This window comes from Okeania sp. KiyG1 (assembly GCF_014132355.1).
In the GTDB taxonomy this organism is placed as follows: Bacteria; Cyanobacteriota; Cyanobacteriia; order Cyanobacteriales; family Microcoleaceae; genus Okeania.
Map to the genome: position 1 here is coordinate 115344 of NZ_BLZO01000121.1, position 43227 is coordinate 158570.

The window sequence follows — 43227 nt, forward strand, 5'->3', positions numbered from 1 at the left end:
AGGCAAGATTATAGAACTCTTGCTTTAAAATTTCTTTAATTCAAGAACTTTGGGGGTTCTTAGTTTGTTACTTACCTAATAGTGGGTGAGCAACTAACCAAGAGTCCCTGAGTTTTTTTAACTGAGGTGGTATAGCAGAAGGAAGCACCGAAAGAGCGAAAAATCTGGCTTTGTCTGAGTTAAAACTCAGATTCTGCACCTCAATTTGTCCGATAAATAAAAACTATAAATATTAGTACGTTGCTCAGTATTTTCAGATAACCACAAACCTGTATCGCCCAAAATTTGAATTCTTGGAGATACTAAAGGAATAATTCTGATGCTGCATAAATGCTCCCTTTGAAGCAAATTATTTCAGGATTTACGCATAACTACTACTTATGGTATGGGTTAACGGCCGTTAACCCCTACAAATGTTGTATAACTTCTTCTTTTGGGTAATTCCTGTATTTATCTGAGTGCTTCTGTTGTTTCCTTGTATTTTTTGACTTCTTACTTTTTGCCCGCTGCTCAACTACTTCCGGTGGCGGACCATAATCTCCATCACTGAAGTATACTCGCTCCACTATATGTTGTGGTTCTACTTCTATCCACAGACGTGCTCCCCCGGCTTGACTTTTATTAGGTTGATGAGGTTGATAAACGATTTGGCAAGGTCCGTTAATTTTCAGAGCGTGGCAATAATCTTTTTTATCTCCTACTTTTACGGCAACTGCTGGATGAGAAGTTCCATTGTCTCGGTTATAGTCAATGGTCTTTCGTAGAACATGAATAAAGGTATTGCCTGTACGTTTATTTTTGTTCCAAGTACCTTCAGGACCACGGCGACCTGGTGTAATCTCTGGCATTCCCCGTTTGTTTAATGGAATCATCCAAAGTCTTTTGATTTTTTTAGCACCTCTAACACGGCTTTGATTCAGAAGTGTTCGTAATCTACCTGTGGAAATATTCAGTAGAAATGCTGCTTCTGTTGTGGTTGTATACTGTACATTCATAACTATAACGTCTTAGTTTTTATATTTTAGAATTAAATTTATTATCTAAATAATTTTTGAAATTAGCTTTTTTTAACAAAAAAGTCAATAGGCAAAAATAACTAAGAAGTTATCTCTAATATAATGGCCTATTTCTAAAAAAGGCGATCGCTGATATAGCAATTCCTAAAAAGTGTGAGGTAAAAAATTCTAGGTTTTTGGGAAGAAAAAGACAACTGTACAGGGGCGTGCCTGATAAACGCTATATGTGAGTTTGGTCATAAAAAAATATTCCTCCTTTGAATTTTTCTCTTGATTTTAAAGATTCGTTCAACAATGAATAATGAATAATGAATAATTACCTCTCCTTGAAAGAAGAGGATTGACAAATTCATGAAAATTTTTCTTTATTATCCCCTTAAAAGGGGAGACTTTAAACTACAATTTTTCGGTAAAGTTACACATAACATAAAGAGTTGGCATTGAGGAAATATTTATGGTATTTAAGGGAACTTTTGTGAAGATTCTGTGAAGTTTAGCAGGATTTATGTGTGTTTTTTTAAGATTCAGTGAAGTTATGAATAAACGCTTGCTATTTTAGAGAATATGTAAATATTATGTATTATAGTTTGCTACTTTAGGCAAAAATAAAAATAGCGGGTAAAAACTATTTAAATGTGAGCTAACGATGAATATCAAAGATTTCAAGTCTGTTTTAATTTTTTCTGTAGCAATAGTATTAGGAGTTTTTGTTGCTCCTACAAAAGCTGCAAATATTTCTAGAGTAGTTAACTTTTAGGACTTGCCCCTTGGACCTGAAGAATTTTACCGAAAAATTGGGTTTAAAGCCTCCCCCTAAAAGGGGGACTTTATGTTATTATGGAAACAGCGGAAAGGTATTCAACCGCTCTAAAAACCTATAGCTACTTAACTGTAGCGTTTGCACCTTGAAAACTAGAGTTATGGGGTTTTGTACAGTAATGCTTGTACATGGAAAAGCTCTAAGCAACAAGTACCAGAGAACCAACATTTTTGTTTGAGGTTTGAACTGTACCGTAGGGCATACGGGAACAGGCTCTTGGAATAGAGCAAACGCTTGGGGAGAGAACCATCTCTGGGCTAAGTATCGCAAGGTAATTAGTTTAAGTGGACTCAGTGAACCAAGAATCCTGGTTTCAGGAGAATCTCCGCGCCTTTAGGCCGGAGAGTATGTCAAAATGGTTCTGATGGCGCTGGAGGATTTACGAGTCAGGATGCCTTTTTTAACAATAGCTTTAATTCCACCTTTGGAAGTTGGTCAGGATGGTCGTATTCAAATACCTCTGACACTACAACATCAGGTTTCATGAATCAATATAGTGCCTTTACTGGTACTGGGTTTGGTGGAACGGGAAATTATGGCGTAGCTTTTACCTTTAATCCGGGTGATGCCATGATTGAGCTACCTGATGGTTATTCGGTTGATTCTGTAAGGATTACAAATACAACCTACGCTGCTCTCTCTATGCTGAATGGAGATCGGTTTGCCAAGAAGTTTGGTGGTCTATCTGGCAACGATCCTGACTTCTTTTTGTTGACAATTAATGGTCTGGATGATTCTAATACTTCGGTAGGAAGTGTAGAGTTCTATTTAGCGGATTATCGTTTTGCAGATAACTCCCAAGACTTCATTGTTGATGATTGGAGTTTAGTCGATTTATCGCTTCTCAACGCTGCAACTAAACTTTCCTTCGCACTCACCTCATCTGAATAATGACCCTCAATTTGGGCTAAATACCCCAGCATATTTTGCTTTGGATAATCTGATTTTACACAAATCTGTAAAATCTGTACCAGAATATGCTTCAAATCTTGGTTTATTAGTATTGGGTGCTGTTGGCGTTGGTTCAATGTTAAAGCGCAAATAGGATTAATTGCTAGAGTTATGGATCTATAAGCTCTAGGCAAACATAATAAGGTATTCAACAATTAATAATTAATAATTAACTATTACCTCTCCTTGAAAAGAAGAAGATTGACGCGGAGCGTGAAAATTTTTTCTTCTCTTGGTCTTATGGATATGGCGAGGTCTCCTCGCCATATCCATAAGACCGCTTTTTCTCCTTTAAAGGAGAGGTTTTAAACCTTAATTAGGGTTTGCTGAATAAAGTATGAGTGTTAGGGGTAGGAGTCAGAACTCAGGAGTCAGAACTCAGGAGTCAGAACTCAGGATAAATGGGAATTATAGAGGAGGTAGTCGGAAAAATTGTCCCAAGATTGGTCTGCCATAATCGTCCCAAAATACTAGCTTTATGCAGCTCTTTCCACTGAAAACAGGCGAACTTTTTTAGACCCAAAAATGCTACAACCAATATCAGTCAATGCTTTGATATTTAATCAGCAAGCCCTAATTATTCGGTAAATGTAATAGTAAGGTGCGTTTTGCTGACGCAAAGCTCCGCTAACGCTGTACGACAAGAAACGCATTCTACAACTTTCCCACTCCCCCACCACCAGGAGTTTCAATGACAAATACATCACCAACATTCATCTCCACAGTGGCTGTACTCCCCAATTCTTCAATTTTCCCATCACTGCGTTCTACATAATTTTTTCCTACTAAACCATTACCCCCACCATTCAAACCAGGGGGGGAAACAACCCGATGACCTGATAATATCCCGGCAGTCATCTGCTCCAAGAAACGTATCTTCCGAATTACTCCATTGCCACCTTTATATAAACCTTCACCTCCACTCCCGGAACGAATGGCAAAATTTTCTAGCAATACTGGAAATCGCCATTCCAAAACTTCGGGGTCGGTTAACCGGGAGTTGGTCATGTGAGTATGTACTGCGTCGGTGCCATGAAAGTTAATACCTGCACCGGAACCTCCACAAATGGTTTCATAATATTGATATTTACTATTGCCAAAGGTGAAATTATTCATTGTTCCTTGGGAGGATGCCATTATTCCTAAGGCATTGTATAAAGTATCGGCTATGGTTTGAGAAGTTTCGACATTTCCAGCGACAATAGCTGCTGGATATTTGGGGTCTAACATACTACCTTTGGGGATAATAATTTCTAATGGTTTGAGACAACCTGCATTGAGGGGAATATCATCATCAACTAGGGTACGAAAGACATATAAAACTGCTGCTTTACATACTGCGGTTGGTGCATTGAAGTTTGTGGGAAGTTGGGGAGATGTTCCTGTAAAGTCTATTTTGGCACTGAGATTTTTTTTGTCGAGACTGACAGAAACTTGAATTTTATTGCCGTCATCGAAGGTGGATGTGTAAATTTTTTTGTTGAGTGATGAAGAGAGTTTTTTGATTGCTCGCCGTACTGATGTTTCGGCGTTATTTTGGACAAATTTCATGTATGCTTGTACGGTTTCTAATCCATATTTTTCTGTCATTTTTTGCAGTTCTTGTGTACCTTTTTCATTTGCTGCTATTTGTGCTTGGAGGTCGGCGATATTTTGGCTGGTGTTTCTGGCAGGATATTTGCCGGAGGTGAGGATGTCTAATATTTCTGTTTCTTGGAATTTTCCGTTTTTGACGAGTTGGAAGTTATCTATTAATATTCCTTCTTCTTCTACTGTTTTACTATGGGGTGGCATGGAACCGGGGGTAATTCCTCCAATATCTGCATGATGACCGCGGGAGGCTACATAAAATATGGGAGTTTCTATTTTTTCTGTCTTTTCAGAGGGAGTTAGGCAAGTAGTTGTTTCATTTTCAGAAATAATATTTTGATTGGGAATAGGGTCTACGGATTTTAATTTTTGAGTGATAGATTTATCACCTAAAGCAATATTTGTATTGGATAAAGTTTCTTCACTGGTATTAGTTTCAGGAAAAGTATTTGTCTGATTCTCCCAAATTAATTTTTCATTGCCAGGAAGCTGTACAGATTTTAATTTTTGAGTGATAGATTTATCCCCTAAAGTGATTTTTGTATTGGATAAAGTTTCTTCGCTAGGAAACTGTACAGATTTCAACTTTTGAGTAATAGATTTATCGCCTAAAGTGATTTTTGTATCGGATAAAGTTTCTTCAGTTGAATTAGTTTCAGGAAAAATATTTGTCTGATTTTGCCAAATTAATTTTTCATTGCCAGGAAACTGTACAGATTTCAACTTTTGAGTAATAGATTTATCGCCTAAAGTGATTTTTGTATCGGATAAAGTTTCTTCAGTTGAATTAGTTTCAGGAAAAATATTTGTCTGATTTTGCCAAATTAATTTTTCATTGCCAGGAAGCTGTACAGATTTTAATTTTTGAGTAATAGATTTATCGTCTAAACCAATATTTGTATTGGATAAAGTTTCTTCACTGGTATTAGTTTCAGGAAAAATATTTGTCTGATTTTCCCAAATTAATTTTTCATTGTCAGGAAGTTGTACAGACTTCAACTTTTGAGTAATAGATTTATCGTCTAAACCAATATTTGTATTGGATAAAGTTTCTTCACTGGTATTAGTTTCAGGAAAAGTATTTGTCTGATTTTCCCAAATTAATTTTTCATTGCTAGGAAACTGTACAGATTTTAATTTTTGAGTGATAGATTTATCGTCTAAACCAATATTTGTATTGGATAAAGTTTCTTCGCCAGGAAACTGTACAGATTTTAATTTTTGAGTAATAGATTTATCGTCTAAACCAATATTTGTATCGGATAAAGTTTCTTCACTGGTATTAGTTTCAGGAAAAATATTTGTCTGATTCTCCCAAATTAATTTTTCATTGCTAGGAAACTGTACAGATTTTAATTTTTGAGTGATAGATTTATCGTCTAAACCAATATTTGTATTGGATAAAGTTTCTTCGCCAGGAAACTGTACAGATTTTAATTTTTGAGTAATAGATTTATCGTCTAAACCAATATTTGTATCGGATAAAGTTTCTTCACTGGTATTAGTTTCAGGAAAAATATTTGTCTGATTTTCCCAAATTAATTTTTCATTGTCAGGAAGTTGTACAGACTTCAACTTTTGAGTGATAGATTTATCCCCTAAAGTTATTTTTGTATCGGATAAAGTTTCTTCACTGGTATTAGTTTCAGGAACAATATTTGTCTGATTCTCCCAAATTAATTTTTCATTGCTAGGAAACTGTACAGATTTTAATTTTTGAGTAATAGATTTATCGTCTAAACCAATATTTGTATCGGATAAAGTTTCTTCGCCAGGAAACTGTACAGATTTTAATTTTTGAGTAATAGATTTATCGTCTAAACCAATATTTGTATCGGATAAAGTTTCTTCACTGGTATTAGTTTCAGGAAAAATATTTGTCTGATTTTCCCAAATTAATTTTTCATTGTCAGGAAGTTGTACAGACTTCAACTTTTGAGTAATAGATTTATCGTCTAAACCAATATTTGTATTGGATAAAGTTTCTTCACTGGTATTAGTTTCAGGAACAATATTTGTCTGATTTTCCCAAATTAATTTTTCATTGCCAGGAAGCTGTACAGACTTCAACTTTTGAGTAATAGATTTATCGTCTAAAGCAATCTTTGTATCGGATAAAGTTTCCTCACTGGAATTAGTTTCAGGAACAATATTTGTCTGATTTTCCCAAATTAATTTTTCATTGCCAGGAAGCTGTACAGACTTCAACTTTTGAGTAATAGATTTATCGTCTAAAGCAATCTTTGTATCGGATAAAGTTTCCTCACTGGAATTAGTTTCAGGAAAAGTATTATTGTTCTTGTTTTGTAAATCATGGTTAGCAATGACAGAAGGAACTTTTGGTTTTTGTAGAGGTGGAAATACGGGGGTAATAACTGTTATGTCTGGTAAATGAGTACCACCGTTATAGGGATTATTTAAAACATAAACGTCTCCTGGTTTGAGGATATCTTTTTTATCAGAAATTACGGCATTAACACTTTCGCTCATGGAGCCTAAATGTATGGGAATGTGAGGTGCATTGGCAACTAATTGACCGTCTCTATCGAAGATGGCGCAGGAAAAATCTAGTCTTTCTTTGATGTTTACTGAGGAACCAGTTTTTTGTAATGTTATTCCCATTTGTTCGGCGATCGCTCTAAATAGGTTATTAAATATTTCTAGCATTACTGGGTCTGCTGATGTTGGGATTTTTGTTTGAGATGTTGTGGTTGGATCTAGAGATTTTTCTGTGTTTTTGCTCTTGGTTAATACGAGGTGATTTTTGAGGGTTAATTCTGCTTGCCATCCTGGTTCAATAATATTTGTTCCGGTTTTTTCTATGATTAAGGCGGGACTATTAATTTTTGTTCCTGGTTGTAGGTTTTCTCGTAGATAAATAGGTGTATCTTGCCATTTTCCGGCGGTGTAGATTTTTGTTTTTGTAATTGGAGTTATGGCAGTTTTTTGAGTGGGAGAATTTTCTGTTTCTTCTGGGGTTTCCATTTGTTGAATAAGTTCTAGGGAAACTGCTTCAATAATTAGAGATTTTTCTGTCATTATAAATCCATATCTTTGTTGATGGGCTGTTTCAAATTCGGATTTCATTATGGAGATATTTTCGGCAAAGTCTACGATTAATGTTGAGTCGCTGCCTTGATATTTGATGTGAACTTTCGATAAGGATATTTGATTTTGATTGGAGTTTATTTCTTGTTTAGCTTCAGTTTCTAGTGTGGCTAAAATTTCTTTAATTTCTGGCAATAATTCTGGAGTTAGTATTTTTTCAACTGCCTTTTCTTTCATAACTCGAATATCTGCCAATCCCATGCCATAAGCTGATAAAACTCCGGCATAAGGATGAATAAATATTTGTTTCATCCCCAAAGCATCAGCAATTAAACAAGCGTGTTGACCGCCAGCTCCACCAAAACAACAAAGAGTATATTCTGAAACATCATAACCTTTCTCCAAAGAGATTTTTTTAATCGCATTTGCCATTTTTTCCACAGCGATCGCTAAATATCCACTAGCTACTTCTTCTGGTTTTTTACTATTACCTATTTCTACTGCTAACTGAGTAAACTTTTCTCGAACAATCTCCAAATTTAAAGGTAAATTTCCATCTTTCCCAAAGACTTTCGGGAAAAATTCCGGCTGTATTTTTCCGACCATGACATTACAATCTGTCACTGTTAAAGGTCCGCCTTTTCCATAAGCAGCAGGTCCAGGATTTGCCCCAGCAGATTCAGGTCCGACACGATAACGAGAACCATCAAAAAATAAAATTGAACCTCCACCAGCAGCCACAGTATGTATCGACATCATCGGAGTTTGTAACCGTACCCCTGCAATTTCTGTTTCAAATTCTCGCTCGTATTCTATTGTTTTATTTTCTGCTCCAGCGTAATGAGCAACATCAGTAGAAGTACCGCCCATATCAAAACTAATTATCTTATGAAAACCAGCCATTTTACTTGTTTGAACTGCTCCAACAATTCCACCAGCAGGTCCAGATAAAATACTATCTTTACCTTGAAATTTTTGAGCATCTGTTAAACCGCCATTTGACTGCATAAACATTAATTTAACTGCCTGTCTTTCTGAAATATTGCGACTATTTAAAACACCTTTTCCAAAAGTTAAAGTTAAATCTTTTTTCTTCTCTCCTCCTCCTCCTGCTTCACCACCTATTTCCTTTCTTTCAAAACTAAGTTCTGAGGAATTTTGGATAGAAGATATATTCTCTGTTTCTAAATTTTCAAAGCAGTTCAAAGAATTACTGACTTGATTGACATATCTTAGTAAAATTGGTGATAAATAAGCATCAACAACAGTAGTATCTCCCCGACTAACTAATTTCATTAAAGGGCTAACTTCGTGAGATACAGATATTTGAGTAAATCCTATTTCTTGAGCAATTTCTTTAATTTTTTGCTCATGCTTCGGGTAACGATAACCGTGCATTAAAACAATGGCGCAACTTCTAATTCCTGCTGCATAAACTTCTTGAAGTTGAATAGTTAACTCCGTTGTTTGAAGTGGAATAATTTCTTCACCTTTCGCCGTATAACGTTCCTCTACTTCAATAACTTTCTCATACAACATTTCCGGCAAAATAATTTCTCTAGCAAAAATATTTGGTCGGTTTTGATAACCAACTCTTAGAGCATCTTTAAAACCCTTCGTAATAACTAAAACTGTACGGTCGCCCTTCCTTTCTAATAAAGCATTTGTAGCGACAGTAGTACCCATTTTAATCACTTCTATTTCTTCAGAAAAAATGGGTTGATGTTGAAGAATTCCTAATATTTCACGAATTCCTTGTACTGGAGCATCTTGGTAGCGATCGGGATTTTCTGATAATAGTTTATGAATAATAATTTGACCGTCCGGAGCTTTAGCCACTATGTCAGTAAATGTACCTCCACGGTCTATCCAAAATTGCCAAGAGTTGTTAGTAATAGATGTGTTAGTCATATCAATTTAGAATGCAATAAATTTGAGTAGTTTATAACAGGATATTCAGAGTTATACCTAATACTTATGTAGGTGAGGTAGACTTGATTTTCTTTTTTGTTCGTTAAAACAACAAATCTTGTATGTCATTCAAGGGATAAAAGTTATAATTGCAAAACTTTAACAGTTTTATCATCTCTTCCACTCACCAAAAATAATTGATCTGAGCTAAACATATAAAGGAGGCAGTCTACATTTTCTGATAGTAGTTTATAAATCATAATTTTACCGAAGAATTAAGAATTAAATAATTAAATAATTAAATAATTTAGGTTTAAAGCCTCCCCTTTCAAGGGGAAACAAGAAAAATTTTCCTTTTATTCAATCCTCTTCCTTTTAGGGAGAGGTAATTATCAATTATCCATTATCAATTATCAATTATTGAACATCCGTAGCTTTAGCAACTAGGTCAGTAAATGTTCCTATACAGTCTATTCAAAATTGCCAAGAGTTGTTAGTAATGGATGTATTAGTGGGACTTACACAAAATAGAGGCATAAACATAAAATAGTCCCAAATATATATAGGTAGAGAGTTTCACGTCAAAAAGGTATAATTCTTTCACTACCAAGGGTTACAGCTATTTTTAGGGCGTAGACTTCATTAATTGATAATTGATAATGGATAATTGATAATTACCTCTGGTTAAAACCGTTACGGAATTGAATATAAGGAAATATTATTTCTTCTCTTGGTCGATTGGATATGGCGAGGGGACCTCGCCATCCCATCCTACGGACTGCTCCGCAAACGACCGCTTTTTTCCCCTTAAAGGGGAGGCTTCAAGGCGCGAATTATTTAATAATTAATAATTAATAATTAATAATTCGGTAATTCCCTTATACAGACAGACTTTTCTTGCTGAATGCTACGCAAACAGGCATTTTTTGACCAGATAATGTGTAAATACCATTAGAAAATAATATTTTTATAGATTTTTAATGATACATTTAATTTGAGTTGAAAAAATGAATAATTACTTCTAATCTTTATACTTACTAATTTATACCAAATCTGATTCATATAAAGATATCTATAATTTTCCCTATTCTATCAGAAATACAGCGCGCGTAAAATTGTTCCATCCCATCGCTATAACATTACTTCTATCAATTTATTATTATTCTTCTTCATGTAACTTCCCTTCAGAAATTACCGTTGTTTCTATCTCCATTTTCAAATTTTTATGATTACCTATGTCTCGTATCCATCTCAAAAGCGTATTTGCTAACCTCGCCGCTACTACAGTTCCTTCAAAATTAAAATCAGGATTTTGTAAACCCTTTCCCAACATTTCCTTACCTATATCTGTAATAAAAACTAATACTGCTCTATTTTTTACCTCAATTCTAATTGCTCCTGATTTTTCTAACTCCTCATATACTCCTTGATATTTACCTATTTTTTACCGTATTTTTTCCTTTTAACTCTAGTAGTTAATTCACTTTTTTTTACTCCTATTGCTGTTTCTCCTTCTCCCCCTAAATCCCATAAAGTAAGTAGCAAACGAGTTTTATTTACATCCTCAACACTTTCTTCTCCAAAACTTTCTTGAGCGGACTCTAAATTAATATTTGTTTCTGCTTCTAAATTCTGATTTTCTGTTGACATCTCCAGATTCCCTTATTTTTATGAAACCATCAATAAACGCCAGTGAAGTTCTCTCCCGTTAAATCGGAGATTATAACGGGAGCTTCTCAAACAAAGAAGCTTCTTGTTTCACAGGCTGACTAACGCCTAAGCCTCCACAAGCAGACAAGATGATACCCACCTCGTTTAACCCTTTATTTAATATATTAATTGCTGCATTCTCGTCCCTATCCAAAACTGTTTGACATTTAGGGCAAGAATGAGTTCTAACTGATAAAGTTTTAGGTACTTTTTGACCGCAACTACTACAATGCATGTGATGTATTGTGAGGATGTACGGGCGAATGGCCATTCGCCCCTACTTACATGAACACCTTAAATAATTAATAATTAATAATTAATAATTAATAATTAAAGAATCATATCAAATCCGGTAGCATCGGTGTTATTTAATCTTTAAAGATTCAGAGTCTATATTGTAGGGGCGAATGGCCATTTTTTCTTGCCGATTGTATGATGATCGACAGAATTATACTACTGTGAAGCCAACGGATTTGAGATCATTCATTATTCATTATTCATTATTCATTATTCATTATTTACCTACATCATAAATTGATTTTGATAGTTTAGTATTTTTTGCTAAACCTCTAATATTTAAGTTTTCCACTGCAATCATGTCATATTCTTTCACTAATTTATGAGCAGTTTTATAGTGAAAATCTTCTCTTTGTCTAGCTATATGTTGATGTAATCTAGCTATTCTATTTTGTGCTACCCTCCAGTTGTTAGACCCTATTTCTTTTCTAGATACTTTTTTTTGCTTTCTTGCTAAATTAGATTGGGATTTTCTATAGAATTTAGGGACAGAAACTGTCTCGCCAGTATTGGTAGTTAAGAACTCTTTTAAGCCGACATCAATACCTATAGCTGTTTTGATATTTTCTGTAGAAATTAAACTAGGAACTGACTTATCTTCTAAACTAAAACTCACATAATAACCGTCAGCTTTTTTGGTTATAGTTGCAGTTTTGATAACAAACCCATCTGGAATTGGTCTATGAACTATGACTGGAATAGCACCAAACCTCGTAGTAATTATTTGTTTTCCATCAAATTTAATTACTGATGAGCGGATGATTAACTCTACTGAAACAAAATGACCTTAATTTTCCTGATTTTTTAAATCTTGGTCGTCCTCCACGTTTACCCTTTTTGTCAGGTATTAGCCTTTCATGTCGGCTCTTAGCCGAAACGTTTCCAAGCTTTATCTAGTCTTTGTAAGTTAATTTGTTGAACTTCGTATGGAGATTTCTTTGTAGTCAGGAAATAACTGTTTTGTCTGTTTAAGTGCTGATTGCTGAAAATAATAATCTGGTCTACTAGAAATTTCACCAATAGGACATGAAATTAATGAACAACGGTCAACTTGACATCTAGTTCTATTTAACCAGTCTAGTCTTTGACAAGCGTGCATAATTCCAATGTCTTCGCAACAGTTCTAGCCAATAATCAATTTTGACTGACTGTTCAAAAGTGGGCTTAATTTTGTAGCAATGAATAATTATCATAATTTTTATACTACTCTTTATTGCTATATTTGAACATCAATCGATACCTGTTTAATTTGCAGCTCGGCAATTCCCCTCCCGTTAAATCGAAGATTATAACGGGAGACCCCGAGACCGTATCAAGTTGGAAAAAGGTATTTCTACTTGAATTCTTCTAACTGATCTAATCGTAACCAAATATTTGGAGTCGGTACTTTGCCGAATTTGACAAAAGCGTAATCTCCTTTTGTATCAACAACTTCTCCCTGACTATCAAATATATAGGGAGGAAACCTTGTGTCACTAGCTTTGGCCTCTAAGCTATTTTCAAGTTTTTCTCGCACAACACGAACTACACTACCTTTTTTAATGTTTGCCATATATGATTTCCATCTCTTTTATTTTCTGTTGAAATTCTAATATGGAATGAGGGCAAATGACCCAACGTTGAACCTAACAGTTATCGAATAATTAATAATTAAGGTTTGCTGAAAAAGTCTTATGGGTAAGGGTAGGAGTCAGGAGTCAGGAGGAACGGGGAATTATAGAGGAGGTAGGAGTAAGAATTGTCCTAAGATTGTTCTGTCATAATCGTCCCAAAATACTAGCTTTATGCAGCTCTTTCCACCGAAAAGCTAACACTTTTTTAGATCTAAAAATTCTACAACCTTTATCTGTCAATGCTTTTAGATTTATTCAGCAAGCCCTAATTCAATAATTCTCGTTTAAAGCCTCCCCTTTTAAAGGGAAAAAAAGTGCTAGGATATTTCCTTATATTCAATTCCGTAACGGTTTTAACCAGAGGTAATTATCAATTATCAATTATCAATTATCCATTAATGAAAATATGAACTTCTAAATTGAGGGGGCTGCCAAAATCTGGTCTTATAGAACCCATTTGGTATATTTTCTTGAAATACAAAGGGTTCAGAAAAGCCGTTTTAAGCGGCCTAATAACTATAAGGGTTCAGGAAACCGAAAAATTATGAAAAATGACTGCCACAATCATAAAACCCAGATGGGTATTGGACTTGTAACTTATTAAATAGATACCAAATGGCTTCTATAAGGAAGATTAAGTCGGAGCAGATAACTCTCAACTTCTACTACCCTTCTTGGCATTGAGGGCAAAAATGAGTAGACCGACCCGCCAGTTTAATTTTCTCTAAAGAAGTACCACAAATTCTACATGGTTGACCAGCACGATTATAAACCCAAGCTACACCACCATAATTACCATTAACTCCCTTAACATTTAGAAAGTTGCTGAATGTTGTACCACCTGCATCTATAGAATTTTGTAATACTTTGAGTATAGCTAGATGCAGTTGTTCTATTTGGGTTTCTGTCAAATCTTTGCACAGAGTTGTTGGTCTAATACCACTGAGAAATAGTGCTTCATCAGCATAAATATTACCTAACCCTGCAATTGTTGTCTGGTCTAAAAGGGCTGTTTTAATTGCTCTATGTCTTTTATCAAGTTTTTTGATCAGATATTCTAGGCCAAATTCAGGGGAAAATGGTTCAGGACCTAGTTTTTTCAGACCAGTAATAATGTGAGATATTTCTGTTGCGGGTGGTACTCCCCACATCTGGCCAAAAGTGCGTTGGTCTACAAATCTTAATTCATGGGTAGGATGACCTTCACCTCCTGAAGAGCGATCGCCAAAAAATATTCTCACTCGGGTGTGTTTATGTAGACTTTCTTCTGGTTTTACCCATAACAGTTGGCCTGTCATTCGTAGATGTACTCCTAACCAACCATCTTGACTTTCTTTAAGTTGCGTAAGTTTTGGAGTTTTTGTATCCCACTTGTAGAGTTGGGCAAGTAAATATTTACCTCGTCTATGCCACCCCGCGATCGCTTTTCCCTGCAAACCGCCCAAAAAATGACCTACAGAAATTGGGTGGGCAACTGTGCGTTCTAACAACACTTCCCCACCCACTATTTTTTTGTTGAGAGTCAGTTGATTGAGACCTCGTTTTACTATTTCTACTTCTGGCAGTTCTGGCACAGTCCTAACTATAATTTTCAGAGTCTTAATTATTATATAGACACTGTAGAAATTTTTTCTAGTTAAGCATCGATCCGAGCCAGTTTTGGCCTATTTTTGTTTATTTAATTAGAATTGTTCAAATGAGGTTTTGTTATAGCTCTGGGTTCAAAGAATAGTTTAAGGCTAATTCTTTTTACCTTTAGGAGCTTCTACCTCTACTACTTCTGAAGTACCAAAGTTATTAGTGTTAACGCCAGCTGCACTACCACTAAAACCCGTGTAATTTACTTTGTCAAAGCGAACAATAACAGGGTACTTGATGCCACTTTTGTCAACGGAAGCAACTGTACCAATCTCGTTATACCAGTAGGATTCTTTGCGTAAAATCCGAACTTTAGAACCACGTTGAACCATGAATTTTTTTTCCCTTAAAGTTTAAGAATGGTAAAACCGTCCTCTCATCCTATATCTTTTAAGTCTGAGATTTTTTTAAGTTTTGTTGCAATTAATTGAGCCAGGATACTTGAACAAAATGAGCTGGACGACCCCATAAATCTTGAGTTACAGAAATATTTACCACTCTTAAATTGAAAGGAATAGCAGTTGTTAAATATTTTTGGGCTAAATTACCTAGCTCTGGTGCTATTTGGAGTGCTGCTGTAGCTGCAATGCCAAAACCTAAGAGTTGCTCAATTGGTTTCCTGGGCATAAGTGTATTTATACCTAGAGCCAATCCTAGAGTAAGAGTCATTGCCACTGATAAGTTTGTCCCACATCTAGGATGTACTGCCAAGTCCCATTCTCCAGAAGTAATTCGTTGTAATGCTACTTCTACTGCTTCCTCTAATTGAGATTCATTTATTGAACCATAAAGGTAAAATCCTTGTGGTGTAGACATTCCTCCAATTGATTCGTCAAAGGATGTTGAATTTCCTGAGTTTGCTAATTCACTGAGTACCCAAACTGTAGCGTGTTCTAGAGCATGAACTTGTCTAGTTGTCAATATTTCTTTTAAGCCAGGAATAAATTCTAGTTGTTGAAGAACATCACTATCTTGCGTAGGTTGGGGGGCAAAATTAAAGGGAAACTGTTGGTTTCCAGAGGAAGTAGAGGTGCTTGCTGTCATGTTTTTTTAATTTGTTTGCTTTTAGCAATTGAATATTTCTAGATTTTATTCTTTTATACCAATTTTAATTTAACCTGTGAGTTCTTGTGGATATTAAGAGAATAGTAAATAGTCAAATTATTATGAATAATTTCTATCATGTCTCTTTGAATACCCATAGTCATTTCGGTTATCAGTTATCAGTTATCAGTACCTCGCAGCTATTGCCAGAGGCTTGAAATACTGAAGTTTATCTTCTCTTGGTCGATTGGATATGGCGAGGTTTCTTCCCCATCCCACCCTACGGGAAGCTCCGAAGATAGAACTCCGTTCCGAGATACGCGTTTCGCATCAGCGTTGCGTTGCGCCAGCTTTGCGTTGCGCCAGCTTTGCGTTGCGCCAGCTTTGCGAAGAAAAGCAAAAGCAAAAGCAAACGACCGCTGTCTTGGTCGATTGGATATGGCGAGGGGACCTCGCCATCCCATCCTAGGTCATGCTCCGCAAACGACCGCTTTTTTATCCCCTTGAAAGGGGAGGCTTTAGACCTTCTTTTTTGGTAAAAAATTTAGGAAATAGGTAATGGGGAATAGAGAGTAAATAACAAGGGGAAATTTGTTTGCTCCGCATTCGGTACGGAAAAAATATTCTCGCTTCAACAGCTATATAATTTTGATTATGGCTAATTAATCACAGGGTCATTTCATATTAAATCCGGTAGCATTGGTATAATTCAGTATTGAGGAATAATTTATTAGTCTTCTAGAGTAAAATAGCCTTTTTTCCCTACTGACCATAGGAATTATATTACTCCGAAGCCCATGGATTTGATATCATTCTAGATTTTAGCCATGAATTTATTGATTTTCAGACAGCTAAAGATACATTTCCTCAAACTTGGAATAACGTGGTTTCGTCAATACATAAAATGTAAGCATTTCCTAGGTCATGCTGCGCAAACAGCTATTAGCAGTCAGCTAGCCTCCTCCGGAGGAACTGCGGACTTCAGCAACAATACTCTCTTCTTAAGGACAGTGTTTAAATTAACAACTGACTTTAAGAGCAAGGAAGCCAGCTTTGATAGTAAGACAATTAAATATTGCTTTTATCCTAAACTAAAAGCAATAGCTGAAGTCCGCAGTTCCGACCATAGGAGGCTAGCTGATGGCTGACGGCTGAATGCTTACCATAAAATGGTATAGTTTAGAATGAAAAACCCCTGGAATGAGAGTTAATATTAGTGCATTATTTAAATGTATAAAATTATTTCCTCATTCAACTTATAATTCTTTTATATTCTCAAATTAATAGTGGTAATTAAGTATTACAAATTCAAGTTTATTGGTTTCTGAAACTATCAATAAAGGGGTTAATTTTTGAGTTTTTTTACATACAGAAAACTTTTAGATACATCGCCTGTCATATCTACTTATTAGTTATATAATTTCCGTTTGAATACTTAGGGTTTGCTGAATAAATTTCAAAAACTTACTCAGTAAGAATTTAAGGCATTTCTAATCAGAAATTGTAGCCAATTTTCAGCTAAAATAGACAAAAAACCAGGTATCTATAACTGCACACACCATGTACAGAAAAGTAGGCCAACGTAACACTGCACCAGAAAATTTTGAACTGCTGTTCAATGGCCAATTATCCCCAGACAATGGTTGGGTAGTGATGGCTAGTTTAATTTTTTGGTCAGAATATGAAGATAAATATGCCAGTTTATTCTCTGAAGAAAGAGGATCACCCTATTTCCTTTAGAATGGCGCCCAAGGGCGTTAATTATTAAAGAGAAATTGGGTATAAGTGATAGGGAAACAGTAGATAAAATTAAGGAAAACCCTTACTTACAATAGTTTATCGGCCTTGAATCCTAGAACAACCAAGCCCCATTTGATGCCTCAATGTTGGTTAATTTTAGAGAGAGAATAGGTGCAGAATTAATCAATCAAATTAATTCAGATATGGTTAAGACTCAGGGTAAAAATCCTCACGGGGTGACAATGGCCTCAAAAGTATTGCTAACAATGGTTTAAAGGATTAAAGTAACTCTTGAAAATTACGCTCAATAGTAAAAATAATAATCATTATTAGTAGGGGTATTGGCGATCGCTACCCATCAGTATCCCCAATCTTAATTGATTGTTATGTCAACTGTTAATGGTAGCCATAAGTCACATTTTATGGTTAAAAAAGTCGGTCCTCTTACAGAAATAGACCGACCCAAATGCAATTTTTATCATTGTATGAGTCATATTTTAAACAATCTTTGACCGTAAGCATTCAGCGATTAGCAGTCAGCTATCAGCAAACCCTAATTATTCATTACTTCTAAGGTAAGCATTCAGCTATTAGCGGTCAGCTGTCAGCTTTTTAAAGAATGAAGTAAAAATTCGTTTAACTTATACTATATTTTCGTAAGTATTTCCTGCGGAATGCGGAGCTAACAGCTATTAGTAGTCAGCTCGAGCGCAATAAGACCCTGCTTTTAAGGACATAGTTTAAATGAATATAGGCTTTAAAAACTTTTGTAGTAAGATTAATTCTAGCTCAATTAATACAGCTTTAAAGCTACACGAAAAGCAATAGCTGAAGTCCGCAGTTCCGACCACAGGAGGCTAGCTGATAGCTGACGGCTGTTTGCGCAGCATTCCGGAGGAAATGCTTACCTTCTAAGATTTAGGAAGGGGACTTTAACAGTAACTTTTATTCTGTCTCATTTCTCAATTATTTTTACCTTCCCCAAAATTAATAGCTGAAGTTCGCAGTTCCGACCATAGGAGGCTAGCTGAAGTTCGCAGTTCCGACCACAGGAGGCTAGCTGACGGCTGTTTGCGCAGCATTCCGGAGGAAATGCTTACCTTTGACCAATACTCAACTTCAAACTTTAAAAATTTTAGTTTGGTTAATTACTGCTCCATTTAACTGTCCAAATAGAAAGGTTAGCTGCTTGTTTTCCTCTTCCCATTAAATATGAAAGTCGTCGTCGCCACATTCAACGGTTTTTAGCATTATATTCTTTTAAGTTTACCAATGTGATTGGTTCCTCATTATAGAGAAAATTCTTGATTAATAATTTTCTCTAGGTAGTCGGCTAATTTTAACCATTGATAGAACGATAGGGGAAAGCTCAGAATATTTTTGTTATAGGTGTAATCTACAAAAAACGTGCCGTAAGCATTCAGCTATTAGCAGTCAGCTATCAGCAAACCCTAATTATTTATTACTTCTAAGATTTAGGAAGGGGACTTTAACAGTAACTTTACTTCTAAGATTTAGGGAGGGAACTTTAACAGTAACTTTTATTCTGTCTCAATTTATCAATTATTTTTACCTTCCCCAAAATTAATAGCTGAAGTTCGCAGTTCCGACCATAGGAGGCTAGCTGAAGTTCGCAGTTCCGACCACAGGAGGCTAGCTGACGGCTGAATGCTTACAACGTGCTTTACCTATTTATTGGCAAATTTTAGACAAGAAAGGTAGTAGTAATTTAGGAGAGCAGAAAGCACTTATTAAGCCTGTTTTACGTTTACTAAACAAATATGAATTAGTAATTATTGGAGATAGAGAATTCCATGCTCCAGAGTTATTTCACTGGTTGAAACATCGAAAATCACCTCAAAAATTTATTTTGTTTTCAGACAAAAAATGAATACTTACTATAGAAAACCAGGCAAAAATTATCAAAAATTGAGTTCTTTGCCTCTATGTCCTGGGACTAAAATCTTTTGAGTAATATTAATCTTACTCAAAAAAAAGGGTTTGGTCAATTTAATTTAGCAGCTTATTGGAAAGGTAAATATAATCAGAAAGTTGAAAAAGCGAGTGCTAATTGATGAGGTCTCCTCGGAATGAAAGACGCACTCAAGACAGAACCATGGTACTTATTGACAAATCTTGACAATTTAGATGAAGTATTAAAAATTTATCGGTCAAGAATGGGTATTGAAGCTATGTTTAAAGACTGTAAAACAGGGGGGTATAATCTAGAAGGAAGTCAAGCTAATACCCAAGGTTTGACCAATCTAGTTTTACTCATTGCTATTGCTTATACTATTTCATGCCAACAAGGTAAAATTATCAAAAAATCCGGTTACCAAAAATACATTTTTCCATTGAAAGAACCTGTTCAAAAAGATAGAAGACATAGTAATTTTTGGCTTGGTATTTATGGTGAATTGTGGGTCATAGCTTGGGAATATTTAATCGATATTGTCCAAGGTATGATGAATCTATCACCACAGAAAAAGCCCGATTATCAAAGAGGATTAAAAGCGATGTCTATGTTATTAGATTAAGTATTTGTACTTTCAAGAGTTCACAGTTTATTTAATAACTAAAAAAATTTTTAGTGGGCTGATATAAATTTTATTAGTGGCCTTAAATTGAAAAATAAATCAACTTAAGATGGGGTTGTAGTTGAGCGTACGCTTAACTATAACCCCTACTAATAATGATTATCATTTTCACTATTGATTGCAATTTTCAAGAGTTACTTTAATCCTTTAAACCATTGTTAGCAATACCTTTTGAGGCCATTGTCGCCCCGTGAGGTAAAAATCAGGAAAATGAAGAGGAAAAAAAACACAAAATTAGAAGAAATCAATGAGCATCAAAATCAAGGTATAGCGCTGTGCGCAGGCAACAGCTCCGGAAAGCAACAGCTCCGGAAGGGGGAATAAAAAACCGATATTATAAGGCTTTTAGCTATTGGACATCTCTTGTAATTTGTAAATATGCCAGCGCACATTGCTATAAATTAATCATAGATGCCACCTGCGCTCCTGCCGATATCAGCTATCCGACGGACTTAAATCTATTAAATCAAGGGAGAATTCAAACCGAAAAAATCATAGATATTCTCTATGAACCAATCAAAAGTAAGTTTAATAAAAAACCTATTACTTGCCGTCAAATAGCAATAAAAGAATACTTAAAGGTAGCAAAAAAAAGACGACCTATTCGTAACGCAATCAGGAAAGCCATCAAAAAACAACTGAAATATGTAAGTAAAAATTTAAAAACCATAAAGCTGCTAATAGAGAATAGTGCCAGTCTAGAAAGTCTGAGTCAAAAACAATATAAAACATTGCTAGTAGTGAGTGAAGTATATCGTCAGCAACAATCAATGTGGGATAACAAAGAAAAACGAATAGATGACAGAATAGTAAATATAAATCAACCTCATGTCCGTCCCATAGTGAGAGTAAAAGCAGGAATTAACACAGAATTTGGAGCCAAATTATCTGCAAATTGCATTGATGGATATGTATTTTTACACCGATAATTGTTGGTCAACTATAATAAGTCAGTAGATTTAAAAGCTCAAGTTGAAGATTTTAAAAATTACACAGGTCATTACCCAGAGTCAGTTCATGCAGACCAGATTTATAGAACTAGAGAAAACCGAAAAATCTGTAAAGAGAAAGGTATTAGAATGAGTGGTCCTCCTTTGGGAAGACCATCAAAAAATATTGATAAAGAGCAGAAAAAACAAACTCAATTAGATGAAAGATTACGGAACCATATTGAGGGCAAATTCGGGCAAGCAAAAAGAGGATTTAGTTTGGGAAAAGTAATGGCTAAACTTTCTGAAACTTCCACAACTGCCATAGAACTCCGTTCCGCTGCGCGATCGCAATTACTTTTTTAGTAATCAACCTTTCTACCCTCACCGGAAGAGGCTTTTTCTCTTTTTTTATACCTTTTTGGAGAAAAAACTGTTTTTGCGGTCTATTTAATCATTTAAACTTATAACTTAGTTAATGATGATAATAAAAAATTATAATCACCTTTTCTTTGAATAACAAATCAACCGTTTTCAGATTTTTTCAGCATGCCCTACTTATAAATCAGTCAGCAAAAAGTAGAGATATATACAGATATTTGGTGTTTAAAGGAGAGGAGCTGTTTTTTGACATCCTCCCCGGCCTAAAGGCACGGGGATTCCTACCGAGCCTAAGCTCCTCGGTGGGTTGACGTATCACAGGCTGCTGCTACCTTGGCGGTAGTCTTACGCTTGCCTCCACGTCCGTTTTTTGTCTCGGACTGCCCGCCCGCGACTAATATATTTATTGCTGCATTCTCGTCTCTATCGTGTTTTGCACCGCAGTTGAGGCACTCCCATTCTCGCACCTGAAGGTCTAGCTTCCCACCTTTAAAGCCACAATTTGAGCAAATTTGAGAGGTAGGCTCCCAACGATTAATTACTCTAAAATCGCGACCATATTTTTCAGCAATTCCATCTAGAAGTGTTCGGAATTGTCTCCAACCTAAATCGGATATAGCCCTGGATAATTTACGATTCTTAACCATCCCAGAAACGTTTAAATCTTCTAAAACAATTGTTTGGTTTTCACGAATTATTTCAGTAGATAATTTATGTAGAAAATCTGTCCTTGTATCTTTCAGTTTGGCATGGAACTTAGCAACTCTAATCCTGGCTTTTTCATACCTTTTAGAGCCTTTAGTTTTATGAGATAATGACTTGCTTAACTTTCTTAACTTCTTAATTCGTTTCTTAAGTGGTTTAGGAGCATCAACCTTTGTACCATTACTAAATGTAGCAAAGGTTTTAATGCCTAAATCTATACCTACTGAACTATCAGTTTTAGGTAAGACTTCTGGTTGTATTTCTACTACAAAACTCAAGAAATATCTATGAGCAGAATCTTTAATTACTGTTACTGATGATGGAGCAGCAGGTAACTCTCTTGACCATACTATTTTCAGCTTTCCTATCTTGGCTAAATAGACTTTATGTTGACTAATCTTAAAGCCACCTTTTCTAAACCTAGCAGTTTGCTTTGACTTTCTACTTTTAAATTTAGGAGGTCTAACAGGTCTACCTTTTCTCTTGCCTTGAGTTGATTTAAAAAAGTTTTGATAAGCCTGATTTAAATCATTCAATGATTGCTGCAATGGTATGTTAGAAACCTCTGACAACCATTCTCTTGCTTCAGTCTTTTTAGCAGATGTAATAAAAAGCTTTTGTAGTTCTAAATTATTAGGTTTCTTTTCTCCTGATTTATACTTCTGTTGGGAGTAAGCTAGACTATCATTCCAAACCACACGGACACAGCCAAATAGCTTGGCTAATCGGTATTTTTGTCCCGGGGTTGGATATATACGGTACTTAAATCTAGCTTTCATAACTTGACTTTTAAACTAACAAAGTAATAACATATTTATAGACAAAAATCAACTAAAAAGTCGCCCTAGAAGGGCGAGGCTTGAAACCCATTTTTCTGGTCACAACACTATGGAAAAGCTTTGATATTAAATAGTTTTTAGAAGAGCTTTGGCTTTTCTACTATTAGTGACTTAATACCAAAAAAGCTTTATTCTTCCTTCATCCCCCTCCGATTCTGAATGGAGAATTTTTCATCTATTCTGTATAGTAGTATTGACTAATTTGTTTCTTCTTGCCTTTGACCATTACGGAATACTCCGGGAAATCTTTTTCCTTCAGCATCTATAATAATCCCGACACCATGAGGTATTCCTCCTCTTAACTCTCCTTCATAACGAATTCCATTAGGATATGTACAACTTCCTTTGCCATCTAGTTCTGAATTATAAAAATCTCCTTGACATCGTATACCATCAGCACGAGTAAATACTCCTGGGCCAAAAGGAGAGCCAGCAAAGAAATCTCCCTCATAGCGATCGCCATTGGCATAAATAAATTGACCTTGACCAGTAGGCTGACTACTAATCACATTATTAGACAGATTCTCCACTAAGTTAAAATCTCCGACAAAGCGATCGCCATTGGCGAAAATAATTGTACCTGACCTAATCTGTCCATTTTGGAATACTCCTGTCACTCTGGAATCATCAGAGAATATAAAAGTCCCCTGTCCATTAGGCAGACCATTCCTAAACTGTCCTTCGTAGCGATTACGATTCAAATAGACATATACACCACTTCCTTCTGGTCTTCCATTGACAAAATCTCCAGCATAATTATCTCCATTGGAATAATTGCATTTCACTCTGCCAGTAGGAGGGTTTCCTTCACACAAAGGTGCTTCTTCTTCTGTTTGTTCTTGTGCCATTAAGGACTGAGGATGCCACATCAAAATTGTGTATCCCAGGCAAGAAGCTGTTAGTATTGCTATTTTTAGTTGTTTTATTGATAGCATCATGGCCAATATCAAGCCTATTTATTAATTTAAAGAGTTTCTATTATTTTTTGATTCCATTATTATATAGAGTTCTACAGAACTGTGGGATATAGATAATTACTGAAAAGCAACGCTATATATTCAGTCACGAAATGCTGTTTTGATGTTGAATAAAAAGTCATGTGCAGGGGCGAGTTACACCCAATAATAAAATACTATCACGATTTTTTTGAGGATACAAGGGCAAAAGCCTTGCTACTTTTTTTGGAGCTTCACAGGATGATAATTTTTCTTTGGTTGTGAATAATAGCGTTGGCGGAGCAAGTGCGGTAGCTACATCACTTCTGCATGAGTATATATGGATGTGTTGATGGGGTAAAACATTTTTCGGCGTCACAACTTCTTTGTCTTAGAGCTTCACAGAATGATAATTTTTCTGGTGTTTTGATGGTGTGAGTATCTCTTCTATATATATTCAGTCACGAAATGCTGTTTTAATGTTGAATAAAAAGTCATGCGTAGGGGCGAGTTACACCCAATAATAAAATACTATCATAATTTTTTTGAGGATACAAGGGCAAAAGCCTTGCTACTTTTTTGGAGCTTCACAGGATGATAATTTTTCTTTGGTTGTGAATATAGTGATCACTTCTGCATGAGTATATATGGATGTGTTGATGGGGTAAAACATTTTTCGGTGTCACAACTTCTTTGTCTTAGAGCTTCACAGAATGATGACTTTTCTGGTGTTTTGATAGTGTGAGTATCTCTTCTATATATATTCAGTGGCGAAATGCTGTTTTTGCGTTGAATAAAAAGTCATATGTAGGGGCGAGTTACACCCAATAATAAAATACTATCATAATTTTTTTGAGGATGCAAGGGCAAAAGCCTTGCCTTTTTTGGAGCTTCATAGAATGCAGATTGCTCATCAGTGTATCTGTGGCCAAATCATTGTCTAGCAACAACTGCATTGGTAATGATGAAGCCTGTTTATAGGGACACAGCCAAATAAGTAGAGCAAGTCTAAAAAATTAGGATAATTTATTTTTTTTACTCTTCAGTTGTTGGCTGACTTCCTACCTCTTTTTGAACTTCCACACCACTTTGCTCAAACACAACAACTGGGTCAGCTCCTGTCTTAAAGTCCACTCGCTTTACCAATACCTTACCATTAGCTAGTCGTTGTCCAATTTTTACATATCTACTTGTAGGTTCTGTAGGAACCTTAACAATGATTTGCTTTTGATTTCCTACCTGCACAACTCCACTAACTTCTATACCATCGGCAATAGTAGTATCTGGTGGAGGTGGTGGTGGAGGTGGTGGTGGTGGAGGTGGCGGTGGTGGTGGTGGAAAACCTGGCCCTCGCCACTGAGGAGGTGGGGTTGACCCTATTGGCAATTCTGGTATAAATGGTACTTGTTGAGTAGATGAACTGGGCAACTCTGGGGGTTTTGGTGGAGGTGGTGGCTCTTGAGATTGTGATTGTTGTGTAGTACCTGGAGGATGAGTGGCAACTGTTGCATTACTATTTTTCCCTGACTGAGTATTGTTTCCTGATGCTACTTGTCTGTTTGTATTTTGCGGTGGCCTATTGTTGGCCGTTTGTCTTGATGGAGTTATTGTTTCTCTTGATGGAGAGGGAGATTGAGCTGAACTTGAATTTTGTCTGTTTGTGGCAGATGGCTGTTGTGAATTTTGTTGTTGAGCAACTTGGTTTGAGTCTGTCCCTTGGTTTTCTCTAGTTACAGTTAACTCTGGTTCTCTCCAAGAAGAAGGGGATTTGGTTTCTGGTAGAGTTGGAATATTTGGTACTTGTTGACTATCTAATTCAGGAAGTTGGGTAGATACAGAATCTCCTGTTCGATCCGGTCTCCGACTTGGTACTGGAATACTTGGTAAATTTGAGAAAGGGTCTCTGGTTTCTGGAATGGTTGAAACAGAAGTAGGTGTTTGAGTTTGAACTTCTTGTTGGAGGGATTGTGTTCTTTCATTCGGGTCTGTAGACCTAATTAAGTCTTTTGCCGTATCTGACTTTTGGGGAACATCTGGAGATGGGAAAGGTTCGTCAACAGCAAGTGGTGAAGGAGATTCTGGAGGGTCTATGGGAGTAGGAGAAGATTCTGGGGTATTGGCAGTAGAACTGTTTCCTCTGTTAAAAAATGGTAGAGATTCACATCCACTTATCCAGACTGATAATAACCCTGGTCCTAATATTAGTAAAAATTTACGCATTGCTAGTTCCGAAAAGCATAATATTGTCAAGGGTAGCAAAAATTTAGCAAAATCATACTACCTTTGCGATCGAGTTAACAACCATGTTCTACAAATGAGTTTGTATTTTGTTCAAATGGTGAACCATTAGATAATGGTAATGGTCTTCTTCGTCTTTGTTGAGCAACAATTGGACTATCATCGCTTGGTACTATCCTTCTAACATTTTGTCGCCAAGTAGTGGGGGCTGTAGTTTCAGGAAGAGTCGGTAGACCTGGTAGTTGTTGGCCTTGTATTTCTGGTAATTGGGCTACGGAAGATTCTTCTGGTGCTATTTCTGGTACTGGTATTTCAGGAACAACAGAAAATGGGTCTCTACCTCTGGGAACAGATATTGTTTCAGAAGGTTGAACTGTGGTATCTTGCTCATTTCCTAAGTTTTGCTGTAAAACTTTTTCTCTTTCCTCTGGGTCGGTAGATTGGATTAAGTTAGCAACTGTATTGGACTTTTCTGGAACTTCTGCTGATGGAATGGTGGATTGTGATTGTGAATTAGAAGATGGAGCATCTGGAACTTGAGCTAGGATTTGGTTAGAAAAACTGGTAGAATCTGATAATGCCATTAGTTGCGTATCTTCATCATTAAATGCTACAGATTCACCTCTAAATATCCAGAAGGCTAATATTCCTATGCTGACGAAATATAAGAATTTTTTGTTCATTTGAAATTTTGTTGACCTTTTAATAAATTTTACCAGATAGCTTCTGTTGAAAGCCCTCGTGTTTTAACTGGGGGATGAAAACAAGGGAGTCGTTTAGACTAGGCAACTTTAGTGTAAGCATTCAGCTGTCAGCTATTAGCCATCAGCTATTGCTTTTAGTTTTAGATAAAAGCTTTACTAATTTAGGCAGAATTTATACTTAAGGAGCCATGTAAGAATAAGTTGTACAAATTTTATCTGAGATAAATTCTGAAATATCGCTTCCATTAAAAAAACTGTTCAAGTTATTTTTACACGACTACTAACTATAAAAGCTGGCGCTCAACAGTCTATATTCATTAAAACCTCATCATGATAGCTGATAGCTGACTGCTAATAGCTGTTAGCTCCGCATTCCGCAGGAAATGCTTACACTTTAGTTTTCCTATGATATTGTAATGCACAATAAGTTTTCCAACGCCTTTTTGAAATGTACTGTTGTCAACAAGTTTTAGTAGGTAAAAATCCTGAATTAATTGCAACTTTAACATTTTTATGTGAACAATCTCACAAGCTAACTAACATGGGAATATATTATGGTCGGCAATTATATTTTAAGTCGAGAAAAGGTATTGGTAAGTTTTACTTAGAAAAGGTCTACAAAAACAACAACCACTATAAAGTTTTACATCTCTTTTGCAGCACAACAAGTATTGAGAAATGTAGCTGAATCATTTAGGTCTTAATTTATGGTCTAGTTAAAGCCTATAGTTCAGATAAAATTGCAGACAGACCCAGAATACCTAACTATAGAAAGAAAGGAAAAGGAATATTAGCTAAAGTTAGTTATCCGGCTCAAGCGTTAAAGCTCAAAGGTAATCAAATTAGAGTACCACGCTTGTAATACCTGTAAACGCTGATTTGGTAAGAATTGCTTTTATATTCATAAGCCGAGTAATATCGAATTTAATGCTCTTAAATACCTGATAATCATACCAATCAATAGATGTTTTTACTATGAATTTGTCTATAAAAAAGAAGTAGTTAAGCCTCAATTAAATCAAGAAAATGTATTAGGAATTGACCATGGTGTCAATAATTGGTTGACTTGTGTATCTAATGTCGGTACGAGCGCGGGTTGTAGATGGTAAACACCCACCCTTTTAGTTCTCCTCCCGGGAGGGGATAGGGGTGAGTTGGTAAAACAAACAGGTATCAACTATCAAAGAAAATAAACCTTTAGGATTTTGGTCAAATCAACTAGCTGCCATTACTGAAAAACGTAACTGCTAAATCCGATTTGGGGGTAAATAAAGCAGCCAGGATAGTAATTAACCATTGTTGAGAGCATCATCTTGGTACAATTGTTTTTGGGTGGAATAAAAGCCAGAAAAATCAAATAAAATTAGGTCATAAAAAGAATTCATAATTTGTACCAATTCCTACAGTTAGACTTAAAGAAAGAATAGCTCAATTGTGATCTGAATATGGAATTATTTTGATAGAAACTGAGGAAAGTTATACTTGAAGGGGCGAATGGCATTCGCCCCTTCATTTTTAGATGGTGACTATCTGCCTAATTATGGTGAAAAACTCGGTGCTGGTGCTCGGACTCAGGTTCCGAGCAAGGAAGCACCAACCCTACGGGCCGATGATTGGAAACCGCCAGGAAAAAGAATAAAGCGATGTAGCGCCGCCAAAGGGGGTTTCCCCCATGAGCGACTGCATCAAGACAGCGTGGTTTGTATAGAAGTGCTAATAATTGCTTGATTAATGCAGACTGTAATGGGGCTGCAAATATTATTAGAAAAGTAAGCCGCAAAGCTAAGTTTAGACTTAAGCCGACTGTGTAGGAGCACTTTGACTGTAAGCATTCAGCTATTAGCAGCCAGCTAGCCTCCTCCGGAGGAACTACGCTCTTCAGCAATTAGTAATTATTAATTACTTCTCAGGTTTAGGAAGGGGACTTGAACAGTAACTTTTATTCTGTCTCAATTTCTCAATTATTTTTACCGAATAATTAATAATTAATAATTAATAATTAAATAATTCGCGCCTTGAAGCCTCCCTTGATCGGGGAAATAAAGAAATAATATTTCCTTATATTCAATTCCGTAGCGGTTAAAAACCGAGGTAATTATCAATTATCAATTATCAATTAATGAACTTCCCCAAAATTAATAGCTGAAGTTCGCAGTTCCGACCATAGGAGGCTAGCTAATAGCTGACGGCTGTTTGCGCAGCATTCCGGAGGAAATGTTTACCTTTGACTTGTCCCCAGAGAGTGTATTTCAGCTAAGGAGAAACAAAGCAACAAGGATTTATCAAAATCATAAGGGTCGCGCAACCCCGCCTTTTAAGGCGTAATATTTTTGGAGCCTTGCTCAAATCCCCGTTACAAAAATAACTTCTGATATTATGTCCGGTAGCATCGGAGTGTGTATAAAATTAAGGTGATAATAGGAGAAAGCCTTCTGCTTCCTGCCTCCAGCATAGCTGCTTTCCTTCCACCAAAGTCTAATTATTCAACCGGACATGATATGACTTCTGACTTCTGACTTCTGACTTCTGACTTTGTTAACGGTGTTGCGTAGTATCAACTTAGAATCCCTTAGAGCTGATTTATAAACTGAGCTAAAACTCTTATGCTATCTAAGTCTCAGGAATTTCTGGTTTACTGACCCAAAATCGGCAAAACCTCTGTCCTGTAAGAGAATCAGCCTCTTAATATTTACTTTATAAATCAGCTCTTAGGCTTCAGTCAGGGGAGTAGTCAAAATAGTTCAAGGTCATTGAAGAAGGCAGAAGGGAAAATTCATTGGGATAGTCAACTATCGGCCACTCAGTGTCTTATAACCCCAAGCAATTTTAAGCATAGGAAGTGACGGTGGGGTTATTAACCCCACAAAAGAAGAAATAATACCATATTTTTCAGTTTTTTGATCGGACATCAATAACTATAGCGTTTTGAGGCGGCATATAGAGACTAAGAAACTGTTTGTAAAGTTTTGTAAAGTAAAGAGTTGACGGAGCCTAGTGACAGCTATATCGCCCTTTAAACTGTAAAAACTTAGTTATTTATCCTAGACTTTGCAGTCCGCAATACCCAATTTCCGAGGGGTAAAAATACTTCATAATTCTTTACAAACAACCTCTAAGTGCTATAAACAAAGGTATGGAGAGAATAGTAAAGAAGGGAAAACAGCATTAAACAGTAACAAATACAAATATAAATATAAGGTACTCAATCGGCGCGCTTTTTTTTTCTAAAAAACTCAATCTATAATTTACAGAGCAAATAAAAACACTACATACAGTAAAGCTAATATTAATTGTGAACTAGGTATACCAAAATTAAATTCTTAAAAAAAAATCAGGATATTTATTTAGATTACTTTCTATAATTTAAAAAAATTCTATTAGTTTGAGCGATAACTTATTGATTTATAGTGAGTTATACTTTTTCTCTATTGCCTTCTGAAGCTATTTCCTTTGAACCCCCCTTAATTATCAAATTCATGCTAATATCAAGTTAATTCAATATTATTTATATTAATACAATTAAAGTGAAATTAAGAAATGATTTGAACGATCTAGTATCTTTAGCTAAAAATTTCATTGAATCAGCAAACATTTATCATTTATTGGGTAAAAGCTATTAGCAAATGGTTCAAAGTTTAAACTGTAAAACCCAACTGATACAAAGAAAATAATATTTGGGGAAACTAGAAACAAAGACTCTAAAATCTCAAATATCAATGGGAATTAGTTGATATCCTATTCAATTTTTCCTATCAACTGGAGTGGGAAACAGTTAACTGATGAGCGATCGCTCAATAGTGATTGTCAATTACAAACCTGTTAAAAATATTACTGTTGACTTGATAACTCTTAAGACTGGTCTACTCACATAAATTAAGTAGATATTAATAGAGATTTTAGATAAAAATCTACTTAATTGTAGTATGTTGAATTTAGTCATTATAGAACCGAGATTAGGTATAAAAGGAAAAAAATCATGGGCACAGTTTCTATATCTCCGGTTGTACTAATTATTCTAGATGGTTGGGGTTATCGAGAAGAAAAAGAAGGAAATGCCATTGCTGTTGGTGAAACACCTATAATTGATAGCCTTTGGCAAGCATATCCTAGAACTTTGATTCAAGCTTCTGGGAAGGCAGTAGGTTTACCAGAAGGCCAAATGGGCAATTCGGAGGTTGGTCACTTAAATATTGGTGCAGGGAGAATTGTACCCCAGGAGTTGGTAAGAATATCTGATGCAGTAGAAGATGGGTCAATTGCTCAAAATCAAGACATAGTTAAATGTTGTCAAGATGTTAGTGAACGTAATTCCAAACTTCATTTAGTGGGTTTATGTTCCCCTGGAGGAGTTCATTCTCATGTAAACCACTTATTAGGTTTACTGGACATGGCTAAAGCAAAAGGAATTTCTGATGTTTGTATTCATGCTATTACTGATGGACGTGATACAAATCCAAAATCAGGAGTCCAGGCACTCAAACAAATAGAATATCACATTAAACAAAGTGGTGTAGGACGCATTGCAACTATTAGTGGTCGCTACTATGCAATGGACAGGGATAAACGATGGGATAGAATTCAAAAAGCTTATGAAGTGATGACCACAGACGGTTATGGAGTAGGTTGTTCTGCTTCTGATTTACTACAGCAGTCTTATACTGAGGGTATAACAGATGAATTTGTCATCCCAGTTAGAGTATCCCCTGGAGCTATAGAACCTGGAGATGGAGTAATATTCTTTAATTTTCGTCCAGATCGTGCCCGTCAATTGACTCAAGCTTTTGTAGAACCAGATTTTAATGGGTTTGAGTGCCAGAAAATTCAACCATTGACATTTTTAACTTTTACTCAATATGACCCTAGTTTGCCCGTCTTAGTGGCTTTTAAGCCTCAAAACTTAAATAATATTCTTGGAGAAGTAATTTCTCAGCATGGTCTCCGTCAACTCCGCACTGCTGAAACTGAAAAATATGCTCATGTAACTTACTTTTTCAATGGAGGTTTAGAACAACCATTTGAAGGAGAAGACCGAGAATTGATTCAAAGTCCAATGGTTGCTCATTATGATGAAGCACCAGAAATGTCAGCAGAAGAAGTGACAGAAGTAGCGATCGCTGCTGTGGAAAAACAAATCTATTCTCTCATTGTGATTAATTATGCTAACCCTGACATGGTAGGTCACACTGGGGTTATGGATGCGGCAGTGAATGCAGTTAAGACAGTTGACCATTGTTTAGGACAACTTTTAGATAGTATTAGTAAAGTAGGTGGCACAGCAATCATCATTGCTGATCATGGTAATGCTGAATATATGTGGGACGAACAAGGAAGTCCTTGGACAGCTCACACTACAAATCCTGTGCCATTTATACTCATAGAAGGAGAGGGGCGAAAAATTCCCGGTCATGGCACTGAGGTGCCTTTACGACAAGATGGCTGTTTAGCAGATATAGCACCAACTATTTTGGAAATTCTAAAGTTGCCCCAACCTCCTGAGATGACTGGAAGGTCAATAATTGAAAATGCTGGATATGATATTCAACAAGATCGTACTCCTGTACGAGTGGGTTTGTAGTCAGTCAGGCAGGTAGGAGACAGTTCAACAATTAATAATTAATTATCAATTATTAATTATCAATTATTACCTCTCCTTTAAAACGGATAGGATTGACTCAAAGGAAAATTTTTCTTTTTATCACATTACAAAAAAGAGGAGGCTTTAAACCACAATTTTTCGGTAATGGAAAACAAAAGGAGATTTTTCAAGAAGTGGTCAGCTTTTCCTGCGGAATGCTGCGCAAACAGTGATCGGTAGATTTTGTTTGAGACTTCCTCGGATAGCGGAGCATTCCGGAACAGAAAAGAGATTTCAACTCCTCCGAAGGCCATCCTACTGATAAGCAGCCAGGGATTTTTACCCAGAGCTGCTATAAGCTGATAGCTAGTTAAACTTCTAAGTCAAGCTTTGTTTTCTAAAAATTATCTCCCTCAAGATCAGTGAAATTATTGGATTTTTTAACGAATTAAAAACTATGAATGTTGTTCAACTTGCAGAAATTATCTGGATTATATCGGCTATAGGTATTGTTGTATTTGTATTGTTACACAGCCCCAAAGGTGATGGAATTGGTGGTATTGGTGGACAAGCTCAATTGTTTACTAGCACCAAAAGTGCAGAGATAACTTTGAATAGGATTACTTGGACTTTTTCTGTACTTTTTATGGGTTTAACTATACTTCTTAGTGCAGGATGGTTACCACAATGAGAATTTAGAATTCAGAATTTAGAATTTAGAATTCTGGATGTAAGGAAATTTAAAGGTTTGAGAATGTTCTAACTATCCTGGCAACTACTATACTACATATTCCCAGACATTTGTCTGGGAAACAAGTAAATTTAGTCAACTATTTTAGGTTAATAAACTTTTCCAAATTATTAACTAACTTAGGAGGCCAACGACGAATATTAGCTACCCAATCAAGGTCTTGATACCGGGGGTCTAATCCTACAGCAGCTACCCAGTTACTTTCCGCTTCTCCTTTTTTGCCTTGTTGCCAGAGACAAGCAGTTAATGCTGCCCGCATATCAGCAAAGTTAGGATATTTACGAACCAGACTTTTTATGGTTTTTACTGCTTCCTGAGTTTGTCCAATTTGGTAAAGAGCTAGAGAATAATTGGCACGAGCAAAGGCATATTCAGGAGCTAATTCAGAAGCTTTTTTGTAATCTTCGGTCGCTTTTTCCCATTCTCCCAGCCCTCCTTCAGCATTACCACGGTTATTGTAGGCAACTGGATCTTCAGGGTCTAATTCTATAACTTGATTATAATCAGCGATCGCTTCTGACCATTTATTTAGTCTTTCATAAGCAATACCACGATTTAGATAAGGGTCTGGAGCATTAGGAAAAATTTCTATTGCTTTTTGATAATCAGATATTGCCTCTTCTATTTTATTTTGGCTAAGTCTAATATTACCTCTGTTGCTCAAAATTGCTGGATTATCGGGATATTGTTCTAGGATTTGAGTCCATAAATTTTCGGCATTGGCAAAGTCACCGTTATTACTGGCGTTTAAGGCTCTATCAAATAGATTTTCTAATTCTTCTAATTGAGTGGGGGTAATATTCTGTGGTTGAGTGGCAGCTATTACTGTTACTGGGTTGCTCAAGCAAAATACAGATAATAAAAGGATTGTTATGAAAAGTTTGCGAATTAAGTGTGGCATATTGATAATTTGTTTATAGCAGTAATAAAGATAAATAGTATTATATTGTCTGACGCTTCAATTTTTCTATAGTATAGGTAATTTCAGTTATCAGTTATCAGTTATCAGTTATCAGTACCTCTAGCTGTAGCAAGAGGCTTAAAATATGAAATATTCTCTTTTTTATAGTTGTTTAACTTAAAAATGAGACGTTTTTTCGTCTGAAACTTCCTCAGAGTCAGAAAGCTTTGTCTCAATCTAAAGTTAAATGACTATATCCCCTTAAAAGGGGAGGCTTTAGACCAAAATTTTCTGGTAATGATTTGAAACTTTTATTCTATAGTAAGTCGTTCAATTTCCTGTAATATTATTGTTAATAAAGGAATTATTAGTTTAATTTCCAGAAAAATTACTTGTTATTTTGATTGTGAGTAATACTAATTTGTTAAAAATATGGAAGAGCTTGCTCCTCATAATTAGTGACGGATTTTATGGTTCAATCCAACCTTGAAAAGCTGCTACTAAAATATTAGCAACTGGATTATCTAGAGCTTCTTTGAATGCTTCTGTTCCTCCTGATTTTAATGCTCCTATTACTCGCTGTTTTAATGTGGGGTTATTTTCTACAATTTCAACAGCTTGAGCAACTACTGCCATTTTATCTGCTGTAGTTTCTGTAGGATTTGATTGTTCTAATTGTTTGAGAAGTTGTTGAATTTCTGCTGCTGTTTCAGCTAATGTTTTTTGTTGAGCTTCATAAATATTTCGAGCAATTTTTGAGTCTTTAATTTCTCCTTGGCTATCAGCTAAACCATAAATTTCTCCTTTGTTGCCAACTGCACCACGAATTGCTCGAATTTCTCCGTCTTTTCCAATTCCATAGTTTTCTCTAATATCAATTTTATCTCCTATACTTTCTGGCATATTTGTATCTCCTTTATTACTATAATTTTCTATATTAACACCACCAGACCGATTAAATGCTTTATCTACCCAAGCTTCTAGTTTTTTTGTATATTTTTCCTTTTCTGCCAAAAGCAATCTAAGTTGTTCCGGTGAAAGTGCTTCTAGACTGTCATAAGTATTAAAATATTCAGAATGTAAAACTGAATGGTTAGCTTGAGGTGTCGTTTCAGCTTTTATCAATAATCCTTGACGATTTTTCCCTCGCTTTTCCATAGAAATAATTTCTAATTCTGCCTCTGGATGGTTTTCCTGTAGCTTCCGAAATGAATATGCAACTATTCGGGGGTCTACTGCTTGGTTGTGATAGATGTTTAGTATCTCTACCATCGGAGTAATAAAATCCACAAATTCACCTTCCTCAAAATTCTTTCCCCAATCAGCAGGTTGACGGAGAGGGTTATCATTAAGACTTTCTTGAGGAGTAAGCTTGAGAAATTCAGGTCGTTTTTCTGGGGGCAAGCGCATATAGACATAATCACACTTGATACGATCTAGTTTAGTTCTTCTGGTTATCCTCCAGTCCTCAATAAAAGCTCCGGTTAAGGTTGCTCCTGTGAGGTCAGTTCGATCTAGAAAAGTTCCTACTAACTTAGCACGGGAAAGGTCAGCATCTTGAAGGTTGGCTGAGTTGAGATTGGCTTCTATGAAACTGGCATTAGTTAAGTTTGCTCCTTGGAGATTGACTCCTTTAAGGTAGTTTGAGCGATTGAAGTTTTGATTTTTTCCTTGACCTGTTCTAACTAACTCTCTGACTTTAGGCTCTTTTAGATAGGTTGTTCCTGGTCGTATGCGGTCTAGTTTTATTGTGTTTTTCCAACAAGTACGGGTTATGTCAGCTCCTGTAAAATCTGTACTTTTGAGAGTAGCTTTAGTGAAATCAGTATCAGTTAAATTTGCATCTGTGAAAGAAGTTCCACCTATTGCAGCAAAGGCAATAGCTATGCCACGAGTTAGAGCATATTTTTCATCTCTTTTAATTGCTTCATAAGCAATGTGATAACTTAACATTATTTGGAGTCCAGTAAGGGCAAAGGCGAAAGTGACTGCGAAGGTTTGGTCGAAGAGCCCGGGTGCAACGGTGGCTCCGGCGAAGGTTATGACTCCAGCAACCCCGAGGACTCCAGCAACCCCGAAGTCTCCAGCAACTGCAAGGACTCCGGTAAAGGCTACGAACATAGCTATGGCTGCAGTAGCGACAAATACGGAGGCGACGAATCCGTCTTCAGAAAGGACGACCCCGAAGGTGAAGGCTGCGATTAGGTTGACGCGAGGTACTCCATGATGAATAATTGTTGCCCAAAATATAATAAGTAAAGCTAAGGCTACTAAAGCAGTATTCTGCTGTTCTAGATTATCTAAGTTGTATATTCGCCATAAAAAAAGTAAACTGAACAAAATAAAAAAAGCTGGAATTACGACCAAAGCACACGCAACAACAAACAGAACTGCTGCCCAACGCTTTTGTAATCCTGCCTTAGCTCCAAAAAATTTAGCACCCCTCAGATTCGCACCTCGAAAATTAGTACCTCGAATATCCGCTCCACTAAAATCTGCTCCAGATAAATCTTTTCCCTTAAAAGATAAACCCCGAAGACTCAAACCTCGGAAATCTCGTCTACCTTTTTCATATTCCTGCAATATCTCACGCGCTCTCATCATTAGTATTCCTGGAAAATTGAGAATTTAGGGTCACTTAGGTCGATACATAAAGTCAAAAGTCAAAAGTAAGATTTTAGAGGTTTCAAACCTCAACCGAGAGGTTTTAAAGGCCAAACGAGAGGTTCTAAACCTTAACTGCTGTTTGCTAAAGGCTAATTTGATAGACTATCCTAGATAACAACAAATATCTACAAAACTTCTAATGTATCATACTTCTAATCTCTGTTAATATTTTTAGGACTTACGCAGAGACTACATATAGAACCCCTTAGTGGTATCTTCATAAATATTAAATTTTTTAGCTAGACTGCCGAGAAGCCTCACACCATAATTTTTAATTTGGTGTCAGATGAATCGGTGGTCAATTAAGTAGGCTCGATGCCTACTTATTGGCAATACTATTCTGGTGTTTTCTGGTTTTCAATATACTTTTTCAAAGTAGAAATTGTCACCCCGCCACAAGAAGCAATAAAATAAGAGCCATTCCATAAAATATCTTTCCAGTAAATAGCATTAATTTGTTCTGCAAATTCTTTTCTTAACCGTCTGCTTGTGACTGTTTTGACGTTATTAACTAGCTTACTTAACATGACGTTGGGATGGTACTGAAACAAAATGTGAACATGATTTTCTTCCCCATTAAATTCTATTAATTTGCATTCCCATTTAATTAATAATTCTTCAAGAATTTCATTTAAGCGAGTCAGCATTGATGCCGTAAAAACATCTTTCCTGTACTTTGTTGTTAAAACTAAATGGGCCTTTAAATCTGACACTGAACGGCCACTTGATACAAAATCTGATTGCATAATAGTTGCAATAGTGTTATAATAAAATCATACACCAAATTAAAGTAGATATGCGAACCGCTTACCAGTACAAGTTATTGCCCAACAAAGAACAAGCCGCAGTAATAGAGTTGTGGCTGGAATTGTTGTGTCGGCAGTACAACTATAGGTTAGGGGAGCGGTTCTCGTGGTGGGAAGAAAATCGTTGTCCAGTTAACGCTTGCCCCTTGGTGATGCCAATTCCTCAACTCAGAAATAATCCAGATTATTATTCTCAAAAACGAGATTTGGTCAATACCAAAGACAAGTTTCCTTCCTACAAGCTAATTCATTCTCAGGTTTTACAGGATTGCATTAAACGGGTAAAACTTGCCTTTGATAGATGGTTTACAGCAGATAAAAATGGAACTAGATTAGGGAAACCAAGGTTTAAGGGAAAAGGACGTTATCGAAGCTTTTGTTATCCTCAAATCAAGCAAGACTGCATTGAAGGAAACAAGATCAACTTGCCCAAAATTGGTAAGGTAAAGTTGATTCAGCATCGACCAATACCAGAAGGATTTCAAATTAAAACTGTTAGTATTAGTCGCAAAGCTGATGGTTATTATGTGACGCTATCCCTAGAAGATAAGTCGGTTCCTCAGTTCACAACTGAAGTTAAACCTACCTCAGAAAATACTTTGGGAATAGATATGGGGTTAAAAGACTTTTTGGTAACAAGTAACGGAGAGTCGGTTCCCATTCCTCAATATTATCGCTCATCTCAGAAGCGATTAAAGACTTTACAGAAACGTTTATCTCGAAAGAAAAAAGGCAGCAAAAGATGGTTAAAAGCTCTTCTAGCTGTGGCTAAACAACATAAAAAGGTAGCTGACAAGCGTAAAGATTTTCATTTTAAAACAGCCAATGAATTGTTATCAAAAGCTGAAGTTTTCGCCCATGAAAACTTAAACATTAAAGGGCTAGCAAAAACCCGTTTGAGTAAATCAATTAATGATGCTGGATGGGGCCAATTCCTGTCTATTCTTGCTGTCAAAGCCGAAAATGCTGGACAGAAAACCATAGCAGTGAACCCCAAAAATACTAGCCAAGATTGCTCAAATTGTGGTGAAAAAGTCAAGAAAGAATTAAACATACGAACCCATTCTTGCCCGCACTGCGGCATAGTAATAGACCGCGACTTGAATGCGGCGATAAATATCAAAAATAGGGCGGTAGGGCATTCCGTCCTTAAAGCTCGTGGAGCTCGACGGGATACCGGGGCTACGAAACGAGAAGCCCACACTATAGCCTCAGCTTAGTGTGGGAGATGTCACCCTTGAGACAGCTATACTGGAGACAGCTATACTGGAGGTAATAGGTAAGAGGGAAGAGGTTCGAGGGAAGATGTGGGGAGAAATAATACAAAAAATTTAACACACCAACAGAAGATTTTTCCTCACTCATTGATGCCCAAAAAGACTCTTACACCATAATTATATAGCTACCATCAGGGTTCTATACAAAAACTAAGACGTTATAGTTTTGTACATCATCAATTAAAGACTCTTACACCATAATTATATAGCTACCATCAGGGTTCTATACAAAAACTAAGACGTTATAGTTTTGTACATCATCAATTCTCGATATTTAATAGGTTGAGCTGAGGTAATAAAACTACCCCATCCCCCTATCTACCAATCACCCCATCTGCCCGTCTATTTTTAAATAGGTCTGTTTAGGGGTTCTATATATCAAAACTATAACGTTATAGTTTTTAGACTCTATATATATTACCTTTGCGTAAGTCCTGGTCCCGATCAAATCATATTTTTTGCTTTAGCTTGAATCAATAAATCTGAGTCATTCGCAACTAAATCACCAGCTTGACTATCCCCTAACTGCTTTAACCCCAACAAACAAGCATATTTCAAATCAAAAATTCTTGTATTACTAATAGTCTCCCTAAGTAAAGGTATAACCTTCTCATCTCCTAAATTAGCCAAAGCAAGTGCAGCAGCACCACGAGACTTCTGAAACTGAGGCGCTGTGTTATGCAATGCTTCTACCAATAAATTATAACCATCAACATATTTAAGCAAACCCAAAAGCTTGACTACATGATAGTGAGCACCATAATCATTATGAGCGCTTTCTGCAAAGGTTGCCATTAACGCTGCACCTGCAATTTCTGAGTAAGTCTCTAAAAGGGTTTTGCCAGCCAGATAACATCTACCAAAATCTGTACTGTATAATTCTTGAATCGCAAATTCTAAAGTAGGAGTTTGGTCGTATTCATGGACTAATTCTAAATCATTGGGATGGTCACGAACTACCAAATCTAAATAGGGTTCGATTTCAGAAAAGTTAATTTTACCTGTAGGTATACCTGTTTCTGCTAGGAGTCTAATTCCCCGGAGACGAAAAACCATGGAAACTGGGCATTTAGCAATATTAGGAATAGATGGATAATATTTAGTATCGATTAGGTCTTGAATACAGCCCCGTCTAGCATTAACATTTGAGTGTTCTAAAAATTCTACCACTTTTGTCATCTGGGAATAATCCTCTGTTAAACGACAAACAGTAGCGATCGCTGCACTAGCAATAGGTTCGTCATCAGATGCTGTAAATTTTTGAATCTTATCTATTGCAGGTTTATAGTTAAATTTTCCTAACACCTGAATAATCAAACGATAACTTTGATCGGGTTTTTCCAACAACTGAGCAATTTCTGCAAGAATTTCTAAATCTTCAGTTCCTATTTCGCCAATTGCCCAGACAGCATTTTCTACAGTGTAACAGTCTTCGTCACTTAAGCAAGCTCTAATTGCAGGTAGTGCTGATGTTGCATTTAAACGTCCCAATGTTTCGATCGCTTTACGTCTGGCAATTTTATGTTCTAGAATTGGGTTTTTATCTTGTAGAGTTTTGATTAAGACATTGATTGAACGAACGCTTGGAAAGTTGACTAAATGACTTGCTGCAATATAGCGATCGGATTTGTCTTCTAATTCTTCGAGTGGTGTTTCTAATAAAGAAATGGCTTTTTCTTCACTTAATCCGGGAAATATATTAAAAAAACGCTTATCCATTTTTTCTGTTGTTAATTACAATCAACACTTAATTAGTTTCTTTAATAAATCATATAGCAGTTTGCAACAAAAGCCTACACTGAAAGCTGTTAGTGTCAGTTTATATCATATCCGTTTAATTAATAATATTTTTTTATAGCAAATGAAGCAAAGGTTAGGAGAGATTGAATGAGGAGTATAGCATAAGGAAGAAGGAAAAATATTGCGTTGTCTGAGTTTTAAATTTTTTATATGCTGGCACCCTTTCTTTCAACTTCTATAAATATAAAAAATGGGATAAACTACAGCTATAAAGGTTTTTGGCGTTGCTGAATTAGGGTATGATTTGGGAAAAGAGCGATCGCCAAAAAAGTCAACTTATTAGAATTCAAAATTATGCAATGTCCTGAATGTAAATCAGATCATATCAATAAAAATGGTCATAAAAAGGAAAGCAAAACTATATTTGTGTCCATTGTGGCCGACAATTCATAGAATGTTATGAACCTGGTAGAGGTTACTCTCAAGCTCTTAAACAAGAATGTCTAAAAATGTATATCAATGGTATGGGATGAGCGAGGTATTGAAAGAGTCAAGAAAGTGCATCATACCACAATTATTAATTGGGTCAAACAAGTAGGGAAACTCTTACCTGATTGTTATGATCCACAGGAAACTCCTGAAGTAGGAGAATTAGATGAATTAGAAACTATGGTATGCTCAAAAAAAACAAAATTTGGCACAGGAGCTGCAGTAGACCACTTTAAACAGGGTATTTTGGGATGGGTTTTAGGAGACCATAGTGCCAAAACTTTTGCTCCCAGGGCGGGAAGTTATTAGTAAATGGAAATGTTATTTTTATGTGACAGATGGATGGAAAGTTTACCCAAATTTTAAACAGTGATGGAGATCAAATTATTAGTAAAACATACATGGTTCGATTTTGTTGGTGAAAATACGCTTATTAAGACATTATTTAGCAAGGTTACATCGTCAAACTCTTTGCTATTCTAAGTCTGAAGAAATGCTCAAATATTCTATTCAATTATTAATTCACGCTTCTAAAATTTAGAGATGTGCCAACTCCTTATTCAAATAATATAAATTATTTTATAGTGAGCGCGATCGCTCTTTTTCCAAATCATACCTTAATTCAGCAACGCCAGGTTTTTTTATGACCAAAAAGTAAGGTCTCAAGCCTTCCCTTCTCAGGGGATGAAAAAAATAAACTTCAGTATTTCAAGCTTCGTAAGCATTTCCTGCGGAATGCTGCGCAAACAGCTATTAGTAGTCAGCTAGCCTCCTCCGGAGGAACTACGCTCTTCAGCAATTAATAATGAGTAATTACTTCTAAGGTTTAGTCCGTGGACTTTGCCATTAACTTTTATTCAAACTCAATTTCAAAGGTTGCTTTTATCTTCCTCAAAATTAATATAGCAATCAGGAATCAGTTGTGAGAATTGAAGTGTTCCTTAAAAGTACAGAATATAGGAATTATTGCATTTATATGATATGTTTTTTTCTTCTTCTCTGTTGCCTTCCGGAGCTGTTGCCTGTTGCCTAAAATTTCCAATATCTCACAACTCAAATCATATTGCTATAGCTGATAGCTAACTGCTGAATGCTTACAAGCTTACTACTTCAGAAGGAGGTACTGTTAACTAATAACTGATAACTGAAATGACCTAATCTAGACTTCAACTCCTGCTAAAAGCTTTATAAAAATCTTCTATAAAAACATCTCTAATTTTTTAAAAATCTCAAAAAATGATGGTTACTGTGTAAGCATTCAGCCATCATATATCAGCTTTCATCCATGAGTTATTAACTCATTATTTTGAAAGGAGAAATTAGTATCCAAAAAGTTAAATATAAAGAACAAGATCATCAGTTAATCTTAGTAATTTATTACTTTAAAAGCTAATAGCTGACTGCTGAATACTTAATTTTTACCTTACTGTTAACTCTAATATAGTAAGTATTTAGTCCTCATATCTCAGTTTTCAGCTATTGCTTTTAGTTGTAAATCAAAGCTTTACTAATTGAATCATAATTTATATTTACGCATACAAAGCTGGCTGAAACAGTCTATATTCATTAAAACCCTTTTATTAGAGCTGAAAGCTGACAACTAATAGCTGAATGCTTACCTAATATATCTGGACAAAACAACTCGCCAATAATGTAGAATCTTAACGAAGTCAGAAGTCAGAAGTCAGATAGGGAGCCTTCGGTAGGGCGACGTACAAAAGTTATTTTTGTAACGGGGATTTGAGAAGAATTACAAAAATATTTCGCCTTAAAAGGCGGGGTTGCGCGACCCATGTTATTTTGATAAAATAAATTGAGATTTCGGTTTTCTTTGAATAGTTGTTGATAAATTGATTTTAAACAACAAGCAAGATGCAAAGATATGAATTATCTATTGGATTAATTTGTATCAAGTTTGTGTTAGGAGATTATGCCTTCAGAAAAATTCTCCAAGCTATTTTTAGAAAGTTATTTTTTTAACATCTTGTAGTTTTCTATACTCTCCATAACCAAAACAACAGAGGTGTCTTATTCATTTAATATTTTTTGCAAATTTGTCAAGCAATTCAAGAACAAAAGTAATAAAAATTAACTTTTAATTCTTTTAACTATAATTGATATTATTAATAATAAAGTTTTATTACTTTGTTTCTCATAAATGAGATTTTAAACTGCTAGTGCTTTATATAGTTATATCAGTGACTATATTTAAGTCATATATTTCAGAATTAGCTTTACTAAGGAGAATTCAATGCTTGATGCTTTTTCCAAGGCCGTGACTAGCGCTGATGCTGGTGGTAAATTTGTTGGTGGTG

General features: G+C 35.9%; 26 protein-coding genes and 3 pseudogenes. 10 read left to right on the plus strand and 19 right to left on the minus strand.

Annotated features, from left to right (window positions below; genetic code table 11):
* Nucleotides 1–407: 407 nt before the first annotated feature.
* On the minus strand, nt 408–995 hold the full coding sequence (locus SAGCYANO_RS29420) for a DNA-binding protein (protein ID WP_202223306.1): 588 nt from the start codon (nt 993–995) through the stop codon (nt 408–410).
* A gap of 1162 nt (nt 996–2157) precedes the next feature.
* Here SAGCYANO_RS29420 and SAGCYANO_RS29425 point away from each other — a divergent pair.
* Nucleotides 2158–2727 carry a DUF4465 domain-containing protein gene (locus SAGCYANO_RS29425; RefSeq protein ID WP_202223336.1) on the plus strand — a complete coding sequence of 190 codons (570 nt, stop codon included), beginning with the start codon at nt 2158–2160 and terminating at the stop codon, nt 2725–2727.
* 714 nt (nt 2728–3441) lie between these two features.
* On the opposite strand, the gene SAGCYANO_RS45915 is transcribed toward SAGCYANO_RS29425, so the two are convergent.
* From SAGCYANO_RS45915 to SAGCYANO_RS29480, 10 genes are all read right to left on the minus strand, one after another.
* Nucleotides 3442–9336 carry a hydantoinase B/oxoprolinase family protein gene (locus SAGCYANO_RS45915; RefSeq protein WP_237396831.1) on the minus strand — a complete coding sequence of 1965 codons (5895 nt, stop codon included), beginning with the start codon at nt 9334–9336 and terminating at the stop codon, nt 3442–3444.
* 1159 nt (nt 9337–10495) lie between these two features.
* Nucleotides 10496–10669, minus strand: a complete 174-nt coding sequence (locus tag SAGCYANO_RS29440) for a hypothetical protein (RefSeq protein WP_202223307.1) — start codon at nt 10667–10669, stop codon at nt 10496–10498.
* Nucleotides 10670–10773: 104 nt separating this feature from the next.
* A complete protein-coding gene (locus SAGCYANO_RS29445) occupies nt 10774–10986 on the minus strand; it encodes a hypothetical protein (RefSeq protein WP_202223308.1) in 213 nt (70 codons plus the stop codon).
* A 70-nt stretch (nt 10987–11056) separates the two neighbouring features.
* The gene (locus tag SAGCYANO_RS29450; protein WP_307785990.1) at nt 11057–11317 is read right to left on the minus strand and encodes a zinc ribbon domain-containing protein; all 261 of its coding nucleotides are present in this window, start codon (nt 11315–11317) and stop codon (nt 11057–11059) included.
* A gap of 243 nt (nt 11318–11560) precedes the next feature.
* Nucleotides 11561–12106, minus strand: coding sequence for a transposase (locus SAGCYANO_RS29455; protein ID WP_307785991.1), 546 nt, complete (start codon nt 12104–12106; stop codon nt 11561–11563).
* Nucleotides 12107–12250: 144 nt separating this feature from the next.
* Nucleotides 12251–12442 (minus strand): hypothetical protein, encoded by a 192-nt coding sequence (locus SAGCYANO_RS29460; protein WP_202223310.1) that lies wholly within the window; start codon nt 12440–12442, stop codon nt 12251–12253.
* 234 nt (nt 12443–12676) lie between these two features.
* Nucleotides 12677–12895 (minus strand): NAD(P)H-quinone oxidoreductase subunit O, encoded by a 219-nt coding sequence (locus tag SAGCYANO_RS29465; protein WP_202223311.1) that lies wholly within the window; start codon nt 12893–12895, stop codon nt 12677–12679.
* A 726-nt stretch (nt 12896–13621) separates the two neighbouring features.
* Entirely contained in the window at nt 13622–14530 is a 909-nt protein-coding gene (locus SAGCYANO_RS29470; RefSeq protein ID WP_202223312.1) for a DNA-formamidopyrimidine glycosylase, read from the minus strand.
* A 165-nt stretch (nt 14531–14695) separates the two neighbouring features.
* On the minus strand, nt 14696–14926 hold the full coding sequence (locus SAGCYANO_RS29475) for a photosystem I reaction center subunit IV (protein WP_202223313.1): 231 nt from the start codon (nt 14924–14926) through the stop codon (nt 14696–14698).
* 91 nt (nt 14927–15017) lie between these two features.
* Entirely contained in the window at nt 15018–15638 is a 621-nt protein-coding gene (locus SAGCYANO_RS29480) for a DUF6391 domain-containing protein (RefSeq protein ID WP_202223314.1), read from the minus strand.
* A gap of 1560 nt (nt 15639–17198) precedes the next feature.
* On the opposite strand from SAGCYANO_RS29480, the pseudogene SAGCYANO_RS45920 reads away from it, so the two are divergent.
* The 3 genes and pseudogenes from SAGCYANO_RS45920 to SAGCYANO_RS45925 all read left to right on the plus strand — a co-directional run.
* Nucleotides 17199–17590, plus strand: a pseudogene (locus tag SAGCYANO_RS45920) (transposase); the annotation flags it as partial.
* Between the two features lie 1878 nt (nt 17591–19468).
* Nucleotides 19469–19915: a hypothetical protein gene (locus SAGCYANO_RS29490; protein ID WP_202223316.1), complete on the plus strand. Its 447-nt coding sequence runs from the start codon at nt 19469–19471 to the stop codon at nt 19913–19915.
* A 458-nt stretch (nt 19916–20373) separates the two neighbouring features.
* A pseudogene (locus SAGCYANO_RS45925) lies at nt 20374–21374 on the plus strand (transposase); the annotation flags it as partial.
* 201 nt (nt 21375–21575) lie between these two features.
* Here SAGCYANO_RS45925 and SAGCYANO_RS29505 read toward each other — a convergent pair.
* From SAGCYANO_RS29505 to SAGCYANO_RS29520, 4 genes are all read right to left on the minus strand, one after another.
* Entirely contained in the window at nt 21576–22769 is a 1194-nt protein-coding gene (locus tag SAGCYANO_RS29505; RefSeq protein WP_202223319.1) for an RNA-guided endonuclease TnpB family protein, read from the minus strand.
* Between the two features lie 257 nt (nt 22770–23026).
* Nucleotides 23027–23767, minus strand: coding sequence for an MORN repeat-containing protein (locus SAGCYANO_RS29510; protein WP_202223320.1), 741 nt, complete (start codon nt 23765–23767; stop codon nt 23027–23029).
* A gap of 1032 nt (nt 23768–24799) precedes the next feature.
* Entirely contained in the window at nt 24800–25984 is a 1185-nt protein-coding gene (locus SAGCYANO_RS29515) for a hypothetical protein (RefSeq protein ID WP_202223321.1), read from the minus strand.
* Nucleotides 25985–26058: 74 nt separating this feature from the next.
* A complete protein-coding gene (locus tag SAGCYANO_RS29520; protein WP_202223322.1) occupies nt 26059–26685 on the minus strand; it encodes a hypothetical protein in 627 nt (208 codons plus the stop codon).
* A gap of 469 nt (nt 26686–27154) precedes the next feature.
* Here SAGCYANO_RS29520 and SAGCYANO_RS29525 point away from each other — a divergent pair, with 469 nt between their 5' ends.
* The 4 genes from SAGCYANO_RS29525 (at nt 27155) to secG (ending at nt 32972) form a co-directional block, all read left to right on the plus strand.
* Entirely contained in the window at nt 27155–27394 is a 240-nt protein-coding gene (locus SAGCYANO_RS29525; RefSeq protein WP_202223323.1) for a hypothetical protein, read from the plus strand.
* Nucleotides 27395–28200: 806 nt separating this feature from the next.
* Nucleotides 28201–28434 carry a hypothetical protein gene (locus SAGCYANO_RS29530; protein WP_202223324.1) on the plus strand — a complete coding sequence of 78 codons (234 nt, stop codon included), beginning with the start codon at nt 28201–28203 and terminating at the stop codon, nt 28432–28434.
* Between the two features lie 2248 nt (nt 28435–30682).
* A complete protein-coding gene (gene gpmI / locus SAGCYANO_RS29535; RefSeq protein WP_202223325.1) occupies nt 30683–32281 on the plus strand; it encodes a 2,3-bisphosphoglycerate-independent phosphoglycerate mutase in 1599 nt (532 codons plus the stop codon).
* A 457-nt stretch (nt 32282–32738) separates the two neighbouring features.
* Nucleotides 32739–32972 carry a preprotein translocase subunit SecG gene (secG, locus tag SAGCYANO_RS29540; protein WP_124147553.1) on the plus strand — a complete coding sequence of 78 codons (234 nt, stop codon included), beginning with the start codon at nt 32739–32741 and terminating at the stop codon, nt 32970–32972.
* Between the two features lie 139 nt (nt 32973–33111).
* On the opposite strand, the gene SAGCYANO_RS29545 is transcribed toward secG, so the two are convergent.
* The 3 genes from SAGCYANO_RS29545 to tnpA all read right to left on the minus strand — a co-directional run bounded on the left by SAGCYANO_RS29545 (nt 33112) and on the right by tnpA (nt 37346).
* A complete protein-coding gene (locus tag SAGCYANO_RS29545; protein ID WP_202223326.1) occupies nt 33112–33933 on the minus strand; it encodes a tetratricopeptide repeat protein in 822 nt (273 codons plus the stop codon).
* Nucleotides 33934–34401: 468 nt separating this feature from the next.
* A complete protein-coding gene (locus tag SAGCYANO_RS45930; RefSeq protein WP_237396832.1) occupies nt 34402–36537 on the minus strand; it encodes a pentapeptide repeat-containing protein in 2136 nt (711 codons plus the stop codon).
* Between the two features lie 398 nt (nt 36538–36935).
* Nucleotides 36936–37346: an IS200/IS605 family transposase gene (gene tnpA, locus SAGCYANO_RS29565; protein ID WP_202223327.1), complete on the minus strand. Its 411-nt coding sequence runs from the start codon at nt 37344–37346 to the stop codon at nt 36936–36938.
* Nucleotides 37347–37396: 50 nt separating this feature from the next.
* Here tnpA and SAGCYANO_RS29570 point away from each other — a divergent pair, with 50 nt between their 5' ends.
* Nucleotides 37397–38626 (plus strand): RNA-guided endonuclease TnpB family protein, encoded by a 1230-nt coding sequence (locus tag SAGCYANO_RS29570; protein WP_202223328.1) that lies wholly within the window; start codon nt 37397–37399, stop codon nt 38624–38626.
* A 501-nt stretch (nt 38627–39127) separates the two neighbouring features.
* Here the strand turns inward: SAGCYANO_RS29570 and SAGCYANO_RS29575 are convergent.
* On the minus strand, nt 39128–40402 hold the full coding sequence (locus SAGCYANO_RS29575; RefSeq protein WP_202223329.1) for a HEAT repeat domain-containing protein: 1275 nt from the start codon (nt 40400–40402) through the stop codon (nt 39128–39130).
* 375 nt (nt 40403–40777) lie between these two features.
* Between SAGCYANO_RS29575 and SAGCYANO_RS29580 the strand changes: the two are divergent.
* Nucleotides 40778–41559: pseudogene (locus tag SAGCYANO_RS29580) on the plus strand (IS1 family transposase).
* The last annotated feature ends 1668 nt before the right edge of the window (nt 41560–43227 follow it).

Excerpts from the sequence above, each read along its gene's own strand:
- SAGCYANO_RS29445 (WP_202223308.1), bottom strand. The coding sequence starts at position 10,986 with ATGTCAACAGAAAATCAGAATTTAGAAGCAGAAACAAATATTAATTTA.
- gpmI (WP_202223325.1), top strand. The coding sequence starts at position 30,683 with ATGGGCACAGTTTCTATATCTCCGGTTGTACTAATTATTCTAGATGGT.
- SAGCYANO_RS45930 (WP_237396832.1), bottom strand. The coding sequence starts at position 36,537 with ATGATGAGAGCGCGTGAGATATTGCAGGAATATGAAAAAGGTAGACGA.
- SAGCYANO_RS29520 (WP_202223322.1), bottom strand. The coding sequence starts at position 26,685 with ATGAACAAAAAATTCTTATATTTCGTCAGCATAGGAATATTAGCCTTC.
- SAGCYANO_RS29420 (WP_202223306.1), bottom strand. The coding sequence starts at position 995 with ATGAATGTACAGTATACAACCACAACAGAAGCAGCATTTCTACTGAAT.
- SAGCYANO_RS29575 (WP_202223329.1), bottom strand. The coding sequence starts at position 40,402 with ATGGATAAGCGTTTTTTTAATATATTTCCCGGATTAAGTGAAGAAAAA.
- SAGCYANO_RS29515 (WP_202223321.1), bottom strand. The coding sequence starts at position 25,984 with ATGCGTAAATTTTTACTAATATTAGGACCAGGGTTATTATCAGTCTGG.
- SAGCYANO_RS29490 (WP_202223316.1), top strand. The coding sequence starts at position 19,469 with ATGAAAGACGCACTCAAGACAGAACCATGGTACTTATTGACAAATCTT.
- SAGCYANO_RS45915 (WP_237396831.1), bottom strand. The coding sequence starts at position 9,336 with ATGACTAACACATCTATTACTAACAACTCTTGGCAATTTTGGATAGAC.
- SAGCYANO_RS29460 (WP_202223310.1), bottom strand. The coding sequence starts at position 12,442 with ATGCACGCTTGTCAAAGACTAGACTGGTTAAATAGAACTAGATGTCAA.
- SAGCYANO_RS29530 (WP_202223324.1), top strand. The coding sequence starts at position 28,201 with ATGGCATTCGCCCCTTCATTTTTAGATGGTGACTATCTGCCTAATTAT.
- SAGCYANO_RS29525 (WP_202223323.1), top strand. The coding sequence starts at position 27,155 with ATGTACTGTTGTCAACAAGTTTTAGTAGGTAAAAATCCTGAATTAATT.
- SAGCYANO_RS29480 (WP_202223314.1), bottom strand. The coding sequence starts at position 15,638 with ATGACAGCAAGCACCTCTACTTCCTCTGGAAACCAACAGTTTCCCTTT.
- SAGCYANO_RS29465 (WP_202223311.1), bottom strand. The coding sequence starts at position 12,895 with ATGGCAAACATTAAAAAAGGTAGTGTAGTTCGTGTTGTGCGAGAAAAA.
- SAGCYANO_RS29545 (WP_202223326.1), bottom strand. The coding sequence starts at position 33,933 with ATGCCACACTTAATTCGCAAACTTTTCATAACAATCCTTTTATTATCT.
- tnpA (WP_202223327.1), bottom strand. The coding sequence starts at position 37,346 with ATGCAATCAGATTTTGTATCAAGTGGCCGTTCAGTGTCAGATTTAAAG.
- SAGCYANO_RS29475 (WP_202223313.1), bottom strand. The coding sequence starts at position 14,926 with ATGGTTCAACGTGGTTCTAAAGTTCGGATTTTACGCAAAGAATCCTAC.
- secG (WP_124147553.1), top strand. The coding sequence starts at position 32,739 with ATGAATGTTGTTCAACTTGCAGAAATTATCTGGATTATATCGGCTATA.
- SAGCYANO_RS29440 (WP_202223307.1), bottom strand. The coding sequence starts at position 10,669 with ATGTTGGGAAAGGGTTTACAAAATCCTGATTTTAATTTTGAAGGAACT.
- SAGCYANO_RS29505 (WP_202223319.1), bottom strand. The coding sequence starts at position 22,769 with ATGAAAGCTAGATTTAAGTACCGTATATATCCAACCCCGGGACAAAAA.
- SAGCYANO_RS29450 (WP_307785990.1), bottom strand. The coding sequence starts at position 11,317 with ATGGCCATTCGCCCGTACATCCTCACAATACATCACATGCATTGTAGT.
- SAGCYANO_RS29510 (WP_202223320.1), bottom strand. The coding sequence starts at position 23,767 with ATGATGCTATCAATAAAACAACTAAAAATAGCAATACTAACAGCTTCT.
- SAGCYANO_RS29570 (WP_202223328.1), top strand. The coding sequence starts at position 37,397 with ATGCGAACCGCTTACCAGTACAAGTTATTGCCCAACAAAGAACAAGCC.